This is a genomic window from Corynebacterium lipophiloflavum DSM 44291 (assembly GCF_000159635.1).
Classification (GTDB): domain Bacteria; phylum Actinomycetota; class Actinomycetes; order Mycobacteriales; family Mycobacteriaceae; genus Corynebacterium; species Corynebacterium lipophiloflavum.
The window spans coordinates 162,335-204,247 of record NZ_GG667191.1; the positions used below are offsets into that span (position 1 = coordinate 162,335).

Annotated in this window: 49 protein-coding genes, 3 tRNA genes and 1 pseudogene; 32 read left to right on the plus strand and 21 right to left on the minus strand. The window is 64.0% G+C overall.

The annotated features are described in order from the left end of the window. Positions 1-273 precede the first annotated feature (273 nt). Positions 274-807, minus strand: a complete 534-nt coding sequence (locus HMPREF0298_RS00740; protein WP_006839160.1) for a sugar O-acetyltransferase — start codon at positions 805-807, stop codon at positions 274-276. 2 nt (positions 808-809) lie between these two features. Beyond that, on the minus strand, positions 810-953 hold the full coding sequence (locus HMPREF0298_RS12070) for a hypothetical protein (protein ID WP_006839161.1): 144 nt from the start codon (positions 951-953) through the stop codon (positions 810-812). A 35-nt stretch (positions 954-988) separates the two neighbouring features. Between HMPREF0298_RS12070 and HMPREF0298_RS00745 the strand changes: the two genes are divergently transcribed. From HMPREF0298_RS00745 to HMPREF0298_RS00770, 6 genes are read left to right on the plus strand one after another with little or no spacing between them, the layout of a single operon-like run. After that, a complete protein-coding gene (locus HMPREF0298_RS00745; RefSeq protein ID WP_006839162.1) occupies positions 989-1,636 on the plus strand; it encodes an alpha-ketoglutarate-dependent dioxygenase AlkB in 648 nt (215 codons plus the stop codon). A gap of 11 nt (positions 1,637-1,647) precedes the next feature. Next, positions 1,648-2,352: an SDR family oxidoreductase gene (locus HMPREF0298_RS00750; RefSeq protein WP_006839163.1), complete on the plus strand. Its 705-nt coding sequence runs from the start codon at positions 1,648-1,650 to the stop codon at positions 2,350-2,352. Further along, the gene (locus HMPREF0298_RS00755) at positions 2,352-2,933 is read left to right on the plus strand and encodes a LysE family translocator (protein WP_006839164.1); all 582 of its coding nucleotides are present in this window, start codon (positions 2,352-2,354) and stop codon (positions 2,931-2,933) included. Before HMPREF0298_RS00750 ends, HMPREF0298_RS00755 begins: the two co-directional genes overlap by 1 nt. 5 nt (positions 2,934-2,938) lie before the next feature. Beyond that, entirely contained in the window at positions 2,939-3,226 is a 288-nt protein-coding gene (locus tag HMPREF0298_RS00760; RefSeq protein ID WP_006839165.1) for an RNA-binding S4 domain-containing protein, read from the plus strand. Beyond that, positions 3,227-3,976, plus strand: coding sequence for a VOC family protein (locus HMPREF0298_RS00765; RefSeq protein WP_006839166.1), 750 nt, complete (start codon positions 3,227-3,229; stop codon positions 3,974-3,976). A 10-nt stretch (positions 3,977-3,986) separates the two neighbouring features. Then, complete coding sequence (locus tag HMPREF0298_RS00770; RefSeq protein WP_006839167.1) at positions 3,987-4,766, plus strand: hypothetical protein; 780 nt, start codon at positions 3,987-3,989, stop codon at positions 4,764-4,766. Here HMPREF0298_RS00770 and HMPREF0298_RS00775 read toward each other — a convergent pair. From HMPREF0298_RS00775 to HMPREF0298_RS00805, 7 genes are read right to left on the minus strand one after another with little or no spacing between them, the layout of a single operon-like run. Next, positions 4,744-5,478 (minus strand): hypothetical protein, encoded by a 735-nt coding sequence (locus HMPREF0298_RS00775; protein ID WP_006839168.1) that lies wholly within the window; start codon positions 5,476-5,478, stop codon positions 4,744-4,746. The genes HMPREF0298_RS00770 and HMPREF0298_RS00775 overlap by 23 nt on opposite strands. Beyond that, on the minus strand, positions 5,475-7,382 hold the full coding sequence (locus tag HMPREF0298_RS00780) for a M13 family metallopeptidase (protein WP_006839169.1): 1,908 nt from the start codon (positions 7,380-7,382) through the stop codon (positions 5,475-5,477). The genes HMPREF0298_RS00775 and HMPREF0298_RS00780 overlap by 4 nt, the downstream gene beginning before the upstream one ends. Positions 7,383-7,391: 9 nt before the next feature. Continuing rightward, positions 7,392-10,709 (minus strand): arabinosyltransferase domain-containing protein, encoded by a 3,318-nt coding sequence (locus HMPREF0298_RS00785; RefSeq protein ID WP_006839170.1) that lies wholly within the window; start codon positions 10,707-10,709, stop codon positions 7,392-7,394. Further along, positions 10,706-12,529 (minus strand): arabinofuranosyltransferase, encoded by a 1,824-nt coding sequence (locus HMPREF0298_RS00790; RefSeq protein ID WP_006839171.1) that lies wholly within the window; start codon positions 12,527-12,529, stop codon positions 10,706-10,708. The genes HMPREF0298_RS00785 and HMPREF0298_RS00790 overlap by 4 nt, the downstream gene beginning before the upstream one ends. Before the next feature lie 23 nt (positions 12,530-12,552). Continuing rightward, positions 12,553-13,317, minus strand: coding sequence for a decaprenylphospho-beta-D-erythro-pentofuranosid-2-ulose 2-reductase (dprE2, locus tag HMPREF0298_RS00795; protein WP_006839172.1), 765 nt, complete (start codon positions 13,315-13,317; stop codon positions 12,553-12,555). 13 nt (positions 13,318-13,330) lie between these two features. Then, entirely contained in the window at positions 13,331-14,734 is a 1,404-nt protein-coding gene (gene dprE1, locus HMPREF0298_RS00800) for a decaprenylphosphoryl-beta-D-ribose oxidase (RefSeq protein ID WP_006839173.1), read from the minus strand. Between the two features lie 21 nt (positions 14,735-14,755). Continuing rightward, the gene (locus tag HMPREF0298_RS00805; RefSeq protein WP_040422113.1) at positions 14,756-14,992 is read right to left on the minus strand and encodes a hypothetical protein; all 237 of its coding nucleotides are present in this window, start codon (positions 14,990-14,992) and stop codon (positions 14,756-14,758) included. A gap of 73 nt (positions 14,993-15,065) precedes the next feature. On the opposite strand from HMPREF0298_RS00805, the gene HMPREF0298_RS00810 reads away from it, so the two are divergent. After that, complete coding sequence (locus HMPREF0298_RS00810; RefSeq protein ID WP_050758228.1) at positions 15,066-15,914, plus strand: plasmid pRiA4b ORF-3 family protein; 849 nt, start codon at positions 15,066-15,068, stop codon at positions 15,912-15,914. Positions 15,915-15,931: 17 nt separating this feature from the next. Further along, positions 15,932-16,435 carry a GtrA family protein gene (locus HMPREF0298_RS00815; RefSeq protein ID WP_006839176.1) on the plus strand — a complete coding sequence of 168 codons (504 nt, stop codon included), beginning with the start codon at positions 15,932-15,934 and terminating at the stop codon, positions 16,433-16,435. Here the strand turns inward: HMPREF0298_RS00815 and glfT1 are convergent. Next, positions 16,389-17,294 carry a galactofuranosyltransferase GlfT1 gene (glfT1, locus tag HMPREF0298_RS00820; RefSeq protein WP_006839177.1) on the minus strand — a complete coding sequence of 302 codons (906 nt, stop codon included), beginning with the start codon at positions 17,292-17,294 and terminating at the stop codon, positions 16,389-16,391. The two genes, HMPREF0298_RS00815 and glfT1, sit on opposite strands and share 47 nt — an antisense overlap. 55 nt (positions 17,295-17,349) lie before the next feature. On the opposite strand from glfT1, the gene HMPREF0298_RS00825 reads away from it, so the two are divergent. After that, on the plus strand, positions 17,350-18,270 hold the full coding sequence (locus HMPREF0298_RS00825) for a PDDEXK family nuclease (RefSeq protein ID WP_006839178.1): 921 nt from the start codon (positions 17,350-17,352) through the stop codon (positions 18,268-18,270). A 190-nt stretch (positions 18,271-18,460) separates the two neighbouring features. Here HMPREF0298_RS00825 and wzt read toward each other — a convergent pair whose 3' ends face one another. Continuing rightward, on the minus strand, positions 18,461-19,255 hold the full coding sequence (wzt, locus tag HMPREF0298_RS00830) for a galactan export ABC transporter ATP-binding subunit Wzt/RfbE (RefSeq protein WP_006839179.1): 795 nt from the start codon (positions 19,253-19,255) through the stop codon (positions 18,461-18,463). Positions 19,256-19,266: 11 nt separating this feature from the next. After that, positions 19,267-20,115 (minus strand): galactan export ABC transporter permease subunit Wzm/RfbD, encoded by an 849-nt coding sequence (gene wzm, locus HMPREF0298_RS00835; protein ID WP_245527420.1) that lies wholly within the window; start codon positions 20,113-20,115, stop codon positions 19,267-19,269. 146 nt (positions 20,116-20,261) lie between these two features. Here wzm and HMPREF0298_RS00840 point away from each other — a divergent pair, with 146 nt between their 5' ends. Then, positions 20,262-21,506 (plus strand): aminotransferase class V-fold PLP-dependent enzyme, encoded by a 1,245-nt coding sequence (locus HMPREF0298_RS00840; RefSeq protein WP_040422117.1) that lies wholly within the window; start codon positions 20,262-20,264, stop codon positions 21,504-21,506. A 5-nt stretch (positions 21,507-21,511) separates the two neighbouring features. Here the strand turns inward: HMPREF0298_RS00840 and HMPREF0298_RS00845 are convergent, their stop codons facing one another. Then, a complete protein-coding gene (locus HMPREF0298_RS00845) occupies positions 21,512-22,450 on the minus strand; it encodes an NAD(P)H-quinone oxidoreductase (RefSeq protein ID WP_006839182.1) in 939 nt (312 codons plus the stop codon). A 52-nt stretch (positions 22,451-22,502) separates the two neighbouring features. Between HMPREF0298_RS00845 and HMPREF0298_RS00850 the strand changes: the two genes are divergently transcribed. Then, a tRNA-Ser gene (locus tag HMPREF0298_RS00850) sits at positions 22,503-22,590 on the plus strand. Positions 22,591-22,604: 14 nt separating this feature from the next. Here HMPREF0298_RS00850 and HMPREF0298_RS00855 read toward each other — a convergent pair. From HMPREF0298_RS00855 to HMPREF0298_RS00865, 3 genes are all read right to left on the minus strand, one after another. Continuing rightward, positions 22,605-23,366 carry an NYN domain-containing protein gene (locus HMPREF0298_RS00855; RefSeq protein ID WP_040422119.1) on the minus strand — a complete coding sequence of 254 codons (762 nt, stop codon included), beginning with the start codon at positions 23,364-23,366 and terminating at the stop codon, positions 22,605-22,607. Positions 23,367-23,492: 126 nt separating this feature from the next. Further along, on the minus strand, positions 23,493-24,626 hold the full coding sequence (locus tag HMPREF0298_RS00860) for an aminotransferase class V-fold PLP-dependent enzyme (protein WP_006839184.1): 1,134 nt from the start codon (positions 24,624-24,626) through the stop codon (positions 23,493-23,495). A 10-nt stretch (positions 24,627-24,636) separates the two neighbouring features. Beyond that, complete coding sequence (locus HMPREF0298_RS00865) at positions 24,637-25,659, minus strand: histidinol-phosphate transaminase (protein ID WP_006839185.1); 1,023 nt, start codon at positions 25,657-25,659, stop codon at positions 24,637-24,639. A 56-nt stretch (positions 25,660-25,715) separates the two neighbouring features. On the opposite strand from HMPREF0298_RS00865, the gene HMPREF0298_RS00870 reads away from it, so the two are divergent. From HMPREF0298_RS00870 to HMPREF0298_RS00900, 8 genes are all read left to right on the plus strand, one after another. After that, positions 25,716-25,806 (plus strand) — tRNA-Ser (locus HMPREF0298_RS00870). 79 nt (positions 25,807-25,885) lie between these two features. Then, positions 25,886-27,238 carry a TrkH family potassium uptake protein gene (locus tag HMPREF0298_RS00875; protein ID WP_006839186.1) on the plus strand — a complete coding sequence of 451 codons (1,353 nt, stop codon included), beginning with the start codon at positions 25,886-25,888 and terminating at the stop codon, positions 27,236-27,238. Position 27,239: 1 nt separating this feature from the next. After that, positions 27,240-27,920: a potassium channel family protein gene (locus tag HMPREF0298_RS00880; protein ID WP_006839187.1), complete on the plus strand. Its 681-nt coding sequence runs from the start codon at positions 27,240-27,242 to the stop codon at positions 27,918-27,920. After that, on the plus strand, positions 27,917-29,257 hold the full coding sequence (gene mgtE, locus HMPREF0298_RS00885; RefSeq protein WP_006839188.1) for a magnesium transporter: 1,341 nt from the start codon (positions 27,917-27,919) through the stop codon (positions 29,255-29,257). Before HMPREF0298_RS00880 ends, mgtE begins: the two co-directional genes overlap by 4 nt. Before the next feature lie 59 nt (positions 29,258-29,316). Beyond that, positions 29,317-29,389 (plus strand) — tRNA-Arg (locus HMPREF0298_RS00890). A 179-nt stretch (positions 29,390-29,568) separates the two neighbouring features. Further along, the gene (locus tag HMPREF0298_RS00895; RefSeq protein WP_006839189.1) at positions 29,569-29,973 is read left to right on the plus strand and encodes a DUF6941 family protein; all 405 of its coding nucleotides are present in this window, start codon (positions 29,569-29,571) and stop codon (positions 29,971-29,973) included. Beyond that, positions 29,963-30,199, plus strand: a complete 237-nt coding sequence (locus tag HMPREF0298_RS11710) for a DUF4258 domain-containing protein (RefSeq protein WP_083789473.1) — start codon at positions 29,963-29,965, stop codon at positions 30,197-30,199. Before HMPREF0298_RS00895 ends, HMPREF0298_RS11710 begins: the two co-directional genes overlap by 11 nt. A gap of 2 nt (positions 30,200-30,201) precedes the next feature. After that, positions 30,202-30,534: a DUF2283 domain-containing protein gene (locus HMPREF0298_RS00900; RefSeq protein WP_006839191.1), complete on the plus strand. Its 333-nt coding sequence runs from the start codon at positions 30,202-30,204 to the stop codon at positions 30,532-30,534. Between the two features lie 455 nt (positions 30,535-30,989). Here the strand turns inward: HMPREF0298_RS00900 and HMPREF0298_RS00905 are convergent, their stop codons facing one another. The 5 genes from HMPREF0298_RS00905 to HMPREF0298_RS00925 all read right to left on the minus strand — a co-directional run bounded on the left by HMPREF0298_RS00905 (position 30,990) and on the right by HMPREF0298_RS00925 (position 34,937). Beyond that, a complete protein-coding gene (locus tag HMPREF0298_RS00905; protein WP_245527421.1) occupies positions 30,990-32,210 on the minus strand; it encodes a tyrosine-type recombinase/integrase in 1,221 nt (406 codons plus the stop codon). 113 nt (positions 32,211-32,323) lie between these two features. Beyond that, positions 32,324-32,833 (minus strand): hypothetical protein, encoded by a 510-nt coding sequence (locus HMPREF0298_RS11470; RefSeq protein ID WP_006839193.1) that lies wholly within the window; start codon positions 32,831-32,833, stop codon positions 32,324-32,326. A gap of 74 nt (positions 32,834-32,907) precedes the next feature. After that, on the minus strand, positions 32,908-33,357 hold the full coding sequence (locus HMPREF0298_RS00915; protein WP_245527435.1) for an ImmA/IrrE family metallo-endopeptidase: 450 nt from the start codon (positions 33,355-33,357) through the stop codon (positions 32,908-32,910). Between the two features lie 2 nt (positions 33,358-33,359). Then, on the minus strand, positions 33,360-34,442 hold the full coding sequence (gene rhuM, locus HMPREF0298_RS00920; RefSeq protein ID WP_006839195.1) for a RhuM family protein: 1,083 nt from the start codon (positions 34,440-34,442) through the stop codon (positions 33,360-33,362). Between the two features lie 9 nt (positions 34,443-34,451). Then, positions 34,452-34,937 (minus strand): hypothetical protein, encoded by a 486-nt coding sequence (locus tag HMPREF0298_RS00925; RefSeq protein WP_040422121.1) that lies wholly within the window; start codon positions 34,935-34,937, stop codon positions 34,452-34,454. Between the two features lie 132 nt (positions 34,938-35,069). On the opposite strand from HMPREF0298_RS00925, the gene HMPREF0298_RS00930 reads away from it, so the two are divergent. The 13 genes and pseudogenes from HMPREF0298_RS00930 to HMPREF0298_RS12370 form a co-directional block, all read left to right on the plus strand. Further along, positions 35,070-35,324 carry a hypothetical protein gene (locus HMPREF0298_RS00930; RefSeq protein ID WP_006839197.1) on the plus strand — a complete coding sequence of 85 codons (255 nt, stop codon included), beginning with the start codon at positions 35,070-35,072 and terminating at the stop codon, positions 35,322-35,324. A gap of 2 nt (positions 35,325-35,326) precedes the next feature. Beyond that, a complete protein-coding gene (locus HMPREF0298_RS12075; protein ID WP_040422123.1) occupies positions 35,327-35,908 on the plus strand; it encodes a hypothetical protein in 582 nt (193 codons plus the stop codon). Further along, positions 35,905-36,159 (plus strand): hypothetical protein, encoded by a 255-nt coding sequence (locus HMPREF0298_RS00940; RefSeq protein ID WP_006839199.1) that lies wholly within the window; start codon positions 35,905-35,907, stop codon positions 36,157-36,159. The genes HMPREF0298_RS12075 and HMPREF0298_RS00940 overlap by 4 nt, the downstream gene beginning before the upstream one ends. Positions 36,160-36,206: 47 nt before the next feature. Next, the gene (locus HMPREF0298_RS00945) at positions 36,207-36,407 is read left to right on the plus strand and encodes a MerR family transcriptional regulator (protein ID WP_040422125.1); all 201 of its coding nucleotides are present in this window, start codon (positions 36,207-36,209) and stop codon (positions 36,405-36,407) included. Positions 36,408-36,899: 492 nt separating this feature from the next. Further along, complete coding sequence (locus HMPREF0298_RS00955) at positions 36,900-37,124, plus strand: hypothetical protein (protein ID WP_006839202.1); 225 nt, start codon at positions 36,900-36,902, stop codon at positions 37,122-37,124. Beyond that, positions 37,111-37,263: a hypothetical protein gene (locus tag HMPREF0298_RS12080; protein ID WP_006839203.1), complete on the plus strand. Its 153-nt coding sequence runs from the start codon at positions 37,111-37,113 to the stop codon at positions 37,261-37,263. The genes HMPREF0298_RS00955 and HMPREF0298_RS12080 overlap by 14 nt, the downstream gene beginning before the upstream one ends. A 280-nt stretch (positions 37,264-37,543) precedes the next feature. Beyond that, complete coding sequence (locus tag HMPREF0298_RS00965) at positions 37,544-37,747, plus strand: hypothetical protein (protein WP_006839205.1); 204 nt, start codon at positions 37,544-37,546, stop codon at positions 37,745-37,747. Next, entirely contained in the window at positions 37,744-38,514 is a 771-nt protein-coding gene (locus tag HMPREF0298_RS00970) for a hypothetical protein (RefSeq protein ID WP_006839206.1), read from the plus strand. The genes HMPREF0298_RS00965 and HMPREF0298_RS00970 overlap by 4 nt, the downstream gene beginning before the upstream one ends. Continuing rightward, the gene (locus HMPREF0298_RS00975; RefSeq protein WP_006839207.1) at positions 38,495-38,818 is read left to right on the plus strand and encodes a hypothetical protein; all 324 of its coding nucleotides are present in this window, start codon (positions 38,495-38,497) and stop codon (positions 38,816-38,818) included. Before HMPREF0298_RS00970 ends, HMPREF0298_RS00975 begins: the two co-directional genes overlap by 20 nt. A gap of 194 nt (positions 38,819-39,012) precedes the next feature. Continuing rightward, complete coding sequence (locus HMPREF0298_RS00980) at positions 39,013-39,381, plus strand: hypothetical protein (RefSeq protein ID WP_006839208.1); 369 nt, start codon at positions 39,013-39,015, stop codon at positions 39,379-39,381. Continuing rightward, the gene (locus HMPREF0298_RS00985; protein ID WP_157464335.1) at positions 39,378-39,668 is read left to right on the plus strand and encodes a hypothetical protein; all 291 of its coding nucleotides are present in this window, start codon (positions 39,378-39,380) and stop codon (positions 39,666-39,668) included. Before HMPREF0298_RS00980 ends, HMPREF0298_RS00985 begins: the two co-directional genes overlap by 4 nt. 154 nt (positions 39,669-39,822) lie before the next feature. After that, complete coding sequence (locus HMPREF0298_RS00990; RefSeq protein WP_006839211.1) at positions 39,823-40,617, plus strand: hypothetical protein; 795 nt, start codon at positions 39,823-39,825, stop codon at positions 40,615-40,617. 600 nt (positions 40,618-41,217) lie between these two features. Continuing rightward, positions 41,218-41,913 (plus strand): annotated as a pseudogene (locus tag HMPREF0298_RS12370) (HNH endonuclease); the annotation flags it as partial.

Genomic DNA, 41,913 nt, shown 5'->3' on the forward strand with positions numbered 1-41,913 from the left:
GAGAGAGGAAATTTTTCGGGAGCCACAGACTGTAAAAGAATAGGGAATCTACCCGACCCCACTAGCAAGGTACTTGTACAAGGTAGTCCACCCGATCCCGAGTCGGTGGGGCCACCTCCGACTTAGGTACACCATCAGCTACCCACTGCCTAGGACTTGACCCGGCGGCGAACCAGGCTGTGGTGCGCTGCGCGTGGACGTCGACAAGCATTAATGCCCCCCTGACGCCGCCTACTCGAGCGAACTTTCTCTTGCATGTGAGGGGGTTTAAGTTCATAGCGAACGCTTCACCACGGCCGGTACGCCCGCCACGAGGGAGTTCGCGGGCACATCGGCAGTGACCACGGCCCCCGCCGCGATCACGCAATTGTCGCCGATAGTCACCCTCGGCATCACCATCGCACCGGCGCCGAACCAGCAGTTATCGCCGATCGTGATCGGGTGGGCGATCTCCCATCCTGCGGCGCGCTTGGCGTGGTCGTCCACGGGGTGGCCCACGGTGATCAGTTGACACCCGGGTCCGAAAAGCGTTCCAGCCCCGATGGTCACCGGCGCGATGTCGAGGATGACGCAGTTGAAGTTGAGAAAGCAGTCCTTCCCGAACCTCGTGTTTACCCCGAACTCGAGGTGCAGCGGTGCCCACACCTCGGGGGCATGCTCGCTATTGGGAAAGATGCGGCGCAGCAGGTCGTTGGCGGGGGAAGTGTTGGCCTGCGCATTAAACTCGCGGAGAAGCTCCCGCATGGCCTGGTGCTGGGCGCTCGCCTCTGAGTCGTCGGGCAGGTACCAGCTACCGGTGGGGTACATGCTCAGCGCCGGGTGAAGATTGCGAGCATCGATGCCGCAAGCACCACCAGCGGGGCAGCCCACGTGCCCTCGGAGAGGATGTACGCCGCAACCACCACGGCGACCACGACAGCGGCGACGACGGCCACGTTGAAATCTCTGGTCATGCGGCTCACGCTACCAGTAGCGGTAGGTTGAGGGCATGCTTATCGACGCCTCCGCCCTGCCCCGGCCCCCTAAGCGTCTCATGCCGGGGGTGGTGCACCTGCCGAACTTCCTGGAGCTCGAGCAGCAGGCGGAGTTGGTTGTGCAGACGCGCGAGATCGCGCGCAGCGTCGCCGGAACCCCGGTGGCGATGCGCCGCCCGATGGTTGGAAAGGGCCAGATGAAGGCGCACCTGCTCTCCTTGGGGTGGTTCTGGGCGACGAACCCCTACCGGTTGGTCCGACAGGTGGATGGCTACGCCGTGCCGCCGGTCCCGGACAACTTCCAGGACATCGCCGATCAAGTTCTCGCCGCCGCCCGCGAGGTCGATGAGGCGGTGGGGGAGACGATCCGCGTGGAGACGGCTCTGGTGAACTTCTACCCGCCGGGCGCCGGCATGGGGGAGCACGTCGATGCCGAGGAAGAGGCCGAAAACCCGGTGGTGAGCCTGTCCATCGGCGACGACACCCTGTTTCGGATCGAGGGCCACGAGGTGCTGCTCATGTCGGGCGACGCCCTGGTCTTCGGCGGACCCGCGCGCCGGGCCCGCCACGGCGTTGCCGGGGCGCGAGCAGGCACCGGTCCGAACGAAACGGGCCTGAAGGAGGGCAGGATCAACATCACGATGCGCCAGGTGCACAGATAAGGTTAGAGAGTATGGAACGCATTGCGGTAGTCACGGGCGGATCGGCGGGAATCGGCGAGGCGAGCGCACGCGCGCTGGCGGCGGACGGGTGGAAGGTCTACGTCGCGGCGCGGCGCTATGAGCGCTGCCAACGCATCGCCGAGGAGATCGGGGGCGTGGCGGTTGAGTTGGACGTGACTGATCAGGGCAGCGTCGACAAGCTGGCGGCGAAGCTGGAGCGCGTTGACCTGCTGGTCAACAACGCGGGCGGCGCGAAGGGGGTCGACTACCTGCGCGACGCCGACGAAGAGCGCTGGCGCTGGATGTACGAAACCAACGTCTACGGCACCGTGCGGGTGATCAAGGCGCTCTACCCGGCGCTGCTCGAGGCCAGCGGACTGATCATCAACATCGGCTCGGTTGCCGGCACCGACGCCTACAAGGGAGGCTCCGGCTACAACGCCGCCAAGTTCGGGCTGCGCGGCCTCACCCGTGCCCTGCGCCGCGAGGAGGCGGACAACCTGATCCGTGTCACCGAAATAGACCCCGGCCGGGTGGAGACGGACTTCGCGCTCAACCGGCTCGAGGATGAAGAGCGCGCCGCCGCCGTCTACGAGGGCAAGCTCAACCTCACGGCCGAGGACATCGCGGAGACGGTGCGCTGGGTCGCCAGTATGCCGGCGCACGTCAACATCGACACGCTCAGCATCATGCCGCTGGACCAGGCAGAGCGCTAGTGCTCGCACTGGTTGGAGTATGGCTGGCGGCGATCGCCAGCCCGGGGCCCGACCTGTTCCAGATCATCCGGCTGGGCTCGAAGTCACGCGCTGCGGGCGTGGCGTGCGCCATCGGCATCATGATCGGCAACGCAATCTGGATCATCGCTTCATTGGTCGGCCTGAGCGCGCTGCTGCAGGCGGTGCCCGATATCCTGGCCGTGTTGCAGATCGTCGGCGGCGCCTACCTCGTGTGGATGGGCCTCGGGGGCGCGACGCTACCGCACCGGGAGGTCAACACCTCCGGGGCGCTGCGCACGGGGATACTCACCAATCTGTCCAACCCCAAGGCCGTGCTGTTCTTCGGTGCGGTCTTCGCCCAGTTCGTGCGCCCCGGCATGGGGGCTGGGGCGATGGTCGCCATCGCGCTCACGCTGATCCTCATCGGGCTTGCGTGGTTCGTGTTCTTCGCGCTCGCTGTGCGATGGCTGGTGCGGCCCATTGAAAAGTACGGCCACATCATCGACATCGTCAGCGGCATCATCTTCGTCGCGCTGGGCGTATGGATGCTGTGGGAGGGATTTGTCGGATTGAGCAGCTAAGCTACATGCTCATGGACGTCGACATCAGTTCGGACTCGATCAAGCTCGGGCAATTCCTCAAGCTAGCCAACCTCGCGGAATCGGGCGGGCAGGCCAAGGAGCTCATCGCCTCCGGCGAGGTCGCGGTCAACGGTGAGGTCGTCACGTCACGGGGGCATTCGCTTGGCGACGCCGACGTGGTCTCCGTCGCCGGCACCACCGCCACAGTCATCGCCGGCGGCGGTGGCGACGACTACTTCGACGAGCGCACCGCCAACGACGATTTCGACCCGGAGAAGTGGAGGAACCTGTAGATGCCCGCTTTCCAAGCGCTCGAGGGAATGCCGTACTGGCAGGACCTGCTCACCTCTGATCTGCGCAAATCCAGCTACTTTTACTCAAAGCTGCTCGACTGGGAGGTCTCGCACGACTCCTACGCCGTAGCACGCATGCAGGGCCTGCCCATCGCGGGTTTCGTGCCCCAGGACGAAAACGGCTGGGTGGTGTACATCCTCACCCGAGACGTCGACGGGATCACTCGCGCGGTGCAGCAACGCGGCGGGACCGTGCTCGCCACCGCTGAGGTTTCCTTGGGCCGGATGGCGCTGTGCGCGGACCCCGCGGGCGCGGTGTTCGGCGTGATCCACCCGGCCGGCGAGGACCAGTTCGTCGCCGCCGGCGAGCCCGGCACCCCGGTCTGGTACGAGTACATCGGCGCGGAGGAAAGCCTCATCGACTTCTACGCGGACCTGTTTGATTGGCAGGTCAACCGCTCCGAGGGCTACTACACGGCCACGGTAGAGGGCGCCGCCGTGCTCGGCATGCGCGTCGACGACATCGAGCAGGGCTTTTGGGGTGTCTACCTCGGGGTGGACAACGTTGCCCGCGCCAGCCGCGGCGTTGCCGAGCTCGGCGGCGAGGTACTTATCGCGCCGCACATGTCCCCGTTTGGCCCGCTGACGGTGATCGCCGATTCCACCGGCGCCACCGTGACCCTGTGCGAGATCGATCCGCCGGTTGCCGACGACGAGGTGGGCGAGGCCGACTCCGTTCTGGACCTCTAGTCAAGGAAAAATGCACGTGAAAAAGCTTGTGGCGGCGCTGGTCGTGATGTGCCTCGCCGCGGCGCCGGCCCACGCCTATCAGGTCGACCCGAGCTACTCCAGCGACCGCACCGCCCTGGCGGTGGTGCGCCCGGACGGGAGTTGGTCGGGCTCCGACAACGCGCTCGAGGAGCGCCCGGCACTGTCGCTGTCGAAGCTCTACCTGGGGTATTGGGTGCTCTACAACGGCACGGAGGAGGACAAGGAGCTGGTCCAGGACATGATTGCTGTCTCCCACGACGGCTACGCCCAGCGTCTGGACCGGAAGTACCCAGAGGCGATCGATGAGATCGCGGAGGACTTTGATCTGACCGAAACCGCCCGCTACGGGTCGTGGGGCCGGACGGTGACCTCGGCCTACGACGTGGCAAAGTTCGTCACCGACATCCTCTGGGACCCGCGCGCCAAGCCGCTTCTCTACGGCATGACCGACAAACCGGAGACAGCCCGCGACGGTTTCGAGCAGCTCTTCGGCGTGGCCAATCTGGATGACGTGGAGGGGATTAAGTCGGGGTGGTCCGACGACAGGGTATCGCAAACCGGCAGCGTCGGCTTCGGTGAAACCGACGGTGACGTCTGGGTGGTCGCCGCCTTGACCTGGGGCGACGCCAGCGACAACACCGAGGACGTCCACGCAGGAATAATCGAGCGCGAAGAGCCGGAGCCGGAGTCGCAGTTCCAGCTCACACGGGAGAGCTGGACTCCCGGCGAGCCGGCACCGGTGGAAATTACGAAGCTGGACCTGACGTAAGGAATTCGGCGACGTCGGTGATCCTGCGCCGCGCCTCGGCAGGTGTGGAGATCTCGCCGGTGGAAAAGTACTCGCGGCCCGGCCCGGTTCCCCTGGGCACCTGCACCAGTGCGCCCTCGGGTGCGTGCGACGAATCTCGCGGGAAGCTGACAATCGTGCGATCCGCGCTGGTGGCGAACACGTCGAGGTGCAGCCACGCCACCACCTCGGCCGCGCCCTGGCTCCGTGCGAACTCGATGGCCGGCTCGACGAGCTCGCGGCTATCGACGTCCACGATTACCGCCCCGGACAGCTCCGCCGCGCCAGCGACCTCCGGCTGCCACGCAAACTCGCGGGCGCGCGGCCCGAGCGCGGTGCACGCGACAACCCACACGCCCGACGAGTGACTCGGGCGCAGCAGCGGCCCGAATTCGGTGCTCTCGAGGCCCACCTCGCCGGCAAAGGCGACGCCCGGCATCGCATGGTCGACGGCGGAGCCCAGCATCAGCATCGCGGCGTGGGTCAACCGGTCGGGAAGAAGCGCGAGGTAGCGGTCCAGCTCTCCCGCATCCGAGGGGCGCGGGTACGTCGCGTCCATGTAGGAGACGATCTGCTCGAGCTGCAGCTCATCTGGAAGGGTGCGCTTGACACCGCCGACGTTGAAGTCGGGGTTGGACTGGTCGTTGATGGGGTAGTCGTCGTCAAGCGAGCCCTGCTCTAGCTTCGATGTCACCAAATCTGCACCCGATCATTCGGCGCCACCCACACCGCAGAATCCTGCGGCACGTCGAAGGCCTCGTAGAACTCGGCGATGTTGCCGGCAATGACGTTGCAGCGGAACTCGTTGGGCGAGTGCGGGTCGATGGCGAGCAGCTGGGCGGCCATCTCCGGGCGCACCTTCGAGCGCCACACGCGCGCCCACGCCAAGAAAAGGCGCTGGAAGCCGGTGTACTCACCGTCGAGGTCGTCGAAGGCGAGCGCGGGGCCGTCGTCAAGCCCGTGCTCGGCAAGGTACATCTTGTAGGCCACCACCGCGATGCCGAGACCGCCGAGGTCGCCGATGTTCTCACCGAGGGTGAAGTCGCCCTTGACCCCCGAGACGCCCTCGCGGCCCTGCAGAACGGACGGCACGAGCCCGTCGAACTGTTTGACCAGCTTCGACGTGAGCTCCTCGAAGCGCTCGCGGTCGGCGTCGGTCCACCAGGAGTTGAGGTTGCCCAGGCCGTCGTAGCGCGAACCCTGGTCGTCGAAGCCGTGGCCGATCTCGTGGCCGATCACCGCACCAATCGCGCCGAAGTTCTCCGCCGCGTCGGCCTTCGGGTCGAAGAACGGGGGTTGCAGAATCGCCGCAGGGAAGGTGATGTCGTTGACAACCGGGTTGTAGAACGCGTTGACCGTTTGCGGAGTGGTCACCCACTGGTCGCGGTTGGCGGGCTTGCCCAGCTTGGCCACGTGGAAATCGTGCTCGAAAGCCGCGCCCGTGCGCACGTTGTCCACGAGGGCAGCGCCCGAGGGGTCAAACTCGAGCTCCTCAAAGCTGCGCCACTTGTCCGGGTAGCCGATCTTGGAGGAAAACTGCGCGAGCTTCTCCAGCGCGCGCGTGCGCGTCTCCTCACCCATCCACTCGAGCTGGCTAATCCGATCGCGGTACGCCTGAATCAGGTAGTTAACCAGCTCCAGCATCATCTCCTTCGACTCGGGCGGGAAATGCTTGGCGACGTACTTTTGACCGATCTCCTCACCCACGAGCGACTCTGCGAGGCTGACCCCGCGCTTCCAGCGGTCGCGTTGCTCCGGCGCGCCGGAGAGCTTCGTGCCGTAGAAAGCGAAGTTCGTCTCCCCGATCTCTTCCGTGAGCACACCAGCGCGGGAGCGCAGAATAGTCCACGCGCCCCACAACTGCCAATCCGCCAGCGTCTCCGGGCGCAGCATTCCGGCCAACGCCTCGGTGTAGGAGGGCATCATGTTGATGATGGTGCCGCCGTCGACACGCGCGCCGCGCAGAATCTCCTGGATCAGCGGCGGCAAGTCCGCGAAATCGACCGGGTTGTAGGTGGCGATTGCGTCGCGCGAGCGCACCACATCCCAGTGGCTCGCCGCGATCTGGATCTCCATGTTGACGATCCGCTCCGCCGCCACCGCAGCCGGCAACCCGAGCAGGTGGGCGGGGCCGAGAAACTCGAGCATGGTGGCCACGTGCTTGCGGTACTGCGTGAGCAGCTCCGCGTGCTGGGGCTCGCGGTAGTACGCCTCATCCGGAAGCCCGAGACCGCTTTGCACCAGGTAAGCCACTGACTCTTCGCTGCGCGAGTCCTTCTCCACCCAGAACGAGATCGGGCCGCCGGTGCCCTCGCGCTCAAGCGCGCCGAAATTGCGCGCCAGTTCCGCGATGTCCGCGACCTCGAGGCGCTCGAGATCCCGGTTCAGCGGTTCGATGCCGGCCGCGTTGACCGCGGCGGTGTCCATGAAGGACTGAAAGATGTCGCCGCCGCGGCCGGCGCCGTCGCTCAGCAACGCACACACGTCTTCTTCAGCCTTGTCGCGCAGGGCGTAGAAGGCGCCGTCGATGCCACGGTCCGCAGGGATCTCGTGGTCTTTCACCCACTGGCCGTTGACTAGCTCAAAGAGGTCGTTCATACCACCACTCTATTCCTTCTCCTCCTCGGTATCACGGATCTTCATCTCTCCCGGGCTCCACCAGCCCCACCGCGAGTGCACGCTGTAGTCGATATCGGCTTCTTCCGGCGCCGCACCCTGCGAATTCGTCCGCAGCTCGTACTTGGCAATGGAACCCCAGTCGCGGGCCCAATCGTTGGCCAGGTAGCCGGGGATCTCGTAGGAGTAGTTCACCGCCTCCGCGGTGGCCAGGGCACCGCCGCCGAGGAAGTCCATGAACCCGGAGAGCTGCTGCTTGCCCGGCGCGTCCGGCATGACGCGGAACTCGGGGATCTCGGTCACGCCCGCGTAGTGGTTGAACGTGCGCTGGCAGGGGTACTGCAGGGCCACCGACCAGTCCAACAGGCCCGGGGTATCGGCGTCGAACACGTCACCGAGCGGAGCGAGAGTCGGCACGCGCAGCGGGGTGACCGCCATCCAGTCGCGCTCGGCCAGCGAGTCGTCCTCGCCGACGAGACGGACCACGTCGGCGTCCTCCGGCAGATCCTCAATGGGGTAGCGCAGGTTGCGCCACGCGAGCTTCGGGCCCTGGTCGAGCATGACCACATCGCCGAGCTTCTCGACGCCCCCATCAGCGCGGCTCTTTCCGTACTCGAGAACCAGGTCGGTGCCCTCCTGCTCGACCCCGTTGATGTCCTTGTGCGCGATACGCCCCGCCACCGAGGTGACCAGAAGCGGTGCGCTATCGGTCGCCTCCGGCAGCTCGAACCAGGCGGATTCGAGATACGCCGAGCCAGTGGCATCTTCGGCGTAGGAACCCATCACGGGAACCTGGTTGTAGTCCAAGTTGAAGGGCAGGCGCACGGTCGAATCGTTCACCCCGCGCAGCTCGTCCGCGCGGTTGCCCTGCGTGTTTGTTCGGCTGGTTGACTGCTCCCTGTCCGCCTGGTCGTTTTGCGTGTTCTGGGTTCCGGTCTGCGTGTCGATGGAAGCCGCCGTGGCGTTGTCATTGGCGTCGGTGCGCGCGTCCGTATTCGCCGCGATCGAGTTCTCGGGCACGATAGATGACGGCACGCCGTCGGGGTAAAAGCCGCGGTTGTCGTCGGAATCGAGCGATTCAGCAAGCGGCACGCCCAGCGGGGTGAGGAAGGAATCGTTCGTATCGGTCTCCAGCAACACGTCCGCGCCAAGGGCGCAGTGGTTGCCGCCGAACGTGCGCACGTTGCCCATCCCTACCGAGTACGCGGGGGCCTGGTCCACGAAGGCCTTGATAAAGGTCAGGCATGAAAACGCCACCATCAGCACCGCGAAAATAGCGATCGGTGCGGACATCACCCCGGCGAAGCGTCCGCCGTCGACACGCTGCTGGTTGCGGGAGAAGGACTGGAAAATGCCGATCACGAACAGCGCCAGGGTGATCAACAGCATGATCGTGTTCGCCTCGATGCCCTTGAGCTGCACCGTCTTGTCCCACCACGGCACGCCGAAGGAGGACACGTACCACCAGGCGTTCCAGCCGGCGAGCGTGAGCGACATGAGGAACGCGACCGCGGCGAGCGCCAGAGTGCGGTTGCGTGCCGAGTGCAGCGCAATCTGCGACAGCACGACCGCCCCGAGCGCGGCGGCGGCGGCGCCGAGCCCCGCGTAGATTCCGAAGTGGTGGGTCCACTTCGTCGGGGTAAACATGAGGAAGAACGTCGACAAGCCGGTGATGAGCAGAAGCCGCTGGGTCGGGCCGGGTGCCGCGCCGGGGATCTTGTTGAAGCGGAACAGCGCCCACAGGATCAGCCCGATGCTGAACAGGAAGATAAAGGTGGGGAAGCGGCGCGTCATGGAGCCGTCGACAGTCTGCTCGAACAAAGTGGCGTAGCGCACCCACTCCGAGTACCACTCCAGCGCCGGACCCACGGCCGAGCGCACCGAAGTAGCCTCGAGCACCGTGGCCAGGGTCTGGTCGTGAAACACCGGCACCATCACGGCGAAGCCCGCGCCCAGGAACGGGGCAATGTACGCCAGGCGCGGAGCGGCTGCGAGGCGGCTGTGCATGATGCGCAGCATCGACGGCAGCGAGACCAGGAACACGCCCACCGCCGAGAGGCCCGTCGGGCCGCAGGCCAGCGTAAACGCGGCGAAAATCGTGCCGATCGCCGCGGGGAACAGGCGATTCGTGGCAATCGCGCGCTCGAACGATGCCCACGTGGCGATCAGTCCAAGGGCGATGATCGGCTCGGGGCGGGTGCCGTTGTTGTAGGGCAGCCAGAACGCGAGGAAGACAAACGCCGCTGTCCAGAAGCTCACGCGCCGGGACTGGCCCAGGCGAGGCAGGATCTCGCGCGAGAGGATCCACCACGTCAGCACTCCGGCGATCAGCGTCGGCAGGCGCATCCACATCGACGCGGTCGAGACCAGGGAAAGCCACGACAAGATGTCGTAGAAAGGCGAGCCGAACGGTGATTCCGGCACGCCGTACCAGCGGTAGTAGTTGGCCATGTAGTCCGACTCGTTGGCCACCCGCGCCATCGTGAGCAGGTAACCGTCGTCGGAGGTGTTCGCGCCGAAGACGTGCCAGAAACCAAGGATGGCCAGCACCAAGGCGTCGAGCGGCTTGAACGTGCGCCACTCGCGGCTAAAGAAGGGGAAGCGCTTGCCGTCGAGGCCGTCGAGGCGCCACAGCGCCCACAGCGCGACCGCGGTCGAGGCCAGGCCGATCAGCATCGCCGCGAGCTTTGCTACCGACGGCGTGGAGGTGAAGCGCGAGTTGATGTCTACCTGGGCGCCCAGGCCGGCGTCGACAAGCGCTTGCGTATCGCCCTCGAGCTCGGTGTAGAGCCCGGTGACCTGGGGGCGCAGGTCGTCCTCGGTGTCTTCCGCGAACTTTGTGCCGGGGATCTCCGCGGCCGTGCCGTCGGGTGTTGCGCGCACCACGAGTTGCGCGCCCGCCGGCAGGTCTGCGACCTGCTCCGGCGTGAGCTCTAAGATCACCTCGTTGACCGAGGTGACCACAATCCCGCCCTCCGGCGAGGTGACAAACAGGCCCCTGTCCGTCGCCTTCGTCGAGGAGGTCGGCAGCGTGCCCACGATCAGTGACTCGCCCTCGCGCAGGGCATCGATGGACTCGGCGACCGGGACGGTCACCTCTAGCTGATCCGGCGCCAGCGAAATCAGCGGGGCGTTGACCGAGGACAACGAGGCGTTCTGCGGCCAGTTCAACTGCGACTGCACCTGGTTGACCGGCAGGAACGGCGTGAGCAGGAAGCTCACGAACGCGAGCAGGCCGGACACGATGGCAATGCGGGAGTAAACGGGGGCAGAGGTTTTCACGTCGTTGGACCTTACTGTGCTAGTCATCGGTTGCGGACCACCACCACAAAGGGGCCGATCTGTTCCGAGTCCCACGCGGGGGAATCAAATGACGCCGGGTTGAAGTACAGTCGCTCGTAAACCATGTTCGGTTCGTTGGGGAAAATGTCGTGCCCGACGTGGGTCTTGAGTGGTTCTTCCGGGTCGTCGAGGTTGCCGCGGAAGACGAACACGTCGGGGGCGCGCCACCGGGCGGAATCGAGGGCCTCGAGCATGGCGTCCGGGTCTTCGAGGTCGTCGTAGGAGCCCTCCGCCCAGCGTGTCAGTTCGTCGACGCGCAGGTCGTACTCGCCGAGTGGGTTGGCGTAGTGGCTGGTGAAAGCGTTGAACCCGTAGTAGGGGTTCATGGCCATGAAGTTAATCTCGTCGGTTTGCACCACCGCGTCTTCCGGCTCGTAGCCGTGCTCGGAAATATACGCCCTGACGTCGGCGTAGTAGCGGCCCGCATCCGGCGGGAAGCGGTCGGCGCGCTCGCCGTTGCCGTCGGTGTCGGCGTACGCTTGGTCGATGTGGGCCTGGTTCTGCTCCGGGATCTGTTGGACGTAGACCAGCCCCGCCGCTGCGGCCAGGATGGTCGCGGCTGCTGCCGCGCCCGGCGACGGCATCTCAAGCAAGTGCAACGCGAGAATGCCGGCGGTAGCGAACAACAGCACAATAAGCACCTCGAGGCGGAACCCCAGCAGCGTCGTTCCCACCAGGGGCGTCACCATCGAGGCCAGCGCCCACGCGTAGCACACGGCGATGGTCACTGTGAGGCCGGTGGCGAAGAAGGTGCGGATCTTGATGCACAGGTAGAAAAGGCCCAGCAGGCTGAGCAGCCCGATGAGGGAGAAAGTGAAAAACGGCAGTGGGAACGCAGTGCCCCAGACGGGCAAAAAGTGGTTCGCCGTGGAACGGGCCTGGTAGTCGCCGAAAACGAGGGCGTACAAGTACGGGCCCCACGCGATCAGCGCGATGAGGATCGAGCCAACGCCCATCACCACCAGGTGCTTGATCGGCTCCCACGAGCGCTTGTTTACCACGAAGTACACCACCGCCAGCACCACGACGGACAACGCGGTAATCGCGGTGAACAGCGTGTAAAAGGTCGCCGAGACACCCAGGTACACCGCGAGTACCGCGGTGGTCTTCCACGAACCGTTGAGCGCTTTGCCCGCGGCCACCGCGGCGGCCGGCACAAACATGGCGACGATCGCCGCGTAGGGCTCATCCGCTGTTTCCGTCAGCACGATCGCCGTAGTGGCGAGCGCTATAGCGGTGGCGACGGGAAGCGAACCGGTGAGCGCGCGCCACACAGGGGTCAGCGCTGCCGCGGCCGCGGCGAGCGATACCAGCGCCCACGGCTGGTATACCGCCCAGCCATCCATGCCCAGTATGTTCGCCATTCGTCCACCCAGCCAAAACCACCCGATGGGGTAGAAGGTGGGCAGCCCGAAGTAGTTCATGTCCTGGTTGGACATGGTCTCGGTCATCCGCGACAAGAACTGTGTGCGAAATCCCTGGTCAACCTGGACGCCGTCGAGGTAGAGCTTGGTCGCGCTGAGCGGAATGCCCAACGTCGCCACCACAATGCCCACCGGGGCCAGCGGGGCGGCAATCTCCGCGAGCACCGTGAGCCGGCCACGGCTGTGCAGCCATAGCAACGCCACCGTGACGGCGATGACGATCATGGAAAAGGCGGTCGCTAGCGCGCGGGTCACCATGGAGGTGTTAAACGCCGGCAGCGACGATGTCTGCAGCACGAACCAGGAGATAAAAGCGAGTACCGCCCCGCCGACCGAAGCAGCGGCGACTCGAGTTACTGTCATGCGTAACAGTGTCTCATAGGGGTCTAGAAGTTCAACCGGCGCATGATCGGCGCGGGGATGTGCTGCAGCACGAACGAGATCGGACCGAAGGCCTTGTGCACGAAGACGCTACGCTGCCCGTTGAGCGCGGCGGACACCGCCGCTTGGGCGACGTCCTCCTTGTTCACGGTTAGCGGGGCCTCGCCTAAGCCCTCGGTCATCTTGGTGCGCACTTGGCCCGGGCGCACGACAGTGACGCGCACTCCGGAGTCGCGTAGTGCCTCGCCGAGCTGGAGGTAGAAGTTGTCCATTCCGGCTTTGGAGGCGCCGTAGACGAAGTTCGAGCGGCGCACCTTCTGTCCCGCCACCGAGCTCAGCGCGATGATCGTGCCATGGCCCTGAGCCTTGAGGTGCTGGCCGAGCAGCACGCCGACGGACAGGGCCGCGGTGTAATTGATCCGGGCGGACTCCACGGCTGCGGCGTGGTCCTGCCACAGCTGCTCCTGGTCGCCGAGGGTGCCGAAGGCGACGACGGCCACATCCACGTCTCCGTCCTGGAAGGCCGCGTCGATGACGTCCGGGTGCGAGGAGACATCAAGCGCGTCGAAGTCGACCAGGCGCACTTGGCCGGCGCCGGCGGCGGTGACCTCGGCCACGGCGGCGTCGATACGCGGCGAATCCTGGCGCGCGGCGAGAGTGACGGTGGGGCTGCCGCCGCGGGAGGCGAGCTCGCCCACGATCGCTAGCCCGATCTCCGAGGTGCCGCCGAGAAGAAGAATGTGCTGTGCTTGTCCTACTGCGTTGAGCATGAAAGTGACTCCTTTAGTTGAGCTCGAGGCGGCGCGACATGTCGGACGCGAAGACGCCGTTCGGGTCGATGTTGCGGCGGGTCTCAAGCCAGCCGGCCATGCCCGGGTACATCGCGTGGAACTTCTCGGCCGAAGTGCGCGACTCCTTGGCCAGGTACAGGCGGCCGCCGAACTCCATGACCTGCTCATCCAGGCGGTCGAGGAACTCGCCCAAGCCGGAACGGATGGGGAAGTCGACGCACACGTTCCAACCCTTCATCGGGTAGGACAGCGGGGCGCGGTTGCCCTCTCCGAACAGCTTGAACACGTTGAGCGCGGTGTAGTGGCCGGAGGACTGGATCTGGTAGATGATGTCCTTGAACGGCTCGACGGCGTCGGTGGGCACCACGAACTGGTACTGCAGGAAGCCCTTCGAGCCGTAGCCGCGGTTCCACTCGCCGATGAGATCGAGCGGCTGGTAGAACTGTGTCAGGTTCTTCACCTGGTTCTTCGCCGGCGCGCCCATCCGGTAGTATGCCTCGCCAATCGCCATCAGGGACAGCTTGTTCATCGTCCACGAGGGGAAGATGTCAGGCACCGTCATCAGCTGCGGGGCGTTGAACTTCAGCGGGTCCTTCGCCAGCTTCGGGGCGTACTCCTCGAGCTGCGCCAGTGTGGCCAACGAACCGCGGGAAATGGTGGAGCGGCCCGTCTTCGGCGGCGCGGAGATCGCGTCGAACCAGGCGGAAGAATAGGTGTAGTTGACCTCGGAGCCATCGGAGTGCGCCGCGATCGTTTCGTCGAGGGTGTCGGTGCGGTCGGTGTCGGCGATGAAGTAGGCCGTCTCCGTACGCGTCATCAGGATCCGGGCGCGCAGGATGATGCCGGTCAGGCCCATGCCGCCGACGGTGGCCCAGAACAGGGTGCCGTCCGGGTCGTCGGTGCTGCCGTGCGGCTCAAGGTGCAGCACGCGCCCGTCGGCGACGAGCAGCTCCATGGAGACCACGTGGTTGCCGAAGGAACCCGCGGAGTGGTGGTTCTTGCCGTGGATGTCCGGCCCGATAGCGCCACCGATGGTGACCTGGCGGGTGCCGGGCAGCACCGGGACCCAGAGGCCGTAGGGCAGGGCGGCCTTCATGAGCTGGTCGAGGGTCACCCCCGCGTCGACGTCGACGATTGCGGTCGACGGGTCGATCGAGTGGATGCGGTTGAGCGGCTGCATGTCAATCACGAGGCCGCCGCCGTTTTGGGCGGGGTCGCCGTAGGAGCGGCCCATGCCGCGTGCGATGATGCCGCGGCTCGCAGCGGCCTTGTCGTCGGCGACCTGCGCGACAGCGCGCTTGATCACCTCGACGTCCGGGGTGGACAGCACATGGGCGGTCGACGGTGCGGTGCGCCCCCACCCGTAGAGCGATTCAACGTCTGTGTGTAGTTGCATGCGCTCCAGCCTAGTCGCCCGCTAGAGGTCCATGAGTTCACGAATCTCTGCGGGAAGCTCCTCCTGGGATGAGATCACACCGCGGCCTGCCGCCTTGTGCTCGCGCAGGATGTCGTAGACGCGGGTGCGCGAGGCGCTGTCCAAAAAGGGCAACTCTTCGGCGAAGAGGCGGACCATGAAGTCGGACAGGGGCACCTCGACCCGCTGCGCGGCCTCGTGGATTGCGTGCGGATCATCGCCCTTGTAGTGCTTCCTCATGGTGGCCAAGTCTACGCCAGCGCTAAGCTGGGGCGACATGAGAGGCAGCGAGCACAGCGAGTACAGAGCGCCCGTGTTCGACCTCACTCTGCTGCGTCCGCGCTCGGGCAGCCGCTCGACGTTCATGCTGCGCGTCTCCGTGAACGTCGGCGACGAGGAGGCATACCGCTACCTCGGCATCGACGAGGCGAGCCCGCTTCACGACGTCTCCCGCGCCGTCTGCACCGCCTTCGGCCTCGGCGCGCAACCCGCGGGTTTTACCACCGAGCCAGCCGAGCCGCGGCCGGATACAGTCCTCGACCCCGCCACCACGCTTATCGACGCCTTCACCGGCGCCCGCACCACCATCTACTACCACTGGGGGCTGTGGCGCTTCGACCTCGAGCTCGTCGAGGCCTACCCGCGCGACGACGCCACCCCGCCTGCCGTGTGCATCGCCGGCTCCGGTGCCTTCGGGGCCGCCGAGCTGAGCATCACCGAGATCAACCGCGACCTCATCGGTGAGGACATCGCCGCCGACGTGCTCAAGCTCACCCGCGCCGAGGTGAGCGATGTCGTCGCCCGGACCTCGATGTACGACTTCGTGCTCCTGCTCAAAGCTCTTGACTTGGGGCGCGAGACGGACCTGCCGGCGTCGGTGAGGGCGTCGATAAGCGAGCTGCCGCGCGAGCGAACCGCGGCGGGGCGCGACGCGTTTTGGTCCGTGATCCTGGCGCTGGCCTGCTTCGCCGACGCCGAGACGACCGATAGCATCATCACCAGCACATATGCCTCGCTCGGCCACCCCAAGCTGCCCGCGCGGAAGGTGCGCCACAAATGCGCCGGATCGCTCGTGCGTCTCGCCGCGATCGGGGCCTATGGGGCGTCCGAAGTGGCGCCGGTGGAACGGCTGGATACCTTCCGCGCGCTGCTTCGTGGGTAGGATTGTTGCCCGTGTCTATGGAAGAAGCCCCGGCCAGTTACCTGACTTCAGTGAGAAGGCAGCTCGTGCCGTTTCTCATCATTGGCGTCGGTTGCGCCGTGATCGACTTCGGCATTACCTACGGGCTGACCGAGCTCTCGCCGCTGTCGCGCGACTTGTCCAAGGTGGTGGGCTGGTGTTTTGGCACGCTGATCGCGTACGTGCTCAACTCGCGCTTCGCCTTCCAGGCCGCGGTGACGGTGAAGAAGGCGGGGGCTGTTCTGCTTCTCTACGCCTCCACGTTCGCGGTGCAGGTGCTGCTCTACAACATCACTGAGCGCCCGCTGATCGCGCTCGGTTTTGTCAACCCGTGGAAGGACGCGACCTCGTTTGTCATTGCCCAGGGCGTAGCGACGGTGACCAACTTCGTGCTCCAGCGCCGGGTGATTTTCAAGGAGGAAACCAAGATCATCTCCTCCGCCGAGCCGCGCCGGTTTACGGACGACGGAAATCCTCCCGTGCCCCCATCCGCAGTAGCCTAAGCCACTGCCGGAATTGTTTCGGGCTCTTTTTCTGAATCAGGAAAAACCAGCCGAAACGCACCACTTCCTGCAGCTTCATGGTCCTCATTCCGCGCTGGTTGATGATGTATCCGCGGTTGCGGTAGGTGAAATACCGTTTCGTCTCATTGTCCGGCCACTGCGCATGGGCGCGCCCGCCCATGATCGGGTGGAATTCGCCTGACCCGTCCGGGTGCAGGTAGAAAGCCGTGAGCGCCGTGCCGTACTTCAGTCCCGATTGGGCTAGACGACGGTGGTACTCCACCTCATCGCCGCGGATGAACAGCCGGTAGTCCGGCACGCCGATGCGCTCCATTGCTTTCGCACTGATCAGCGCGCCGTTGAACAGGGAGGCGTACTGGGGCAGGAATTCGCCCTCCAGCTCGCTTGTGTGTCGCTTCCAGCTCAGGCCCTGTCTTAACGGGAAGGCCAGCTTGGTGGGGTCTTCGAGGTTGGCCACGATGGGGCTGACTTCTTCTAACTGATGTTCTACTGCTACGCGGTAGAGCTCTTCAAGGGTGCTTTTGTCGGCGGGTCGGCCGTCGTCGTCGGCGCACCAAATGGCGTCGGCACCGAGCGCGAGCGCGTGCAGGAAGCCGTAGGCGAATCCTCCCGCCCCGCCCAAGTTCGTTTGTGAAGGCAGGTAGATGCCCTTATCGGGGCTGACCTGCTGTAGCAGCTCGCGCACCGCAGGCTCGGCCCCGTTGTCGACCACAATGATCCAATCCACCGGATGGGTCTGAGCGGCGACCTGGCGCAGCGAATGGCCCAGCACATCCACGCGCTTGTGCGTAACGATCACTGCCGCAGTCGTTCCATCAGCGTTCAGGGTCGAAGTCATAGATTCTATTGTGCACGAGGGAACCCGCGCCGGGCCCGTCGGACTCTAATCAAGTATGAGGCTTTTCGACGGTATGACCACCGGCACCCCCTGGCCCATCACGAGCACGCCGGGCTCGGGCTGCGAGCAGATCTCGGCGCGCCACTTCCTGCCCGCCAGCGCGCTGCGCCCGACGTGGGCAGTGCTTGCCGACGCCCGCAACCACCCGCGTTCGATCGAGTACGGCGCACCTGCCGCCGCACGCGCGCTAGCGCTGGCCGTAGAACACCCGAACTGCATCGTCGTGGGCCACAGCGCGCTCGCCATTTACGGGCTGCCGCACCTCGTGGAGGGCCGAGACACCACGCTCGTGCTACCCAGGGCGGCGAGTTCTACGGGCCGAGCGCTGACCGCAACAATCACTCGGCGTGGATGCCGCATCGACGAGGCGTGGACCGTGACCATCAACGGCTACCCCTTTCGCGTCGCCAACCCCGCCGTCGCAACCGCCGGTGCGCTCAAAGCTATCGGCGGTGCTGAGCTCGAGAGCATCCAGCTCGTCGACGCCGTCATGCGCCACCTCTCGGTCACCCCCGACGAGATCCGCGCGGCCGCGCGCTACCGCGTCAACAGGCGGTGGCTGGAGAAAATCCTTGCTTTGTCGAGTCCCTTTGCTGATTCGCCGAAAGAGACGGAAATGCGGCTGGCCACCTCGAAAGTTGCCGATCGCTTTGGCATAACGATGCAGCAGCAAATGCCCCTCTACAGCAACTCGCGCCTAGTCACCGTCTTCGACCTCGCGCTCGCAGAGCCGAAGATCGGCCTCATGTACGACGGTTCACACCACTGGGAGTACGACCAGCGGCAAAAGGACTCGCTAATCAACCTCGATGCCACCGCACTCGGGTGGACGCCGCTGCGATTCTCCTCGGGGACGCTGCCTCAACTACCAGAGCGGTTGAGCGCCTTGCTTCGCGCGAAGGGGTACGCGGGTTAGGTTGTGGCTAGTGCCAAAAGTTGCATGGGGTAGGTGCGCGACCTGGGGAAGGTGCCAAAAATTACATGGGGCGTGCACCATTTGACATTGAGATGCCGTGCGGGCGGCGGCTAGTGCCAAAAGGTGCATGGGGTAGGTGCGCGACCTGGGGAAAGTGCCAAAAGGTGCCTCGGGCGTGCACCATTTGGCACTACATAGGCTCACGATGGAACCTCTCCACCAGTTCGGCAACATACCCCCCGGCCTCAGGCCCCTCGTAGGCCGCGACAACGTCGGACACCAGGCCGGCCTGCCGAATTTCGCCCTTGTCCACCCACAAAGCGGTGGTGCACAGCTGCGCCAGGAAGTCGTTGGAGTGGGAGGCGAACACCAAAATCCCGGAGCGCTCGACCATCTCGGCGAGCCTGACCCGGGCCTTGGCCATGAAGGCGGCGTCGACGGCGCCGATGCCTTCGTCGAGAAGCAGAATTTCGGGGTCGATGGAGGTCACCACACCGAGCGCGAGGCGCACCCGCATGCCGGTGGAGTAGGTGCGCAGCGGCATGTTCAAATAGTCGCCGAGCTCGGAAAATTCGGCGATCTCGTCGATCTTCGCCTTCATTTGCTTGCGTGTCTGCCCCAAGAACAGCCCCCTGATGATGATGTTCTCGTACCCGGAGATTTCGGGGTCCATGCCCACTCCGAGGTCGAAGACGGGGGCGATACGCCCGCGCACGTCGGCGACGCCGCGGGTTGGTTCGTAGATGCCGGAAAGCAGCCGCAACAGGGTGGATTTGCCCGCGCCGTTGTGGCCGACGAGGCCCACGCGGTCGCCTTCGCGCAGGTGGAGGTTGATGTCTTTGAGCGCTTCGACAACGACGGTGTTGGAGGCGTTTTTGCCGATCGCGCCGCCGGCGGAGGAGACCACGGCCTTTTTCAGGGAGCGTGATTTGGCGTCGAAGATGGGAAAGTCGACGCAGGCGTCGTAGGTGTCAATGGAAACCACGTGTTTTCTCCTTATACCCAGTAGGGGACGCGGAAGCGCCACTGCCGCATGACGAGGAGCGCAAGCAGGAGTCCGACAACGGTGCAGGCGCCGACGATGCCCCAGTGGTACAGGTCGGTCTCCTTGCCGATGAGCGGGGCGCGCACGATCTCGAGGTAGTGGTAGAGCGGGTTGAGCTCGGCAATGCGGGCGCGCTGCGCGACCTCGCCGCCCTGGTCCTTGAGTGTCTGGGTTGTCCACACGATGGGGGTGACGTAGAAGAGTAGCTGCACCATGGACTCCAGAAGCGGGGCGACGTCGCGGAAGCGTGTGGCGATGATGCCGAACAGCATGGTTACCCACACACCGTTGATCACCAGCAGGGCCAGCGCGGGGATGGCCAGCAGGGTATTCCACGACAGCGGGATGCGGAACACAACCACCAGCAGCACCCAGATCACCATGTTGTGGGCCAGGAACAGCAGCTGCCGCCACACCAGGCGGTAGACGTGCACCGAGAGCGCCGAGGGCAGCTGCTTGATCAGGCCCTCGTTTTCAATGAAGATGTCCGAGCCGTCTTTGATGCATCCGGCGATGAACCCCCAGATGATAAACCCGACGGTGACGTGGGGGAGGAACTCCCTCACCGAGATCTGGAACAGCATGGAGTACAACAGCCCCAGCGCGAGCGCCATCACGCCGGTGGCGATGGTGATCCACAGCGGGCCCAGGGTGCTGCGCCGGTAGCGCTGCTTGATGTCCTGCCAGCCGAGCTGGAGCCACAGTTCGTTTTGGCGCCAACCGCGGACGAGATCGCGAAACGCCATGGACAGCGTCGTGGACTTCGACGCGGGCGGTTCGACTGAAGCGTTGGTGGTCATGCGTGAGACGTCGCTTCGCAAGCGGTCCCGCAACTTTTGGTTCTCCTGCACATCAAACACCCTAGCTGCGAGTGTGCGTTGCAAGGTCATAGTGTGCATAATTGGTTTGGTTAATAGGCATCGATCAGGGTCGAGGAGGTGTGTGCGTGGCCTACGACATTGCCGGAGTCCGCGGCCTCTACACCTCACTGTCCGACGGCTGGATTTACCTCAACGCGCATGATTGCCCGCAGGTTCCGGAGCGGGTGTCGTCGGCGGTTGCGCGCTCATTTCGCGTGGCCACGTCGGTTTCGCGGCCCGAGCCCGCCGCCGGAACGCACTCCAAGCCGACCTCAGGCTCGCCCGAGGCGGCCACCTTGCTTAGCGACGCCTCCGTGGCCGTCGCCGACCTCGTCGGTGCCACCCCCGAGCGCGTCGTCCTCGGCCCGGGCCTTGTGTACCTTTACGCCTCTTTGGTGGCGTCGATGCGCCCGCTTCTGCGCCGCAATTCCTCCGTGGTGCTCAACAACGTCGATCGCGTCGAGTTGACCGCGGCGCTTGGGCGCACTGAAGCGGATGTGCGGTGGGCTGCGGCTGACCTGGCCACCGGGTCGCTGCCGGGCTGGCAGTACATGGATCTTGTCGACGGCGCCACGCGGCTGGTGTCGGTGCCCGCGGCGCACCCCTACTTGGGAACGGTTGCGCCGGTCGCGGAGATCGCGGAGACGGTGCGCGCCGCTTCGCGCGCCTGGGTGCTTGTCGACGCCTCTGCCTACGCCCCGTACCGCCCCATCACCTTCGACGACTGGGGCGCAGACATTGTGGCAGTGGACCTGAAAGAAATGGGTGGTCCGGAAATCGCCGCGCTGGTGTTCCGAGACGAGAGCATGTTCGGCCGCCTGGCCGCCGTGGGCGACCCGGCGGCCAACGGCGCCGCGCGCCTGGATCTGGGGGTGTCCCCGGGGTTGGCCGGTGCCGCCGCGCCGACTATCGACCACTACGCCTCGCTTGTCGACGCCCCCACGGGCCGCTCCACCCGCCGCACGCGCCTCGTGGCCTCCATGTCGGAGACCTCCGGATACCTGGAGCGGCTGCGCGACGAGCTGCACACCTTCCTGGGCACCCTGCCCGCGGTGCACATCGTGGGTGTTTCGGGCGAGGCAGCCGCCGAGTCGGACGCGGAGGTGGACCGCATCCCGCGCTTGTCCTTCGGTGTCAAGGGCGTGCCCGCGCTGACGGTGCAGCAGCGCCTCTTCGCCCACGGGATCGTCGCGTCTCTCATGCCGCAGGGGCCGTTGACCGAGGAGATGGGTGTCGGCGAGCTCGGCGGCGCGGTCACCGTGTCGCTCAGCCCGTTCAACACCACAGCCGACATCGAGCACCTGATCCGCACCGTGGCGTCGCTGGCGTAGACGGTTTAGTCGAGCGTTAAGACAACCTTGCCGGTGTGATCGCCGGAGTCGAGGTAGTCGTGGGCGGAGGCGGCGTCGGCAAGCGGGAAAGTTTTGGACACGTTCGCCTTGATGGCGCCACTTTCGAGCAGGGGCCAGACGTTTTCCACCATGCTGCCGACGATCTCCGCCTTCATCGGGCGCGGGCGGGCGCGCAACGTGGTGGCGTGAACGGACTGGCGGCGGGTGAGCATGCGGCCCAAGTTGAGGGTGCCCTTCGGCCCGCCCTGCAACGCGATGACGATCAGGCGGCCGTCGATAGCCAGGCTCGCGACGTTGGGCTCCAAGTAGGACCCGCCCATGATGTCGAGGATGACGTCGCAGCTGCCCTTAAGATCCTCGGAAAAGTCCTGGTCGTGGTAGTTGATGGTGATGTCCGCGCCGAGGTCGCGGCAGTATTCGAGCTTCTCGGCGCTACCCGCGGTTACGGCCACCTCGCAGCCGAGCGCCTTGCACAGCTGGATGGCAAACGAGCCGATCCCGCCGGCGCCGCCGTGGATGAGGACCCGGTCGCCGCGGGAGGCGTCGGCAAGCATGCCCAGGTTCGACCAAACGGTGGCGGCGACCTCCACAACACCGGCCGTGTCAACTAGGCCGAACCCCTTCGGGATCGGCGTGAGCTGGCCCTCCGGAACCGCGACGTACTCGGCGTAACCGCCGCCGGCGAGCAGGCAGCCGACCTCCTCCCCGGTGTCGGTGCGCACCCCCGCGCACTCCAAGCCGATGATCTCGGATTCGCCCTTCGGCGGCGGGTACATACCCTTGGCCTGCATCAGGTCGCCGCGGTTCACGCCGGCGGCGGCAACCTTGACCATGACCTCGCCGTCGCCCGGGGTGGGATCGGCGACGTCCACTAGTTCGAGGGAGCGGGGGTTGTCGGGGTCAGTGAGCTGGATGGCTTTCATGCCACCCCAGATTAACGGAACTACCCGGCCCGTAGGTTACAATCGCGGCACTGGAGACGTGGCAGAGCGGCCGAATGCACCGGTCTTGAAAACCGGCGAGGGTCAAACCTCCGCGGGTTCAAATCCCGCCGTCTCCGCCAAAATTTCTCCCAGGCTAGAGTTCGTCATCGTCCTGCTCAGGGCTGTCTCCCCGGTAGTCGATGTGAAGGGGATCAGTCATGTTCCTGGGCGGGGGAGAGACGCATTGGCGGATACCGTCGATGTGTTCAGCGAGGCTGTCTGTAATTGGCGCCCACATCGGATCGAGGATGAAATCGATTCCAGATCGGCGGGCATGTTTAGCGGCAGGAACGAAGTCGCTGTCGCCAGATATCATCACTATCTGGTTGACCAGACCTCGCTCAGCGAGCGACGCTATGTCTAGGCCGATTCGCATATCCACACCCTTTTGAGAGATCTCCAGAACGAAATCATGTTCTTGGAGGTCCTCGACACTGATTGCGCCTCTGCACAGTTTCTTTAGCGGGCCATCCCGAAGTGTGTAGCCACCCTGCGTCTCCAGGGTCTCTCCTCGGCGGATTGCCACTTTCCGTTTGCTGGACAAGGCCCTAAAAAAGTCGTTGGACCAGCTAAATAATTCACTCTTGGCCAGGTTCACCTGGGTTTGGAGCAGTGGATGGTAAACCACGCGCTGCGACGGAGGACAGTCGTAATAAAAGATTCGGTAGAGGCCCGCGCGGGATTTTCTAATGTGGCGGTGGCAATATTGCACCAATTCAGCTGCCCGCGCTTCTGCGGTTTTGCGCCCGAACAGCTCAGACGCTCGCTTACGGTAAAAGCCGCCGTCAACTAGGACGGCAGTCGTTATTTGGCGCAAGGGAGCGGAATCATGGCTGTTCTGTGGTTTCCTGGGCATTAATCCTCCACCGGAAAATAGCCCTAGTCGTCGGCGCTCTCCCTATATTGGAGGGTCAACGGCTAGGGCTGATGTCTGAAATGTAGCGGATCATCATCGCACTGTCAACGCCGCTGACCCGTCTGCTTAACTGCGCGCCGCATCGAGGGCGTCGATAAGCTTCTGCGCCGCGGCCTGCGGATCATCCCACTTGTCCAGGCCGAACAGACCGATGCGGAACGTGGAGAAGTTCTCGCCCTCGCCGATCTTCAGCGGCACACCCGCGGCGATCTGCACCCCAAAGGGCTTCAGCGCTGCGCCGGACTGCAGCCCGGGGGCGTCGGCGTAGAGCACGACGACGCCGTTGGATTCGTAGCCCTCGGCGGCGACCGAGACGTAGCCGCGCTCGCGTGCGGCCTCGCGTACGGCGCGGCCGAGTTCGACCTGGCGCGCGGCCAGAACGTCGAGCCCGACTGCCAGGGACTCCTTCATCACCTCGAGGTTGTGCACGATCGTGTCGGTCGGCAGCGTGGCGTGGTAGGCGGCCTTGCCGTCGCGGTAGCCCTCGAAGATCTCGAGCCACTTCGCCAGGTCGAGCGTGAAGGAGGTGGATTCGCTCGTGACGACGGCCTCTCGGGCGCGCGAGTTGAGCATGACGTAGCCGGTCGCCGGCGAGCCGGACCAGGACTTCTGCGGCGCGGAAATGAGAACGTCAACCTGCGAGGCGACCATGTCGGTGAAGTCGGCGCCAGCGGCGATGCAGTCGAGGACGAACAGGGCGTCGGCCTCGCGCGCCGCCGCGCCGAGCTCGGCGATGTAGTCCGCGCCGAGTGAGGTGCCGGAGGCGGTTTCGGTGTGGGCGGTGACCACGAGGTCGGGGCCGAACTCGGCGATGGCCTCGCGCACGCTATCCAAAGCCGGCGGCGCGTACGAGGGGGTGTCGGAGTCATCGGTGGCAACCGCGTTGAGGACCTTGACCTGGTCGGTGATGGCGCCTTTCTCAATGATCTGTGTCCACCTAAACGTGAAGTTGCCCTGGCGGATGATCAGGACCTTCTTGCCGGTCGCGAGCTGGCGTGCCACAGCCTCCATCGCCGCGGTGCCGCCCCCGGGGACAAGCGCGGCGGTATCGGCGTTGTAGGTGTCGGTGAGAATGCCGAGCAGCTCCTGCGTCGAGGTAATGAACTTCTGCGACATGTGGTTCAAGGAGCGGTCGGTGAACACCACCGAGTACTCGAGCAGGCCGTTGGGGTCGATGTCAGTGCGGGGCAGTTGAGTCATGCTCTCAAGATTAGCCCTGCACCGCGTCCCAGGCGCGCATGAACTGCTCGGCCTCCTCGCGGTTGGTCACGGTGACGCGCAGGCCCTCGGGGAAGGCGCGGGTTAAGACACCGTGGGCGGCGAGCGCGGCGCTGATGCGCTGCGCCTCGACGCCTGGCAGCCAGACGAAGTTGGCCTGGGTGCGCGCCGCCTGAACGTGGTCGGCCACCTCGTCGCGCACCGCCACCGTCTCGTCGGTGCGGGCCCGCATCGCGTCGGTTGCCTCGAGCGAGGCGATCGCTCCGGCCTGGGCGACCGCGCTGACTTGGAAGGGAATCGCCACCGCGTTGAGCGCGGCGATGATCTCGCGCGGGCCGAAGGCGTAACCGACGCGAACCCCGGCCAGGCCGTAGGCCTTGGAAAACGTGCGCAGCGCCACCACGTTGGGGTAGCGGGCAATCGCGTCGGTGCCCTCCACGGCATCCTCGTCGCGGTTGTACTCGAAGTACGCCTCGTCGAGCGCAACGGTCACGTGGGCGGGCACTTTCGCCATGAACTCGTCGAATTCCGCGTTGGTGATGACCTGCCCGGAGGGGTTGTTCGGGGTGCAGAGGAACACCAGGGACGTGGAGGCGTCGATGAGCGAAGCCATGCGATCAAGGTCGTGCTTGCCGTCGCGGGTCACGGGTACGGGGCGAGGCTGGGCGCCGACGACTTGCAGGAAGATGGGGTAGGCCTCGAAGCTGCGCCACGCGTAGATGACGTTGTTGTCGGTCGTGCACGTCGCCTGCACGAGCTGCTGCAGCAGCGCCGAGGAGCCGTTACCCACCGCAATCTCCTCGCGGCTTACGCCCAGGTGCTCAGCCAGCGTCTCCCGCAGTTCGACGGCGAACATGTCGGGGTAGCGGTTGGCTCCGCGCGCAGCACTCACCATCGCCTGTGCCGCAGCCGGCAGCGGCTCTTCGCTCGACTCGTTGGACGACAGCTTCAGTGCGCTGTCGTTGCGCGTGCCGGGAAGGTATGGCGGGATGGCTTCGATGTCGGGGCGAATCATGGGGCTTAGTCTATTTGGTCGTTAGAGCGATGGTTCGGTAGTATGCGAAAAGGTCTGGAGACGTGCCAGAGTGGCCGAATGGGGCTCCCTGCTAAGGAGTTGCCCTCTTGACGAGGGCCGCAGGTTCAAATCCTGTCGTCTCCGCCAAAAAGTTACCCCCATCTGAGGAAGCCTCAGGTGGGGTTTCTTCTCGTTTCCCCCCGCGCCGGGTCTAAACTATCCGCTCGTGGATAAATCCCGCCCTGTCGGCCTCTTCGAGCCTGCGCGGCTCACCGCCGTGGTCTTCCTCGCACTCATCTTGACCGGGACCCTCCTGCTGATGATGCCCTTCTCCACCGCGGGTCCGCAGTGGGCGCCGTTTCTGCCGTCTCTGTTCACCGCGACTTCTGCAGTCTCCCTGACAGGGCTGACTGTGGTGGACACCGGTACCTACTGGACACCACTGGGTCAAGGGATCATCCTCGCGCTGATACAGCTCGGTGGCTTGGGTATCATGTCGCTCGCCTCGCTGTCTGGCCTGATACTTACCGGCCGCGTGAGCTTTCGCGCGCGCCAGACGGGTGCTGCCGAGGGCCGTCCTGTCACCCAGGGCGGGATCCGTCGCACGTTGATCTTCACCGTGGCGTTCACACTGGTCGTCGAGCTGCTCGTTGCGGTAATTCTGACGCTGCGCTTCATGGTTTCCTACGACCACACGTTTCGCCGCGCGGTGTGGGAGGGCGTCTTCCACTCCGTGTCGGCGTTTAACAACGCGGGGTTTAGTACGAACACCGATAACCTCATCCCGTTCGCCGCCGACGCGTGGGTGCTCATGCCGCTGGCGGCGGCGCTGATCGGCGGCGGGCTGGGTTTCCCCGTGTGGGCGGAGTTGGTGCGCCTGACGCGGCGTTCACAAGTCCGCGTTCACCGGATTTCCATTACGGCACGCATGACACTGACAGCCACCGCGTTCCTCCTTTTTACCGGCGCGATCTTCATGGCGTTTGCCGAGTGGAACGGGGTGTTCGGCGACATGCCCGTCTGGCAGAGGGTGCTCAACGCCTTTTTCGCCTCGGCGACGTCGCGCACGGCGGGGTTCAACACCTTTGACTACGGCGAAGCACACCCGATCACCCTGATGGGTACCGACATTCTCATGTTCATCGGTGGCGGTTCTGCCGGCACCGCCGGCGGCGTCAAGGTGACCACCGCGTGCGTGCTCATTGCGGCGATGGCCGCCGAATTCCTCGGGCGCGAGGACACCTCGATCGGTCACCGCACCCTGCCGCGCTCGGTGACGCGCCAGTCGCTGGCGCTGGCCTTCGCCGGGGTCGCGGTGGTCACCGCCGGCATTGGCGCGCTGCGCATCTTCGATCCGCAGTTCAGCGGCGACGAGGTGTCGTTTGAGGTGATGTCCGCCTTTGCCACGGTGGGTCTGTCGACAGGTATCACCGCCGAGCTGTCGGCACCGTCGCAGGTTATCCTGTGTCTCATCATGTACCTGGGCCGCGTCGGCCCGACAACACTGATTGCGGCGCTGGCTGCCACGGCTGTCAGCCGCCGCTTCCGGTACCCAGAGGAAAGGCCCTTCATTGGCTAACATGTTCAAGGCGTTCGGCGGATCGAAACCCACGATTGACATTCCTCCGGTCGTAGTCATTGGGTTGGGTCGCTTCGGCGCGTCTCTCGCGCACGAATTGATGGTTCACGGCGTGGAGGTTCTCGGCATTGACACCAGCGAAAAGTTGGTTCGCGAACAAGCCCCGTATCTGACTGAGGCGGTGTGCGCCGACACAACCGACCCCGAGGCGCTGCGCCAGCTGGGCGTCGATGACGTCGACCGCGTCGTGTTGGCTATCGGCAGCCACCTCGAGGCATCCATCCTCACCGCCTCGAACCTTATGGAGATGGGCACCAAGGACATCTGGGCGAAGGCAACGTCCGAGGCCCACGAGCGCATCCTGCGCCAGATCGGCGTGCACCACGTGATTCGCCCCGAGCGCGACACCGGCCGCCGTGTCGCCCACCTGCTCGGTGGCCGGTTCCGCGACTTCGCCGAGATTGCGCCCGACTATGGCATTACCCGGTTGGCCCCGCCCGCCGCGTTGGTGGGTCGCCCACTCGTGCTTGGCGACGTCTGGCGCACGCACAACGTCCAGCTCATATCGGTGCGCGTCAGCGACGGCCGCTGGATTCCCCTCGAAGACGGCGTCAGCCTCGCTTCAACTGACTACATCGTCGCCGCTGGCAGCCCCGGCGACCTCGAGAGGTTTTCAAAGTGAAGGCTCTGGAGCGGCGTTTGAGTGGGCGTCGAGAAGCAAGCCTCGAAGAGCTCGAAGAGGTGCAGAGCGAGCTCGCCACCCTGAGCCTGCGGGAACTGACAAGCCTGCTCGGGCGCACCAGCGCCTCGCGCGGTGCGAAGATTTTGCGGTTGCTGCCGCCGGAGCGATCGGCCGCGCTTTTCGACACCCTCACCGCGGCGCACCAGGCCGACCTCATCCGCGCGCTCGGCGACGACAAAGTGGTCAACTACTTCGGCGCAATCGGCGCAGAGGACCGCGTGGCGCTGCTCGATCACCTGCCGGTGGAGATCGCGGAGCGGCTCGTGCGCCAACTCGACGAGGACGACCAGCGCGTCACCAGCGTCGTGCTCGGCTACCGCAAGGGCACTGTGGGCCGGCGCATGTCGCCGAAGGTGCCGAACGTCACCCCCGAAATGACGGTGCGCGAGGTCGTGGGGCTGCTGCACGATCACGTTGACGAGCTGGAGACGATCTACACCATCCCCGTCGTCGACGCCGACCGCTCAGTCTGTGGGGTGCTGCGCCTGCGCTCGCTGTTTCGGGCCGCCGATGACGATCGCGTCGCGGAGATGATGGAAGACGCCAGCGTGTTCCACGCCGGCGACGACCTGGAGGACTCCGCGCGATGGCTGCTTTCCTCCGGCAGGCTCGCCGTGCCCGTGGTCGACGACGACAACCGGCTGATCGGCATCTTCACCTACGACGAAGCTCACGACGTCGCCGAAGGTGCCAACAGCGAAGACTCCGCCCGCATGGGGGCCTCCGAGGCGCTTCGCACGCCCTACCTGTCCACGCCTGTGCTGCGCCTGGTGCGCAGCCGAATCGTCTGGCTGCTGGTGCTCGCGCTGTCGGCGATCCTCACCGTCCAGGTGCTCGACATCTTCCAGGCGACGCTGGAGCAGGTCGTCGTGCTTTCCCTGTTCATCCCGCTGCTCACCGGCACCGGTGGAAACACCGGCAACCAGGCGGCAACGACGGTGACGAGGGCGCTTGCCCTTAACGACGTCCGCAAGAGCGACATCCTCAGCGTCTTGTGGCGGGAGCTGCGGGTGGGCATGCTGCTCGGCACCGTCCTCGGCTCACTGGGCTTCCTTCTGGCCACAGCATTTTTCGGGCTGGGGATCGGAACGGTGATTGGCGCGACGCTGTTAATCATCTGCACCATCTCCGCCACGGTTGGCGGGATGATGCCGATCATCGCCAAGGCGGTGGGGGCGGACCCGGCGGTGTTTTCCAACCCCTTCATCTCCACCTTCTGCGACGCGACGGGGTTGGTGGTGTACTTCCTCATCGCGAAGTCCGTGCTCGGAATTTAGCCGTGAGCAGGCGTTTTGGCGCCTCTGCGCGTGCGGTGTAATGTTTGTCTTCGTTGCCAGCGCCCGTAGCTCAACGGATAGAGCATCTGACTACGGATCAGAAGGTTGGGGGTTCGAATCCCTCCGGGCGCACAACTCAAAGCCCCAGGTCAAACGGTGAAAAGCCGGAAAGCCTGGGGTTTCTTTCCGCTTTCAGTTGTCCGAAAAGTAGGACAGGGTAACCCCAGGTGAATATGTGTGGGTACGAACGAGGAACGAACAAAGTACGAACACGGGTACAGCTAGTTTCGCCGTATGGTTAACTAGTCGGCATGGCAGCTGAACTGGACTACGCATTCCTCGCGGAATACGCGAAAACCGAGAGTGGAACATTGACATCCGTAGGTGCCAGTTTTACTGAGGTGCAAGGTCAGTCATACCCGGCGATGATGGAGCTCTCGGTTGCTGGTCGAGTGCGCAGGGCTGAGGAAGATACAGCGCCCAAGCTCTCGATCCGCTTCTTCAAGGATGGGGAAGAAGACGACCTTGTATTCGCAGAACGAGTCCTAGAAGACGAAGACAACGCCGTTAAGTACGACGGAAAAGTGGCGTCCGTTTTTGTTCTGAGGGGACCGATCTTTATGGAGGCGCCGGGGCTTTACAAGTGCGAATTGGCCCTCGACGATAAGCCGGTTCGAGTTCTTGCGTTTGAAGCTCTGCCAGGCGATGAAAGCTAGCATTCGGATCGGTCGTCACGCGCGGAGGCGAATGGCGGAAAGAGGCATTTGCGAATCGGAAGTTCACGCCGTGTTGGCGGCGCCCGATCTGACACGACCAGGAAACAAGCCAGGTCGCCGGGTATACGAACGAAAGCTAAGTAGAATAACGTGCGTAGTAACAGTTGATGGGACGGATCCAATAGAAATCATCACCGCATTTTGCAGGGACGAAGGGGAAGCATAGCGATGAGCGTAGAAGTTTCGTACAACCGATCAGAGCAGATGGCTTACATCAGGCTGACCAGCGAAAGGGTCGAAGTGTCGCGCGAGCTTTCTGACACGCTCATCGTGGACTTGGACAAGTTTGGATGTGTTGTCGGCGTGGAGCTGCTGGACCTTAAGCAAATCCCCCGGATAGATGACATTGAGAAGGGGGCCCACGTTAAGGCCGCCGAGCGCGACCAATTGGAATGGCATCTGCGCCAGTTGATGCAGTTCACTTTCACGAGCGGATCCCTCACCTCACGTTCGAGGGTGGCAGTGGAGTCGGCGACGACTACTGAACTTGAGTCCTGCTGACTTGGCCTCCTGAGTAGGGGACTCACTCCACTCATCGCAGATGCCTCACCCCGACGGCTTTTCCCGCTCCGCGCGCTACGGGGACCGCGCTACCGCTTGGAACCCGGTAATCCACCTCGATACGTCCAATCCCCTCCGGTTAGCTCCCGTCCTCGGGACAACCCGAGCCTGCGCGAGAGTTTTCTAGCGCTCCCTTCGGAGACCTTCCGTCGTTGACCTGACACCAACCGCTGTTTCCCGACGACCACATTCGCCTCCCGCTCAACAGCGGCAGTGTCGATGACTTTGTAGCCAACGATATGGCTCAGCTTGCGCTGAAATCGTGCGGCTTCCTGCCTCTTCTTGGCGGCATTCCGATGTGGTTTCCGTTCGCCCTGTTTGGATTTGATCACGCACAAGCGAGCACGGTGCTCATCAGAGGCTTTTTGTACCTTCTCAGCTCGCGACAGGTCCATTTACTCCACCACCCGCAGATGCCTCACCCCGGCGGCCTTCTCCCGCTCCGCGCGCCGGGCTTGCTCCGCGTCGACACGAGCGCGCTCGGCTTCGAGGTGCCGCTCGATGGCTTCGGCGGCCTGGTCGAGGCCCTGATCCCACAAGTGCCCGTAGTAGTTCAGCGTCGTCGCCGCAGAGGTGTGGCCCACCATCCGCTGCACCACGTACACATCCGCGCCGGCCGCGATGGCCATCGACACCGCCGTGTGCCGCAACTCGTAGGTCTTCAACGTCCGGTCGACGCCAGCGTCCACGAGCAGGTTCTCCCAGATGGGTCGCCAGCGCGCGGTGGTCCAAACGTGGCCGCGCTCGTCGGGCAGGAGCCAGGCGTCGCTGTCGCGGCCGTCGGCGGCGCGCTCCAGGAGCAGCAGGGTCAGCTGGCTGATGGGCACGTCGCGGTGCTGCCGGGTCTTGGTTTCATCGACGCGGCCGAGATCGTCAACATCGCGGCGGATAGTTAGGCGTCGGCGCGCGCGATCGAGATCACGCACTTTTAGCCCCTTGGCCTCGCCGGGGCGCAGACCGGTCTTGAGTAGCACCTCGACCATCAGCTTGACGGCGTCGGTTTGCGCGGCCGCGAGCAGCGCGTCGACTTCCTCGATGGTGAGGTAGCGGCGCTCGGCTTTCTTCTGCCGCGGCGCTTGGGTGTGCTCCAGGGGATTGGCCGGGATGATCTTGAGGATGACGGCGCGCTGCAGGAGCGACTTCATCATGTTGGCGATCTTGCGCCGTTGCGACGAACCCAGCTCGCGCGGCGCCGCGCCGGGCTTCACGCCTTTGGTGGTGGTGAGTCCGGCCACCCACGCGGTGACTTGGTGGTCTTGAATCTCGGCGATGCGGCGCCGTCCCCACGTCGGGTGGATGTGGACGCGCCAGATGGATTCACAGTCGCCCCGGTAGGAGTCGGACACGTCGCCCAGGGCATCGCACCAGGCTTGCCAGATGTCCTCGAGGCGGACGTCCTTCTTGTCGGCCGAGATTAGCGTCCCGTCTGATTTCTTGACCTTGACGGAGGCGTCGAAAAGCTCGGCTTCCTCGCGGGTATCGAAAACCTCCGAAGTGCGTTTTCCTTCGAGGTCTGTGTAGTTGACTTGCCAGCGTTTGCCGACGCCATAACGGCTCGAGCGGGCGCGCTGGCCTGTCTTGCGATTGGTCTTGAACCACAGATCGCGCACGGTCACGGTATGCTCCATTCTTGTTCGGTCGCCAACCCCCCAATGGGCGGTCGGACGCTTAGGAAAAGTCGCCCCGCGGTCGCAGCCTGCCCCAGGCTCCCGCGGGGCGCACCTTGTGGTTACCAGCCGTATTGCTCGGCTCGTTGTGCGACTGCGCTGCACAGGCTCGGGTCGGTGATGTATCCCTGTTCGCAACCGTCCATGGTCTGTATCTCGCCGGAGGTGGGGTTCGGGTTGCCGTTCGCGTCGACACCGTAGCCGCAGAGGTAGTTCGGGCAGTTTTCGTCGTATGACGGGTCGCCGCCGAGGTACGTCGAGGTGCAGTAGGCGGGGTCTGTGACGAAGGCGTCGGTACCGGGGCATTGGTAGCCCTCGCCGGGGGAGGTGAACGCGCTGTTTTGGGCGGCTGCGGGCTCGCGCTGTTTGGATGAGGCTTTAGCTGGTGCCGATGCTGTTGTTGTCGGCTCGGTGGTCTCAGTCTGTTCGCTCGTGGAGGCGGGTGTAGTTGTTGTGGTGTGGGTGGTCGTGGTGGTGACGCTGACGATGACTGGCTCGGTCGGTTCGGTGGCACAGCTTGTGGCTCCGAGAACGAGGGCGCTCGCCCCCAAGAAGATGGCTGTTCGGTTCATTGCGGTCTGCTTTCCGTGGTTCTGGGCGCGGGCGTGAGCCTCGCATATCGTACTGATGCTATCGGCGCGGGGATTTAGCTGCAGCGGTTCTGGGCGAGCAATGCCTCGATGTCATCCGGGTTTTCGAAGCAGTTCCAGGTGACTTTGACCCTGCCTGTTTCGTAGAGGCGCATCCACACGTCCAGGAGATGCGGGGTGACGCCGAGTTCGGCTGCCATGGCTGCGGGTGAGTGGTCGACGTCGTGGGCGATGGTTTCGACATCATCTATGTCAAGGAGCTGCTGCGCGGCCCATTCGTCGGCGAGGCGTTCCGCCCGTTCGGTTGAACAGGTGTCACCGGAATGGACGTGGCCGAGCTCGTGGGCGATGGCGCAGCGGCGGGTGACGGGGTCGAGGCCCCACCTCACAAAGACAGTGTTCGAGGCCGCATGGAAGCAGGCGTTGAGATCGGGTGAGAGCTTGCCTGTTTCAACGATGCGGACTCCCATAGATTCCACTAGCGCGTCGAGGCGTTGTTCGATCATGCTCACTTTGGCGCTCCGGGATTCTCGTCCTTGGTGCGGGGAGCCAGCCGGGCTCGGTCCGCAAGTATCCGACGTTCAATCTCTTGGAGTTGGGGGATGAGTTCGCGGTCGAATTCCTCGTTACGTTGCTCTTGGCGGCGCCCGTCATAGAGGGCATAGCGTGCCCCAGCGAGCCGGTTGGCTTCCTTGCGGGTGATTCGTCCGCGGTCAGTGAGTGGCTCGTACTCGTTGAATTCGATGAATCGGTTCGTTTGTTCGATCCAGTCCGTCATGTGGATGACTTGGCGTCGCTCGGCACGTAATTTCGCGTAGTCGAGGAACTGGGAGACCAGCAGGTTTAGGTGCTCTAGTTCTTGTTTGGTGAGGTAGTTTTTCGCGGTAGTGACGTCGGCCTTTCTCACTACCTTTCCCTTGAAGGTGGTTAAGCCGAGGTTGTCGGCGGCGGGGTCGCAACGGGTGGCGATGATCTCGGAGGCGGTGAGTCCAGTGATGGCGTAGTGCAATCGGTCCTGGATGGATGCGAAGATTTTGTGCGTGGCGGGAGATCGCTTGTCGTAGTCGTCAGCCAGGGCAACGACGTCGCGGAGTTCGAGGTATAGCCGCGCCTCGGAGGACCGAATATCGCGGATGCGGGCTAGCAGTTCGTCGAAGTAGTCCTTACCGCGCGGATCCTTGAGCTTTTCGTCATTGAGCACGAAGCCTTTGACGAGGTAGTCGGTGAGGACGTCGGTGGCCCAGCGTCGGAATTGGATTCCTCGGGGGCCGCGGACGCGGTAACCGACGGCCATGATTGCGTCGAGGTTGTAGTGGTTGACTTCTCGCTTGATGTCGCGGTCGCCTTCGGACCGAACTCTTTGAAACTTTCTAATAGTTCGTTCGCTGGTCAGCTCGGTGTCCGCGTAGATGTTCTTGAGGTGAATGCTGACAGTGGCGATGGTGACGCCGAACAGTTCGGCGATTTCGGTTTGTGTCATCCACACGCTTTTGTCGATGAGCCGCAGATGCACTTCGGTGGTGTCGTCTTCGGTGCGGTAGATGATGAACTCGCCTAGCGAGTCGTGGTTGAGCTCGATTCCGTCTGCCATGTTGCTTTCCTAGGTGTAGTTCTCTTCCAGCGGGTCGGTCGCCTTCTGTGCCGCGATCTGTTCCTGCCCCGCGTTGATTCGTTCAATGATTGCGTCGTCATCATCGTCGATGGGGGAGACATCGGGGGTACTAGTGTCATCGAACTTGGCGATATCGAGCTCATGGGCGCGGGGGAAGTGGCCGACAACCACGTGCATACCGTCGATGTCCTCGGCGATGGAGTCCCATTTCTCGGCGATCGATGCGCTGCGCAGCGCCATGCGGATTGCCATTCGCTCACTCGCGGCCTCCTCGGGCTCTAGATGACCGGTGGCAATAAGCGCATCAACTGGACGAACGCCGTATGCACGAGCAATTGCAATCACGTTGTCAGCGGTGGTCTGTCCCTTGGTGGCGTGACGGATGAGGGTCGTGTTGGTGAGACCCGCCTTATTGGCGGCAATCGTTGGAGTCGGGGAACCGGGCAGCGAACTTAACCAGTCGTTGAAATCCATAACTACATTCTGCAGTTGCATTTTGCACCTGTCAAGGCCTGCGGAAATAAAAGATCAGTGCATTAAGTGTTGACATATTGACCCGCTAAGTGCATACTGCATTTAGAAATGCAAAACGCACTTGGAGGAACAATGAAGAACCCACTACAGATTCGCCCCGGCGTTCTCGACGAGCTCGCCCGCGAGACCGGCGCCCGCAGCGACAAAGACCTCGCCGCATTCCTCGGCATCACCGAGACGCAGCTCGAGGTGCTGCGCTACGCGGTCCCAGATCCCGCTGCCGTTATCGCCTTCGCGGCGAAGGCGCAGGCACACCGCAAGGCCGCAGACCTCCTCGACGGGGTCACGAACAACGAAACCGCGACGGGCACCGGGGAGGTGGCGTAGTCATGGAGGAGCAACGCCCTAGTGGCCGTCGCGCGATGGTGATGGAACTGTCACCCGCCCAGCGCCACCACATGATGGCGCCGCGGACACCCGCACAGTCCGCCCGCAACGAAATGATCAACGCGCATGCCCGTCTCGCTGACGCGGTAAACGATTTCACCCTGTTCGACCGCACCGGGCACCCAGAGGATTGGTTAGCGCACGTCGCTGTAGTCCTGGACGATTTCCTCGTCGCGCTCGTCGGTTTCCAGCGCGAGATTAACGCCGTCGTAGCAAGCGACCCATACTTCGCCGCCGTTCGCGAGCGGCAAAACCTCGAACGGATCGAACTGCATGAGGACGGGACCCCCGGGGCCGTCCTGCAGGACGCCTTGCGACTCTCCGAAGGGGCGTCGGTCGAGGCGGCTCGCGTAGTGCGCCGCATGATTCATGCGGTCCAAGACCCTGGCGTGGACATCAGCAGCAGTCAACCCAGCCTCGAGAACGAAACGCTCACCAGCGTAATGCAAAACGACGTTGCTCATGCCCAACACGATAACCGGCAGAACACCACCGCGCTGGGCACCGGGGAGGTGGCGTCGTGACCGCGCCATCCAGCCTTAGTGAGCCTTTCTGGGACCCGTGTGCCCTGAATTTCTCTCGCGAGAACCGGGAGCACCTGCGCTCCGAGATTGAGTCCCACGTGTGCGATCTCCTGGCGAATTACCCCGCCAACTTCACCGACGTCGAACCATGGCTGGAGCGCCGGGCCGCGCTGATCGAGGTGGACCGCCAGGAAGACGGGGCGCTGCAGGAATGGCTCAGAGACCGCGCCTGCAAGCGCCAACAGAAATGAAACCCCGCCTGGTAGCAGCAGGCGGGCACGACTCGAAAGGAATCACAGTGAACACTACCACCTCTCAACCGCGGCTAGTGAAAGTCGGCGACGCCGCCCAGGAGCTGGGCATCACCCGAAAGAGACTCATTCGAATGATTCACGCTAAGCAGATAAAAGCTCGCAAGCTACCGCCGGCGGCCCGGAACTCGCCGTTCTGGGTGCCCCGTTCGGAGATCGAGCGTGTCCTCCGCGAGTTCGCCGCCTGACGGGCGCGCGCCCTGCCCGCTCATGCCAGTTGGTCTGGCACGACAATCCTGTCCCCCTCGCGCTGTAGGCGGCGCTCCGGTTCGAATCCGGGGGCGGGCACTAGGGGCGTTAAGCCGGTAGCTCATGTGGCCGGCAAGGGCGTATCCGCACCTCTATTTCAGCGGTGGTCCCCTCGCCGTGAGGTGTGGCACTGCCACCCTGCGCCCCTTTAAAGACTTCAACAACTGCACAGATAAAGGATTGAAGATGGACAACGATTTGACCGCGGTCGCTGAGGCGGTGGGCGTAATGCCCGCGCCCTCGTCGACACCGCGCCACAGGCCACGTATCGAAAACATTTCCCCATCCCTCGCGAAGACACGCGCGGTGGCAGCACTAGATACAGACAGTGATGATGTCTGGAGTTGGGGAGACGTCGTCGGTGCCACCGTCTTGGGGGCCGCAGTGTGGGGAATCTATGTGCTCTCGTGGGCGATGTGGGGAGGCGCAGCATGAGTAGAGGCCCAGAGGGCTATTGGCCTGCCAATTTCGTCACCGGTGCCTCCGAGCTGGTCGACGTGAACACTGAGCAACTTTTCCTAGCCGAGCTTCTCGAACTGGAGCGCTTTTACAACGAGAAACTGCCGCTGCCGTGGCGCGATGCACTGCAGGAGCTAATCGGCCAGGTCGAGAAAGCCGCAATCAACAACGAGGAGTCCAACTATGGCCGAATTTAATGCCGAGCTCTACCGCATGACCCATGAGGAAGAGGAGATGAACGCGATGGAGAAGATCGTCACCGGTTTCCTCATCGGCGTCGGCACGAGCTTCATCGCGTTCGTGACACTCGGTTTGTTTTGCCAGGCGGTGATGTGACCGTGAGTGACACGACCTCATACGTCCCCGCATTCGCCGTTTGCCTCAGGCCGGAGCCGGACCTCGAAAAACTGCAGGGCCAGTTGTCAGAACACAGCATCACCCATTTCCGCACAGTCGACGGCAAGGTCTACAAGACGGTGGGACGCCTGAACAGAAAATCCGTCCCGTACTCAGCGGTTACCGCCTCGACTTACCCATACCCGCGCATTGAGTCGTCCGGACATGCGCCCCTCAACCGCCTCGAGCAGGAGTGGTTAGAGCGGATTGGAGGCAACCAATGGAAGTAACGCCCAGCGACCTCGCGCAGCGCCGCCGCGAAAAGCGGTATGCCGAGCAGTTCGGTGATTACGCCGAGCCTCTCAATGACGTCTCCAAGATCTACAAGCACTTCACCACACAGCTCATGGGCCAGGACGCGACCGCCGCCGCGCTCCTCACCGTCGCTACGATCCTCGCCCTTCCCCCGGAGGAAACACTATGACCATCACGACCAACGTCCCTGCCGCCGACATGCCGACCCACACCCTTATCGAGGGTCTCCTTAAACAACTCGTCGACAACCTCATCGAACGCAACGCCGCCCTCGAGAGCGCCGCCACAACCACCGTCGGCAACGACGAAGACATCGCGCACCTGAAACGGACCGCCGCAGAAGAGGCGGCAGCCAAACGCCGCGCGGTGTACGAACTCGGGCAGCTCCAGGAGGCACACAGAACCCTGGAAACCGCCCACGCCTTCGCCTCCGAAAAACTCACGGCACTCCACAAGGACGTCACCGACCAATCCCGAATCGTCACCGACCTCAAGAAAAAACTGGAGGACAAGACCGACGAGCATACCGACGCGGTCCGCCAAATCCACGACCTCCGCGCCGATCTCGAAAAAGCGAACGACCAGTTGCGCCAATTGGCCCCGGCCAACCCCCTCAACATCGAGCTCCAAAACTCCCAAATGAAGACCGCCAGGCTCGAGGCCGAACTCAAACTCGCCCGCGAAAAAACCGCACAACTCGAAGACGAACTCACCGACGCCCGCGTCTCCCTGAAGAAAGCAACCCGCGCCGGGCAGAAGAAGGCGCCGACCACTCCAGCGGCAACTGTGAATCTGGCGTCTATCAAGCGGCACCTGACCACGGCTCTCAAGCAATTCGAGGAAGACCCGGATAAGTCGTTCATGGCCTTGGAGCGCGCGCTCGGCCTGTGCAGCCCGGACCGGAAGGAGGCCAGCGATGACCGAGCCACTGCGTAACCGCCTCTCCGACTACGCACCCGAGGACCGTGCCGAGTTCGTCGGCCGCTGGTGCCACATCACCGACAACCCGGACGAGCTAGCGATCTACGAGGGCGCTGCCCTAGGAGGCAAGGTCCGCTACCCGCTCGCCCTTGACCCGATCTACACCAAACCCGAGAACATCTTCATCCATCCGGAACTGCCGCGCGCCTTTACTAAGGACGGACTTCCCCCGTCAGATCCCTCCACCCCCGCGGAGCTCCCTGGCACCCGTAGTGGCCTAGCTCTCGAAACACGCGGCACAAAGGAGGAATACGCATGAGCCTGATGAGGAATGAAATCGAGGTCCGCAAGCGAGGCGGGTCCTGGAAAGTCTACAAACGCGCAGGTATGGGGTACCTGCCTGTCGGTTTTCCGCACCACCGTGAGTTCCGAACCTGGCGCGCCGCATACACCGAAGCCGACAAATACGCGCGCCAATCTAGAGCGGACAAAACGCTAGGAGGTGCTTAGATCATGGCAAAGAAAGCTACGCGCGCCCGTTGCAAAGAGTGCGGTGCCCCGATCCGCTGGGCAATCACCCCGGCAAGGAAAAACGTCGCCCTAGACGACTCATCCGACCCGCACGGCACGTACACCATCAACCGCCAGCGCAACTACGGCACCGGCGAAATGGAAACCATCGCTACCCCGCTAACAACGAGCCAGCGCGAACACGCCAAGAACCGCGGTGAGCTGATCTTCCTCGCACACGCCGCGTCCTGCCCCGCAATCGACCGCCCCCGGAAGATAGCTGACCCGGATCGCGTCCGAGAAATGATCAACCGCCTCAACCTCCCAGACCGAACACAGCCACCGCACCCACCCGCAAGGAGAACCTGGTGAACCTCAAACATCCAATGCTCACGCTAACCGCGCGCTCGCCGGACGAAAAGATGCCTGGGCTCGCAGAGTGGGGAATCGAAGGAGAAATGGCCGACATCCGTATCGAGTCCACAGTCTGCCCGTGCAAACAAGTAGAGATCCTGGCAGCCACACTCCACCACCTCGGCCATTCCGACCATCTCAAAGAAAAGGCACCCACACTGGCCGCCATCGTGTCCGCCCCGCACAAGATCCTCAGCGAACTCAACCTCCGCGCCGCAGCTGCTGAACCGCCATGCCCGACCTAGATACCCGCGACGCCGACGACTGGTGGGACACCCTCCCAGACAAGCGCCGTGTCGAAATCTGGCGATGGGTCGAACAACCCCACAGAAAAGGCTACGAACCCGCGCCCGGTCAGCTCGACCTGATGGACGCAATCAAAGAGAGAAGGAGAACGTCGTGACCGGACAGGACAACACCTCGGTCGTGGTGGTGCACGCCGCGGACTTCCTAGACGCACTGCGTTGTGCGGTGATCTTCACCGACCAGCACGCCTACCCAGGCGTCCGGGTAGACATCAACCCGGACGAGGAATGCGTCGAGGTTTCCGCCCGCGTCCTTAACCACGTCACCGCGACCACGGCAGGCGTGGAGTGGAGCAACATTGTTGACGACGAGCGCGACCTCGCGTTCGAACTCACCATCAAGCAAGTTCGTGATGTTCTCCAGGTGTTCAAGAACTTCGCGAAGCGGCCAGCGGACGAAGAAGAGCAGGCCCCACAGATTGGCATTCACCTGTCGGAGGCTGAAATCCGGTGGTTCGACGAGACCGGTCTCGGGTTGTCGGTGTACCTCTACGGGTGCGCGCGGTCGCAACTGGACATTCCGTGCCTATTCCATACGATCGATACCACCATGAGCGATGTGTGCGCGGAAATGCCGGTGCACCTGTCGCCTGACCAGCTCCGCGATCTCACCCGTGTCGCGAAGATTATGGGCACTACTCCCACGATCGTCGGCATCGCCCCCGATGAGGCATCACACCTCCACCGCCACATCGTCCTGTGCGATCGGTTCCGGTCAATTGCCTCCGTCCCTATCGGTGCCACGGGCGCCGAATCCGAGGAACTGGAGGAGCTCACGTTCGCCGATGCGGTCGTCGAGGAAGCGGAGACAGCCGTCGGGACGCTTACGACATCGCAGAAGCACCAGCTCCGGGTCGTGGTCTCCAACCCGACAGGCGGTATCGCGTGATCAATGAAACAACCGACCTATGGGGACTTGAACCGGGTGAAGAACGTGCGGCGTTGTGCTGGCACAAGCGGTGGGGCGCAACGCCGAGCATGTGGGACGGGCGACGCCCAAAGGAACCCACGCAGCAGGTCCATGACCGCCACACCGAGGCGAAGCTCCTCTGCCGTCGCTGTCCGCTGCTCACCGCGTGTGAACGCGCACTCAGCGACCTAGAGCGCGCGGGCCTTCATGTCGACGGTGTTATGGCCGGCCGGTACTCGGATGTGCGCTCGCACATGCTGCGCAACGAAGCGCAGTTCCACCAGACAACCTGCCGCGGGTGCGCTGCACCACTTATCCCGCAAGGCGGTGTCGGCGCGAAAACCAAGCCGCCGCCGAAAGCCCGTAGACACATCGGCGAGGGCCTGTGCGAGGACTGCTACCCCGTCCTCGCCATCTTGTCAGGAAAGCGCCCGGCCGCACCGCCCCGTTCGCACCAGCAGAACAACCCGACGGGCCTGGACCCTCACCGCCCAGCGCGAGAACCGGACCCACGCCACCGAAGGGAGGTCGGATGATACAACGACAAACCCCGACACACATTAAAGAGGAGATGAACACATGGCTTGGCTTCGGATCGGCGACAACGCCACCACCCACCCGCTCATGTCGAAACTCCTCGCAGCCTCCAACCTCGAGCACCACCGCAAAAACGAAGCATTCGGAGTCCTCGTCCAACTCGCCGCAGTCTCGGCCGCACACCTCACCGACTCGATTGTCGAGCTCGGCCTCCTCGCCCAAGTCGCGCCAGGCCGCGAGCGTGCGGTCCTCGACACTCTCAAGGCTGCGGACATTGCCGCCGAGGACACTGTCGATGGCCGTCGGGTTATTCGCCTTCGCGTGGATGATGAAGAGTTCGTTCACGCCCGCCGCCGTGAGGAAGTTGAGCTGGACCGCCGCCGGTCGAAGGACAAGCGCACTCCCGGACTGCTCGCCCAGGTCCGTGTCCGCGACGGAGATCGTTGCCGCTGGTGCGGGAGAGGCGTCAGCTGGTCCAACAGGTCTGGCTACCGGGCCGCCACCTACGATTCGCTCAACTCCCACCAGGACAGCACCGTGGACACGCTGGTCATCTCGTGCAAGTCCTGTAATAGCGAGCGCGGCGCCGGAAAAGAGCTGACATTACTGAACCCACCGACACAACAGGAGCTGGTATACGGAGAACACACCGTCAATTTCGTCAACAACGACGTGTGGTGCCAGCACCATGGCATCCACATTGAACCCACCCAGCCGTCTTTGCCGATTGACGTGACC

Excerpts from the sequence above, each read along its gene's own strand:
- HMPREF0298_RS00895 (WP_006839189.1), top strand. The coding sequence starts at position 29,569 with ATGGCAGCTGAACTGGACTACGCATTCCTCGCGGAATACGCGAAAACC.
- HMPREF0298_RS00750 (WP_006839163.1), top strand. The coding sequence starts at position 1,648 with ATGGAACGCATTGCGGTAGTCACGGGCGGATCGGCGGGAATCGGCGAG.
- HMPREF0298_RS00845 (WP_006839182.1), bottom strand. The coding sequence starts at position 22,450 with ATGAAAGCCATCCAGCTCACTGACCCCGACAACCCCCGCTCCCTCGAA.
- HMPREF0298_RS00900 (WP_006839191.1), top strand. The coding sequence starts at position 30,202 with ATGAGCGTAGAAGTTTCGTACAACCGATCAGAGCAGATGGCTTACATC.
- HMPREF0298_RS00765 (WP_006839166.1), top strand. The coding sequence starts at position 3,227 with ATGCCCGCTTTCCAAGCGCTCGAGGGAATGCCGTACTGGCAGGACCTG.
- HMPREF0298_RS00825 (WP_006839178.1), top strand. The coding sequence starts at position 17,350 with ATGAGGCTTTTCGACGGTATGACCACCGGCACCCCCTGGCCCATCACG.
- HMPREF0298_RS00955 (WP_006839202.1), top strand. The coding sequence starts at position 36,900 with ATGAGTAGAGGCCCAGAGGGCTATTGGCCTGCCAATTTCGTCACCGGT.
- HMPREF0298_RS00770 (WP_006839167.1), top strand. The coding sequence starts at position 3,987 with ATGCACGTGAAAAAGCTTGTGGCGGCGCTGGTCGTGATGTGCCTCGCC.
- HMPREF0298_RS00880 (WP_006839187.1), top strand. The coding sequence starts at position 27,240 with ATGTTCAAGGCGTTCGGCGGATCGAAACCCACGATTGACATTCCTCCG.
- HMPREF0298_RS00980 (WP_006839208.1), top strand. The coding sequence starts at position 39,013 with ATGGCAAAGAAAGCTACGCGCGCCCGTTGCAAAGAGTGCGGTGCCCCG.
- dprE2 (WP_006839172.1), bottom strand. The coding sequence starts at position 13,317 with ATGCTCAACGCAGTAGGACAAGCACAGCACATTCTTCTTCTCGGCGGC.
- HMPREF0298_RS00740 (WP_006839160.1), bottom strand. The coding sequence starts at position 807 with ATGTACCCCACCGGTAGCTGGTACCTGCCCGACGACTCAGAGGCGAGC.
- HMPREF0298_RS00790 (WP_006839171.1), bottom strand. The coding sequence starts at position 12,529 with ATGACAGTAACTCGAGTCGCCGCTGCTTCGGTCGGCGGGGCGGTACTC.
- HMPREF0298_RS11710 (WP_083789473.1), top strand. The coding sequence starts at position 29,963 with ATGAAAGCTAGCATTCGGATCGGTCGTCACGCGCGGAGGCGAATGGCG.
- wzm (WP_245527420.1), bottom strand. The coding sequence starts at position 20,115 with ATGACCACCAACGCTTCAGTCGAACCGCCCGCGTCGAAGTCCACGACG.
- HMPREF0298_RS00975 (WP_006839207.1), top strand. The coding sequence starts at position 38,495 with ATGACCGAGCCACTGCGTAACCGCCTCTCCGACTACGCACCCGAGGAC.
- HMPREF0298_RS00970 (WP_006839206.1), top strand. The coding sequence starts at position 37,744 with ATGACCATCACGACCAACGTCCCTGCCGCCGACATGCCGACCCACACC.
- HMPREF0298_RS00965 (WP_006839205.1), top strand. The coding sequence starts at position 37,544 with ATGGAAGTAACGCCCAGCGACCTCGCGCAGCGCCGCCGCGAAAAGCGG.
- HMPREF0298_RS12075 (WP_040422123.1), top strand. The coding sequence starts at position 35,327 with ATGGAGGAGCAACGCCCTAGTGGCCGTCGCGCGATGGTGATGGAACTG.
- HMPREF0298_RS00860 (WP_006839184.1), bottom strand. The coding sequence starts at position 24,626 with ATGACTCAACTGCCCCGCACTGACATCGACCCCAACGGCCTGCTCGAG.
- dprE1 (WP_006839173.1), bottom strand. The coding sequence starts at position 14,734 with ATGCAACTACACACAGACGTTGAATCGCTCTACGGGTGGGGGCGCACC.
- HMPREF0298_RS00815 (WP_006839176.1), top strand. The coding sequence starts at position 15,932 with ATGGAAGAAGCCCCGGCCAGTTACCTGACTTCAGTGAGAAGGCAGCTC.
- rhuM (WP_006839195.1), bottom strand. The coding sequence starts at position 34,442 with ATGGCAGACGGAATCGAGCTCAACCACGACTCGCTAGGCGAGTTCATC.
- HMPREF0298_RS00930 (WP_006839197.1), top strand. The coding sequence starts at position 35,070 with ATGAAGAACCCACTACAGATTCGCCCCGGCGTTCTCGACGAGCTCGCC.
- HMPREF0298_RS11470 (WP_006839193.1), bottom strand. The coding sequence starts at position 32,833 with ATGAACCGAACAGCCATCTTCTTGGGGGCGAGCGCCCTCGTTCTCGGA.
- HMPREF0298_RS00805 (WP_040422113.1), bottom strand. The coding sequence starts at position 14,992 with ATGAGGAAGCACTACAAGGGCGATGATCCGCACGCAATCCACGAGGCC.
- HMPREF0298_RS00760 (WP_006839165.1), top strand. The coding sequence starts at position 2,939 with ATGCTCATGGACGTCGACATCAGTTCGGACTCGATCAAGCTCGGGCAA.
- HMPREF0298_RS00855 (WP_040422119.1), bottom strand. The coding sequence starts at position 23,366 with ATGCCCAGGAAACCACAGAACAGCCATGATTCCGCTCCCTTGCGCCAA.
- HMPREF0298_RS00915 (WP_245527435.1), bottom strand. The coding sequence starts at position 33,357 with ATGATCGAACAACGCCTCGACGCGCTAGTGGAATCTATGGGAGTCCGC.
- HMPREF0298_RS12070 (WP_006839161.1), bottom strand. The coding sequence starts at position 953 with ATGACCAGAGATTTCAACGTGGCCGTCGTCGCCGCTGTCGTGGTCGCC.
- HMPREF0298_RS00780 (WP_006839169.1), bottom strand. The coding sequence starts at position 7,382 with ATGAACGACCTCTTTGAGCTAGTCAACGGCCAGTGGGTGAAAGACCAC.
- HMPREF0298_RS12080 (WP_006839203.1), top strand. The coding sequence starts at position 37,111 with ATGGCCGAATTTAATGCCGAGCTCTACCGCATGACCCATGAGGAAGAG.
- HMPREF0298_RS00925 (WP_040422121.1), bottom strand. The coding sequence starts at position 34,937 with ATGGATTTCAACGACTGGTTAAGTTCGCTGCCCGGTTCCCCGACTCCA.
- glfT1 (WP_006839177.1), bottom strand. The coding sequence starts at position 17,294 with ATGACTTCGACCCTGAACGCTGATGGAACGACTGCGGCAGTGATCGTT.
- HMPREF0298_RS00865 (WP_006839185.1), bottom strand. The coding sequence starts at position 25,659 with ATGATTCGCCCCGACATCGAAGCCATCCCGCCATACCTTCCCGGCACG.
- HMPREF0298_RS00745 (WP_006839162.1), top strand. The coding sequence starts at position 989 with ATGCTTATCGACGCCTCCGCCCTGCCCCGGCCCCCTAAGCGTCTCATG.
- HMPREF0298_RS00785 (WP_006839170.1), bottom strand. The coding sequence starts at position 10,709 with ATGACTAGCACAGTAAGGTCCAACGACGTGAAAACCTCTGCCCCCGTT.